At 64.5% G+C, this 57,671-nt stretch carries 42 protein-coding genes (2 of these 42 cut by a window edge); 19 read left to right on the top strand and 23 right to left on the bottom strand.

Annotated elements, in window-relative coordinates; genetic code table 11:
* The 8 genes from tssI to tssB form a co-directional block, all read right to left on the bottom strand.
* Nucleotides 1–1,273, bottom strand: partial view of a type VI secretion system Vgr family protein gene (tssI, locus tag DM374_RS14670; protein ID WP_110970493.1) — the 5' portion only. It extends 734 nt beyond the left edge of the window; only the first 1,273 of its 2,007 coding nucleotides appear in the window; the start codon lies at nucleotides 1,271–1,273; its stop codon lies beyond the left edge, outside the window.
* Between the two features lie 64 nt (nucleotides 1,274–1,337).
* Complete coding sequence (gene tssH, locus DM374_RS14665; protein WP_110970492.1) at nucleotides 1,338–3,893, bottom strand: type VI secretion system ATPase TssH; 2,556 nt, start codon at nucleotides 3,891–3,893, stop codon at nucleotides 1,338–1,340.
* 2 nt (nucleotides 3,894–3,895) lie between these two features.
* The gene (gene tssG / locus DM374_RS14660; protein WP_110970491.1) at nucleotides 3,896–4,921 is read right to left on the bottom strand and encodes a type VI secretion system baseplate subunit TssG; all 1,026 of its coding nucleotides are present in this window, start codon (nucleotides 4,919–4,921) and stop codon (nucleotides 3,896–3,898) included.
* Complete coding sequence (tssF, locus tag DM374_RS14655; RefSeq protein ID WP_110970490.1) at nucleotides 4,885–6,705, bottom strand: type VI secretion system baseplate subunit TssF; 1,821 nt, start codon at nucleotides 6,703–6,705, stop codon at nucleotides 4,885–4,887. The genes tssG and tssF overlap by 37 nt, the downstream gene beginning before the upstream one ends.
* Nucleotides 6,689–7,135, bottom strand: coding sequence for a type VI secretion system baseplate subunit TssE (gene tssE, locus DM374_RS14650; RefSeq protein ID WP_110970489.1), 447 nt, complete (start codon nucleotides 7,133–7,135; stop codon nucleotides 6,689–6,691). The genes tssF and tssE overlap by 17 nt, the downstream gene beginning before the upstream one ends.
* Before the next feature lie 16 nt (nucleotides 7,136–7,151).
* Complete coding sequence (locus DM374_RS14645; protein WP_110970488.1) at nucleotides 7,152–7,649, bottom strand: Hcp family type VI secretion system effector; 498 nt, start codon at nucleotides 7,647–7,649, stop codon at nucleotides 7,152–7,154.
* Nucleotides 7,650–7,728: 79 nt separating this feature from the next.
* Nucleotides 7,729–9,222: a type VI secretion system contractile sheath large subunit gene (gene tssC / locus DM374_RS14640; RefSeq protein ID WP_110970487.1), complete on the bottom strand. Its 1,494-nt coding sequence runs from the start codon at nucleotides 9,220–9,222 to the stop codon at nucleotides 7,729–7,731.
* A 60-nt stretch (nucleotides 9,223–9,282) separates the two neighbouring features.
* On the bottom strand, nucleotides 9,283–9,876 hold the full coding sequence (gene tssB / locus DM374_RS14635) for a type VI secretion system contractile sheath small subunit (protein WP_110970486.1): 594 nt from the start codon (nucleotides 9,874–9,876) through the stop codon (nucleotides 9,283–9,285).
* Between the two features lie 199 nt (nucleotides 9,877–10,075).
* Here tssB and DM374_RS14630 point away from each other — a divergent pair, with 199 nt between their 5' ends.
* Genes DM374_RS14630 through tssA form a run of 5 tightly spaced genes read left to right on the top strand, consistent with a single transcriptional unit; the run spans nucleotide 10,076 to nucleotide 17,608 of the window.
* Nucleotides 10,076–10,546 (top strand): type VI secretion protein, encoded by a 471-nt coding sequence (locus DM374_RS14630; protein ID WP_095155232.1) that lies wholly within the window; start codon nucleotides 10,076–10,078, stop codon nucleotides 10,544–10,546.
* Nucleotides 10,547–10,601: 55 nt separating this feature from the next.
* On the top strand, nucleotides 10,602–11,939 hold the full coding sequence (tssK, locus tag DM374_RS14625; protein WP_110970485.1) for a type VI secretion system baseplate subunit TssK: 1,338 nt from the start codon (nucleotides 10,602–10,604) through the stop codon (nucleotides 11,937–11,939).
* 16 nt (nucleotides 11,940–11,955) lie between these two features.
* Entirely contained in the window at nucleotides 11,956–12,726 is a 771-nt protein-coding gene (locus DM374_RS14620) for a DotU family type IV/VI secretion system protein (RefSeq protein WP_110970484.1), read from the top strand.
* Nucleotides 12,723–16,529 (top strand): type VI secretion system protein, encoded by a 3,807-nt coding sequence (locus DM374_RS14615; RefSeq protein WP_110970483.1) that lies wholly within the window; start codon nucleotides 12,723–12,725, stop codon nucleotides 16,527–16,529. The genes DM374_RS14620 and DM374_RS14615 overlap by 4 nt, the downstream gene beginning before the upstream one ends.
* Nucleotides 16,526–17,608 (top strand): type VI secretion system protein TssA, encoded by a 1,083-nt coding sequence (gene tssA / locus DM374_RS14610; RefSeq protein WP_110970482.1) that lies wholly within the window; start codon nucleotides 16,526–16,528, stop codon nucleotides 17,606–17,608. The genes DM374_RS14615 and tssA overlap by 4 nt, the downstream gene beginning before the upstream one ends.
* A gap of 110 nt (nucleotides 17,609–17,718) precedes the next feature.
* Here the strand turns inward: tssA and DM374_RS14605 are convergent, their stop codons facing one another.
* Complete coding sequence (locus DM374_RS14605) at nucleotides 17,719–19,320, bottom strand: hybrid sensor histidine kinase/response regulator (protein ID WP_110970481.1); 1,602 nt, start codon at nucleotides 19,318–19,320, stop codon at nucleotides 17,719–17,721.
* A gap of 234 nt (nucleotides 19,321–19,554) precedes the next feature.
* On the opposite strand from DM374_RS14605, the gene yddG reads away from it, so the two are divergent.
* The 4 genes from yddG (at nucleotide 19,555) to DM374_RS14585 (ending at nucleotide 24,504) form a co-directional block, all read left to right on the top strand.
* Nucleotides 19,555–20,454 carry an aromatic amino acid DMT transporter YddG gene (yddG, locus tag DM374_RS14600; protein WP_110970480.1) on the top strand — a complete coding sequence of 300 codons (900 nt, stop codon included), beginning with the start codon at nucleotides 19,555–19,557 and terminating at the stop codon, nucleotides 20,452–20,454.
* A gap of 65 nt (nucleotides 20,455–20,519) precedes the next feature.
* A complete protein-coding gene (locus tag DM374_RS14595) occupies nucleotides 20,520–21,038 on the top strand; it encodes a sigma-70 family RNA polymerase sigma factor (protein WP_110970479.1) in 519 nt (172 codons plus the stop codon).
* On the top strand, nucleotides 21,038–22,003 hold the full coding sequence (locus DM374_RS14590) for a FecR family protein (protein ID WP_110970478.1): 966 nt from the start codon (nucleotides 21,038–21,040) through the stop codon (nucleotides 22,001–22,003). The genes DM374_RS14595 and DM374_RS14590 overlap by 1 nt, the downstream gene beginning before the upstream one ends.
* Before the next feature lie 74 nt (nucleotides 22,004–22,077).
* Nucleotides 22,078–24,504, top strand: a complete 2,427-nt coding sequence (locus DM374_RS14585; RefSeq protein WP_110970477.1) for a TonB-dependent siderophore receptor — start codon at nucleotides 22,078–22,080, stop codon at nucleotides 24,502–24,504.
* 42 nt (nucleotides 24,505–24,546) lie between these two features.
* Here the strand turns inward: DM374_RS14585 and DM374_RS14580 are convergent, their stop codons facing one another.
* The 4 genes from DM374_RS14580 to DM374_RS14565 all read right to left on the bottom strand — a co-directional run bounded on the left by DM374_RS14580 (nucleotide 24,547) and on the right by DM374_RS14565 (nucleotide 27,021).
* Nucleotides 24,547–24,705, bottom strand: coding sequence for a hypothetical protein (locus tag DM374_RS14580; protein WP_157969698.1), 159 nt, complete (start codon nucleotides 24,703–24,705; stop codon nucleotides 24,547–24,549).
* Between the two features lie 51 nt (nucleotides 24,706–24,756).
* On the bottom strand, nucleotides 24,757–25,071 hold the full coding sequence (locus DM374_RS14575; RefSeq protein WP_110970475.1) for a chorismate mutase: 315 nt from the start codon (nucleotides 25,069–25,071) through the stop codon (nucleotides 24,757–24,759).
* Between the two features lie 36 nt (nucleotides 25,072–25,107).
* A complete protein-coding gene (locus DM374_RS14570) occupies nucleotides 25,108–26,052 on the bottom strand; it encodes a DMT family transporter (protein WP_110970474.1) in 945 nt (314 codons plus the stop codon).
* Nucleotides 26,053–26,145: 93 nt separating this feature from the next.
* A complete protein-coding gene (locus DM374_RS14565) occupies nucleotides 26,146–27,021 on the bottom strand; it encodes a LysR substrate-binding domain-containing protein (protein ID WP_110970473.1) in 876 nt (291 codons plus the stop codon).
* Between the two features lie 143 nt (nucleotides 27,022–27,164).
* Here DM374_RS14565 and DM374_RS14560 point away from each other — a divergent pair, with 143 nt between their 5' ends.
* Nucleotides 27,165–28,067, top strand: coding sequence for a LysR family transcriptional regulator (locus tag DM374_RS14560; RefSeq protein ID WP_110970472.1), 903 nt, complete (start codon nucleotides 27,165–27,167; stop codon nucleotides 28,065–28,067).
* A gap of 411 nt (nucleotides 28,068–28,478) precedes the next feature.
* Here the strand turns inward: DM374_RS14560 and DM374_RS14555 are convergent, their stop codons facing one another.
* Nucleotides 28,479–29,660 (bottom strand): iron-containing alcohol dehydrogenase, encoded by a 1,182-nt coding sequence (locus tag DM374_RS14555; protein ID WP_110970471.1) that lies wholly within the window; start codon nucleotides 29,658–29,660, stop codon nucleotides 28,479–28,481.
* A 79-nt stretch (nucleotides 29,661–29,739) separates the two neighbouring features.
* The gene (locus DM374_RS14550) at nucleotides 29,740–31,230 is read right to left on the bottom strand and encodes an APC family permease (protein ID WP_110970470.1); all 1,491 of its coding nucleotides are present in this window, start codon (nucleotides 31,228–31,230) and stop codon (nucleotides 29,740–29,742) included.
* A 484-nt stretch (nucleotides 31,231–31,714) separates the two neighbouring features.
* Between DM374_RS14550 and mqo the strand changes: the two genes are divergently transcribed.
* The 9 genes from mqo to DM374_RS14495 all read left to right on the top strand — a co-directional run bounded on the left by mqo (nucleotide 31,715) and on the right by DM374_RS14495 (nucleotide 48,628).
* On the top strand, nucleotides 31,715–33,367 hold the full coding sequence (gene mqo, locus DM374_RS14545) for a malate dehydrogenase (quinone) (RefSeq protein ID WP_110970469.1): 1,653 nt from the start codon (nucleotides 31,715–31,717) through the stop codon (nucleotides 33,365–33,367).
* A 157-nt stretch (nucleotides 33,368–33,524) separates the two neighbouring features.
* A complete protein-coding gene (locus tag DM374_RS14535) occupies nucleotides 33,525–34,718 on the top strand; it encodes an amino acid aminotransferase (protein WP_110970467.1) in 1,194 nt (397 codons plus the stop codon).
* Between the two features lie 290 nt (nucleotides 34,719–35,008).
* The gene (locus DM374_RS14530) at nucleotides 35,009–36,289 is read left to right on the top strand and encodes a serine/threonine transporter (protein ID WP_110970466.1); all 1,281 of its coding nucleotides are present in this window, start codon (nucleotides 35,009–35,011) and stop codon (nucleotides 36,287–36,289) included.
* Nucleotides 36,290–36,475: 186 nt separating this feature from the next.
* Nucleotides 36,476–36,976 (top strand): thiol peroxidase, encoded by a 501-nt coding sequence (gene tpx, locus DM374_RS14525; RefSeq protein WP_110970465.1) that lies wholly within the window; start codon nucleotides 36,476–36,478, stop codon nucleotides 36,974–36,976.
* A gap of 185 nt (nucleotides 36,977–37,161) precedes the next feature.
* The gene (locus DM374_RS14520) at nucleotides 37,162–38,493 is read left to right on the top strand and encodes an MdtA/MuxA family multidrug efflux RND transporter periplasmic adaptor subunit (protein ID WP_404821333.1); all 1,332 of its coding nucleotides are present in this window, start codon (nucleotides 37,162–37,164) and stop codon (nucleotides 38,491–38,493) included.
* Entirely contained in the window at nucleotides 38,490–41,588 is a 3,099-nt protein-coding gene (locus DM374_RS14515; RefSeq protein ID WP_110970463.1) for an MdtB/MuxB family multidrug efflux RND transporter permease subunit, read from the top strand. The genes DM374_RS14520 and DM374_RS14515 overlap by 4 nt, the downstream gene beginning before the upstream one ends.
* Nucleotides 41,589–41,640: 52 nt before the next feature.
* Entirely contained in the window at nucleotides 41,641–44,754 is a 3,114-nt protein-coding gene (locus DM374_RS14510; RefSeq protein WP_110970462.1) for an efflux RND transporter permease subunit, read from the top strand.
* Nucleotides 44,751–46,235, top strand: a complete 1,485-nt coding sequence (locus DM374_RS14505) for an efflux transporter outer membrane subunit (RefSeq protein WP_110970461.1) — start codon at nucleotides 44,751–44,753, stop codon at nucleotides 46,233–46,235. Before DM374_RS14510 ends, DM374_RS14505 begins: the two co-directional genes overlap by 4 nt.
* A 308-nt stretch (nucleotides 46,236–46,543) precedes the next feature.
* Nucleotides 46,544–48,628, top strand: a complete 2,085-nt coding sequence (locus DM374_RS14495) for a putative bifunctional diguanylate cyclase/phosphodiesterase (RefSeq protein WP_110970459.1) — start codon at nucleotides 46,544–46,546, stop codon at nucleotides 48,626–48,628.
* A gap of 3 nt (nucleotides 48,629–48,631) precedes the next feature.
* Here the strand turns inward: DM374_RS14495 and DM374_RS14490 are convergent, their stop codons facing one another.
* The 8 genes from DM374_RS14490 to DM374_RS14455 all read right to left on the bottom strand — a co-directional run.
* Nucleotides 48,632–48,892 carry a DUF1652 domain-containing protein gene (locus tag DM374_RS14490; protein ID WP_095155206.1) on the bottom strand — a complete coding sequence of 87 codons (261 nt, stop codon included), beginning with the start codon at nucleotides 48,890–48,892 and terminating at the stop codon, nucleotides 48,632–48,634.
* Nucleotides 48,893–49,192: 300 nt separating this feature from the next.
* Nucleotides 49,193–50,242: an NAD(P)-dependent alcohol dehydrogenase gene (locus DM374_RS14485; RefSeq protein WP_110970458.1), complete on the bottom strand. Its 1,050-nt coding sequence runs from the start codon at nucleotides 50,240–50,242 to the stop codon at nucleotides 49,193–49,195.
* Nucleotides 50,243–50,342: 100 nt separating this feature from the next.
* Nucleotides 50,343–50,822 carry a VOC family protein gene (locus DM374_RS14480; protein ID WP_110970457.1) on the bottom strand — a complete coding sequence of 160 codons (480 nt, stop codon included), beginning with the start codon at nucleotides 50,820–50,822 and terminating at the stop codon, nucleotides 50,343–50,345.
* Between the two features lie 351 nt (nucleotides 50,823–51,173).
* The gene (locus tag DM374_RS14475; RefSeq protein ID WP_110970456.1) at nucleotides 51,174–52,232 is read right to left on the bottom strand and encodes an ABC transporter substrate-binding protein; all 1,059 of its coding nucleotides are present in this window, start codon (nucleotides 52,230–52,232) and stop codon (nucleotides 51,174–51,176) included.
* Nucleotides 52,233–52,306: 74 nt separating this feature from the next.
* Nucleotides 52,307–53,455 (bottom strand): LLM class flavin-dependent oxidoreductase, encoded by a 1,149-nt coding sequence (locus tag DM374_RS14470; protein ID WP_110970455.1) that lies wholly within the window; start codon nucleotides 53,453–53,455, stop codon nucleotides 52,307–52,309.
* Nucleotides 53,456–53,672: 217 nt separating this feature from the next.
* Nucleotides 53,673–55,511 (bottom strand): ABC transporter ATP-binding protein, encoded by a 1,839-nt coding sequence (locus DM374_RS14465; RefSeq protein ID WP_110970454.1) that lies wholly within the window; start codon nucleotides 55,509–55,511, stop codon nucleotides 53,673–53,675.
* Nucleotides 55,504–57,270 (bottom strand): ABC transporter ATP-binding protein, encoded by a 1,767-nt coding sequence (locus tag DM374_RS14460; RefSeq protein WP_110970453.1) that lies wholly within the window; start codon nucleotides 57,268–57,270, stop codon nucleotides 55,504–55,506. Before DM374_RS14460 ends, DM374_RS14465 begins: the two co-directional genes overlap by 8 nt.
* 70 nt (nucleotides 57,271–57,340) lie before the next feature.
* Nucleotides 57,341–57,671 carry the 3' end of an acyl-CoA dehydrogenase family protein gene (locus DM374_RS14455; protein WP_110970452.1) on the bottom strand. It continues 887 nt past the right edge of the window, so 331 of the gene's 1,218 nt are visible here — the last part of the coding sequence; the start codon falls outside the window, past its right edge — the gene reads right to left on this strand; it ends in the stop codon at nucleotides 57,341–57,343.

Here is a 57,671-nt window from a genome sequence, read left to right as displayed (position 1 = left end):
GGTCGCCGTCGATGAAGGTGACGATCACTTCCTGGCCGACCCGTGGCACGAATTGCATGCCGAAGCTTTTGCCGGTCCAGGGCAGTACCACGCGGACCCAGCAGGAGCTGGTTTCGTTGTTCTTGCCGTCGCGGTCCCAGGGGAACTGGATCTTGATCCGGCCATACTCGTCGGTCCAGATTTCCTCGCCGGACTTGCCGACCACTGTGGCGGTCTGGGTGTGCATGCGCGGTTTCGGCGTGACCCGCTGCGGGCGGTAGGTGGTGGCCTTGGGAATCGCTTCGAAGCGGTTGCGGTAGCTGTCGTGGCTGACGTCGTGGGTCACCGAGGTGACTACCCAATCGATGTTCAGGCTGGCGTCGTCATGGCCGCTGAGGGTGAAGTAATGACCGGGCACCAGCCAGCGGCAATCGCTCTCGCCGACAAAGCGTTTCTCCTGGGTGCGCAGGCCGTCGACGCGCTGCTTGGTCAGCGCATCGCCGCGGGATTTTTCGATGTAGCCGCCGGGATGCTCGTACGCCGTGCGCGGCCCGGTCTTGGCCTCGGCCTTGCTGTACAGCGAGGTGGTCGGGGTGGTGAAGGCGTAGTCGCTGGCCGAATAGACCCCGGCCACCGCCTGCAGCACCAGTTGCCCGGAGCGGATGCCGTGCAGTTCGCGCCCGCCCATGCCCTGGCCGAGGTAGCTCACCGCCGCGCCGTTGGGCAGGGCCGGAAAGGCTTCGTTGTTGTCAGCCAGCACCAGGGTGTGAACGCCATCTTCATGGGTGAAGAACCAGAAGATCCCTTCTTCCTCCAGCAGGCGGCAGACGAAGGCGAAGTCGCTTTCGCCGTATTGCACGCAGTATTCCCGCGGCGTGTAGCTGCCATTCAGGGACAGCTTGTAGTCGCTGAATCCATGGGCGTCGAACAGGCTGGTGACGATGTCCGAGGTGGACAGGTTCTGGAACACCCGATTGTTGCTCGCCAGGTTCAGCCACCACAGCCACGGTCGCAGCACCACCTGGTAGCGCTCGGCACTGGCGTCGGCGGGCAACTGGTGAACCTCGGCGATCAGGCCGTCCAGCGGACGCAGTTTGCTGTCGTTGTGCAGGGTGGCGGTGAGGTGGCTGGCGACCGCGTCGGTCAGGGTCAGGGCGCTGTCGGCGTACCCACGCAGCACCTGCAGCCCCAGGCCGTTGAGCATCTCACCGCCACTGAGCGACTCCGGATAGAGGTCGCTGAGGGCGCTGGCGGTGAGGGAAAGGCTGGTGTTGCTGTCGGTGGCGCGGGGCATCTAGGGTCTCGAACAATCAATGGCCTTGGCGGACTTTACAGGCTGGCGAGGGCGGAAGTCTTGCTCACTCCAGCGCCCATTCCGCCAGTTTTCCTGTGACCTGCTTCATCAGCACGTTCTCGATGTCCCGCGCGCCGGCTCCGCTGCACTGGGCGAGCACCGCCTTGACGATACCGCGGTCGAAGTCGAACTGCTTGCCGGTGGCGGCCTTGTAGCGCTCGCGGAGTTTTTCCAGCTTTGCCAGAACGATGCCTTCCAGGGTCAGTTCATCCAGCGGGTGATAGGGCACCACGGTCATGCGCGCGAGGAATGCCGGGCGGAACGCCTTGAGCAAGACCTTGTGCAGGCGCTCGTTGAAGACTTCGCCGTCCAGATCGGCCTTGGCCGTGTCAAGGATCAGCTCGGCGCCGACGTTGCTGGTGGCGAGCATCACGGTGTTCTTGAAGTCGACGATCAGGCCGCTGCCGTCTTCCATCACGCCTTTGTCGAAGACGTTGTAGAAGGCTTCGAGCACGTCCGGGTGGGCCTTTTCGATTTCGTCCAGCAGCACCACCGAATAGGGCTTGCGCCGCACCGCCTCGGTGAGCACGCCGCCGCTGCCGTAGCCGACGTAGCCGGGCGGTGCGCCCTTGAGCTGGCTGACGGTGTGGGCTTCCTGGTATTCGGAGAGGTTGATGCTGATCAGGTTGCGCTCGCCGCCGTACAGCGCGTCGGCCAGGGCGTAGGCGGTCTCGGTCTTGCCGACGCCGGTCGGGCCGGGCAGGAGGAACACGCCCACCGGTTTCTGCGGGTCGGTCAGACCGGCGCGGTAGGCCTGCAGGCGCTGGGCAATGGTGTCGAGGGCGGTTTTCTGGCCCATCACCCGCTGGCCCATGCGTTGGCCGAGGGTGCGCACGGCGTGGGCTTCGTCGGCGAGCATCTTGCCCACCGGAATCCCGGTCCAGCCGGCGATCACGGCGGCGACGATCTTCGAATCGACTTGCTCCGGCACCAGCGGATCGTCCTGGCGAATCGCGTCCAGCCCGGCTTCCAGGCGCAGCAACTCGGCGGCCAGGTGGTCGATGCGGCTGTCGGTCTCGGGGTCGCGCTTGGCCGCGTCGGCGTCGGCGCGTTCGCTCAGGGCCAGCAGTTCGCGGCGGGTATCGAGCAGTTCGCGGACCGCTTCGCGCTCTTCGCTCCAGCGGGTTTCCAGCTCGCGCATGGCCTGCTGGTTGACCGTCAATTCGGACTCCAGGCGGGTGATGCGTTCGCGGTGGTCCTGGCCGGTGGCCTGTTCGCGGCGCAGGCGTTCGACTTCTTCGTTGAGGCTGTGCTGGCGGTGGCGCAGGTTTTCCAGTGGCGGCGGCACGTCGTGCTGGCCGAGGGCGACCCGGGCGCAGGCGGTGTCGAGGATGCTGATCGCCTTGTCCGGCAGTTGTCGCCCGGAGATGTAGCGATGGGAGAGTTTGACCGCGTCCTGAATCGCGCTGTCGAGCACCAGCACGCCATGGTGCTGTTCCAGCTTGCTGGCAATCCCGCGCAGCATCTGCACGCAGGTGGCTTCGCTGGGTTCTTCGACCTGGACCAGTTGGAAGCGGCGGGCCAGGGCCGGGTCTTTTTCGAAGTACTTCTTGTATTCCTGCCAGGTGGTGGCCGCCAGGGTGCGCAGTTCGCCCCGGGCCAGGGCCGGCTTGAGCAGGTTGGCCGCGTCGCTGCCGCCCTCGGCGCCGCCGGCACCGATCAGGGTGTGGGCTTCGTCGATGAACATGATGGTCGGCATGGGCGCGTTGCGCACCGCCTCGATCACGCCTTTGAGGCGTTGTTCGAACTCGCCCTTGACCCCGGCACCGGCCTGCAACAGGCCCAGGTCCAGCACCCGCAGGCAAACGTCCTGCAGGGCCGGGGGCACGTCACCGGCGGCGATGCGCAGGGCCAGGCCTTCCACCAGCGCGGTCTTGCCGACGCCGGGGGCGCCGACCAGGATCGGGTTGTTCTGCCGCCGCCGCAGCAGGATGTCGATGCATTGGCGGATCTCGCCTTCGCGGCCGATGATCGGGTCAATGCGCCCGGCCCGGGCGTCGGCGGTGAGGTCCTGGGTGTACTGCTCCAGCACCGGGTCTTCGGCGTTTTTCGCCGTGGCCTTGCCGCGTTTGGCCGGGGCATTGGCGGCGGGTTGTTCGCGGGAGGCGGCGGTCCATTCCTGGAACTTGCCGCGCAGGGTGTCCAGCGGGATGGCCAGCAGCGGCGCGGCACTGTTGAGCAGCAGGCTGCGGTACTCCTCGCGCTCCAGCAGCACCAGCAGCAACAGTCCGGAGCGGATGCTCTGCTCCTCGCGCACGCCGGCCTGCAACACGGCGTCCTTGAGCAGGTTGACGGTCTGTGCCGAGAGCGACGGCGTGCGGGTATTGCCGGACTTGAACAGCTCCAGGGCACGGTTGATCTGTTCGCCCAGGGCATCGCGCTCGACCTTGAGCGGTGGCAGCAGGCAGGCCAGGTCGCCGCCGGGGATCTCCAGCAACTCCAGCAGGAAATGTTCGATCTCGATGAAGTGGTGACCGCGTTGCAGGCAACGCTGGGCGGCCCGTTCCAGCGCATTATGGGTGTCGCTGTTCAACCATCCGATCAGGCTGCCGAGTTCCATGTTCACACCTCTGCCGACTGTTGTAGCCGGGTATTGAATACTTGACGGCGGGTCGGGTTGCTCTTGTGCTGCAACCCGCTGTTCCAGTTCAGCCGCGGGCGGTTGTCGTACATAAGGAACATTGGCCGTGCGCCGTCGATCAACAGCGTTAATGCGCAGTCTAGATCGGGGCCGAAATACAGCGCGGCAAGATCGGCCAGTTGGTGGTGCGTGTCGCCCCCGGGCAGCAGCGGCCTGGCCTGTTCGGCGCTGAGCGGGCCGATGTGCAGGCGAATGCCGGCGTGCTCGTCCCACATGCGTTTGCCGGCGATCGCTGTGCGCCCCAGTTGCAGGTTGCGCCCGCCACGTTTGAGCACGCTGCGACTCGCCGGCGGTATGTCGCACCAGGCGCCGTCATGGCCTTCGATACGCAGCGGCAGGTTGAAATGATGGCGGACGATCGAGGCGAAACCGGCCAGTGAGCGACGGCCACCGGTGATCAGCGCGGTGCGCGCCAGCAGCGCGGCGTCGGGCAGTTTCTGGCGATCCTGCAGGCCGGCCGGCAGCAGCCCGGCCAGGGCGCGCAGTTGCTGTTGCACCGGGGTATCGCGGGCTTCGGCGAAGCCGAGGGCGACCCGGTGCTTGCGCAGGGTGCGGTAGAGCAGGCTGAGCAGGCGGTGCTGGAACAGGTCGAGAAATTCCGCCGGGGCGTGGTCGCGCTCCAGCGCCCGTTGTTGCAGCCACTCCTGGAACGCGTAGGGCAGCGGGCCGTCGGGGCCACCGAGACCGAAGATCGGCGTGCTGAGGATCGGCCGCGGATCATGGGCGTCGTGGCTGATCTTGTCGATCTGGCTGGCGGGAAACACCGGCGTCAGCGGGCCGCGCAGGCGCACCGCTTCGTTTTGCGGCACGCTGCCGCGGCCCAGCGAGGTCGCCTTCTGGTTCTCGTGCTCGAGGATCAGCAAGGCCTGGAGCAGCTCGAAGCCTTCGGGTCGTGCACGCAACGTCTCGCTCAGAGGCACAGCGGCATGCCGGCTTGCGGGCTCCATGTCTTGATCTCCTTGGTGGCATCGTCGGCATCGACCAACACGGTGGTAATAAAGCGGTTGGCCGTGGCGTACAGCGAGAAGAACTGCGCCAGTACTGCGGAAAACAGCACGGTGCTGTGCCCGGCGAAATGCGCCGGATCCAATTGAATCCGCACTTCCAGGCCCTTGCGCCAGCCGCGCCAGGCGTCCTTGCCGACATGCCCGACGATGCGTTCGCAGGCCAGGCTTTTCAGCCCGTCGATCTGCCGGCCGGCGCTGGCTTCGTTGCGCAGGTTGTGCAGGGTCAGCATCTCGCGCAGGGCATCCAGCGCTTGTTCGCCTTCGACCAACGACAGGTGATTGAGGGTCAGTTGCGACACCAGTCGCCAGCGCGACTGGCCGTCAAGGTTCGGCACGCCTTGCGAGCTTGGCGGGTTGACCAGGCGGGCGGTTGCTGGTGCGCCCGGGCGCTCGAACGCCAGCACGGTACCGGCGGCCAGGCTCTGCGCCAGGTGCCGGTTGGTGCACAGCAGGTCGGCGCTGAGGCTGAAGTCCCAGCTCTGGCGGCGCGGGTTGAAGCCTGGGTCAACCAGGCTGACCAGTATGTCGCTGCCGATCCGGTTCGGAGTCAGGCCATGGATGCGCCGTGCATGCCAGTACATCTGCGCGTTGCTGCCGTGCTGGCTGCCGTAGTAAGGCGCGAGCGGCCGCACTACGCCATCGGCGGACAGGGTGCGCATGCCGCGGATGCTGTGGATTTCCACGCTGTTTTCGCGGTGCGCATCGGCGACCAGGCGGTACTCGCTGTACTGGCCATCCGGGCGCAGCGGCTCGGAGGTGCGGCGGAACAGGTTGATCGCCGGCACGCAGCCCAAGGCGATATCGCTGGCCTGCAGGTGCAGGTGCGGCGGCGTCGGACGATCGAACACCAGGTACAGGTCGAGGCTGTTGCCGTCGATGCGGGACGGATCGAGCGGCACATCGAAGAAGTGGAATTTCTCCGGGAACGCGAAGTACTCGGTGAGCAGGCGCAAGCCCGGGTGGACGCCGTCTTCCTCGGGTAGCAGGGCCTGGTCGTCGGCGAAACCGACCACCTCGGGTAGCCAGGCCTGCTTGTCCGGACGCTTCAGGCGTTGCGGGCGTTCGCCGGGGGCGCTGTTGAACACGCCGATGGTGTGGGCTGCGAGCAGGTCATACAGGGTGGCGTTGACCATCGGCGAGGCGTCCAGGTGCAGGCGCAACTGGCGCACATCGAGTGCGTTGAGGGCCGCCTTGCCCTGGTAGTCGATGCGCAGGCGCAGGGCGGAACCGGCGTTGTACTGGCCGGTCAGCTTGCGGGCTTCGTCGCCGTCGAGCAGCACCACGTCGGTGATTTTCAACGGCCACAACGTCACCTCGGCGCCGGTGCGGAAATAGATGCTTTCGCCGCGGGTAGTGGTGACGAACAGCGAGGTGTCCCGCGCCAGGGTGTAGCCGCTGTCCAGGTTGCCTTTGCCCTCGGCGGGCTCGACCCGCACGATGGTGCAGGAGGGCAGGGGCCGCAGGGCCAGCGGGTAGAGTTGTTCGAGCAGGGCGTCGCTGAATTCGGCGTAGTCGTCGTCGAGGCGCCGTTGCAGGCGCGCCGAGAGCAGGGCGAAGCCTTCCAGCAGGCGTTCGACATGCGGGTCCTGGCTTTCTCCCGGCGACAGTTCCAGTCGCCGCGCCACCTTCGGGTAGCGGTTGGCGAAGGCGCTGCCGGCGTTGCGCAGCCAGGTCAGTTCACGTTGGTAATAATCCAGTAGCAGCGGGTCAATCGAGTCGCTCATGGCTGACCTCCAGGCCCGTGTCGGTCTTGTCCACCACGAACGCCACCGGCCATTGCTGGCCGCCCTGGCGCAGCAGCCCGCTGAGCAGGATGCTCAGGCTGCGGGGTTGCCCGGCCACCAGCCGCACTTCCACCTCGCCCAGTTGCAGGCGCGGTTCGAAGTGCGTGATCGCGGCACGGATTTCCCGGGCGATGCGCCGACGGTCGTCGGGGTTGGTCGCCTGCAGACCGCTCCAGTCGCCGAGGCCGTAGTCCAGCACCGTTGGCGGTGAGGTCCGCGCCGGGCCGGCGCGCCGGCTGTTGAGCAGGCGCAGCAGTTCTTCGCGGACTGACGTGGCCAGGGCGTGACGGTCGAGCCGCGGCGCGGCGTCACCGGCCCCGGCCCCGGCCAGGCGTTCGAACAGCAGCGGGCGGTTGCCCGTGGAGGACATGATCGACTACCGCGACTTAGCTGCCAGCCTTGTTGAGTTTCATGTCCCAGGTGGTGGCGGCGGTGCCTTCTTTGACGCCGTCGTATTTCTGCGTGGTCAGTTCCCATTTGATCTTGGTGAAGTTCAGGGAAATGGTTTCCACCGGCTTGCCACCGGTACCGCCGCTGACGCTGACGTTGGAGAACACGACGTTGTCGAGGGTGTAGACGATGAACGGAAGAATCTGCCCGCTGCCTTCGGCGGCGTTACGGCCGATGGTGATCTTGGCCTGGGCAATCGCCTTGCCGGAGGTGCAGTACAGGTTCAGGTTGGGGGTGGACGTGTCGACGAACTTGGTCAGGGTGAACTCGCCTACATGCGGCTTGCCCGAGGTCCGCTCGGTGTTACTGACGTCGTTGGTGACCTGCATGGCGACGTTGTGGCTGTAGGACATGATTTCGATCTTGTCCTTGTAGCCTTCGAGCTGGCTGTCACCTTTGATGTCGTCGCCCAGATCCAGAATGATCGCATCCATCGCGTAAAGCTCCTGCTGCTAGAAATTTGGAATGAAAGAGGGGGAGCGGCTCCCGCGGGCGAACCCGCGGGAGTCACGGTCAGGCGGCTGCCGAAGGAGGCAGGGTCGCGACCAGGCGGATCGAGGCGGTCAGTTCTTCCAACTGGAAGTGCGGACGCAGGAACACGGTGGCACGGTAGGCGCCTGGCTTGCCAGGAACCTCGGAAACATCCACACGGGCTTCGCGCAACGGGTACTGGGCCTTGATTTCCTGAGGGGCGTTATCGTTGATCAGCACGTAATCGGCGATCCAGTTGTTCAGGTAGGTCTGTACGTTGTCGCGGGTCATGAAGCTGCCGACCTTGTCGCGCATGATCACCTTGAGGTAGTGAGCGAAGCGCGACGACGCCAGTACGTACGGCAACATGCTCGAGACGCGCGCGTTGGCGTTGGCCTCGTTGGTGTTGTAGGCGCGTGGCTTGTTGGTGGTCTGGCCGCCGAAGAACACGGCAGTGCCGGTGTTTTTCTTGTGGCACAGGGAGATGAAGCCGAGGTCGTTCAGCTCTTTCTCGCGGCGGTCGGTGATGGCGATTTCGGTCGGGCACTTCAAGGTCAGGTCGCCGGAGGCGGTCTTGAAGGTGTGCTGCGGCAGGTTGGTTACCGCACCGCCACTTTCAGCGCCACGGATCGCCGCGCCCCAGCCGTATTTGGCATAGGCGTCGGTGAGGCGTTGGGCCAGGGCCCAGGCGGCGTTGCCCCAGAGGTATTTCTTGCCATCGGCGCCGGCGACGTCTTCGTTGAAGTCCATGCCGTCGACCGGCAGGGTGTCCTTGCCATAAGGCAGGCGCAGGAGGAAGCGCGGCAACACCAGGGACACGTAGCGCGAGTCCTCGGTGGCGCGGAAATCACGCCATGGGCCCAGTTCCAGGCTTTCGAAGACTTTGGCCAGGTCCTTGGGAACCGACAGGTCGTTGAACTGTTTCATGTCGAACAGCAGCGGGCTGGCCGCGGCAATGAACGGCGCGTGAGCGGCGGCGGCAACTTCGGAGAGCTTGGTCAGCAGGGCGATGTCCTGCGGGTGACGGCCGAAGTAGTAGTCGCCGACCAGGGCGCTGAACGGGTAGCCACCGAAGGTGCCGTATTCCTCTTCGTAGATCTTCTTGAACAGGACGGTCTGGTCGAAGTCCACGGCGCGGGTCAGGTCCTTGCTCAGCTCGTTCTGCGAGACGTTGAGCAGGCGCAGTTTCAGGCGGGTGCCGGTTTCGGTGTTGCTCACCAGCATGTGCAGGCCGCGCCAGGACGCTTCGAGCTTCTGGAAAGCTTCGTCATGGAGGATTTCGTTGAGCTGGTCGCTGATCAGCTTGTCGATCTGGCTGATGCGGTTGTTGATCAGGGCGCGGGTGTCAGTGTCTTGACCCTGGACGGCGGCGACGGCCTTTTCCAGAACCTGGCTGGCGAACTCGGCGATCATGTCCTGGGCATAGACCTTCTGACTGTCGTCATGAACGATCTGGCCTTCCTTGATGATCTTTTCCAGCAGGGTGAGGGTCTTGGTGCTGCCTTCGCTTTGATTCTCGTTGCTTGACGCGGGCATGGTGGTGTCTCCGGGAGCAGAGGGGGGATCAGACGTGCGAGTCAGGAAGGGCTGGACCTATTACTCGGTCTTGGGCTCAGTGTTCTCGCCGGGCACTACGTCATCGTCTTTTTTCCCGGGCGGCGTATCGTCTTTCTTGACTTCGCCATTGCTGGCGCTGGTGTCGGAACTGGCGGCCTTGATTGCTTTCAGGTCTTCTTCGGTGCTCTTCAGCACTTCCTTGAGCAGTTCGTCCAGCTTGTCGTTGCCGTCGAGCTTGGTCAGCAGGTCGCGCAGGCGTTCACGAGCCTCGAACAGCACCCTGAGTGGCTCGACTTTCTTCACCACATTGACGGGGTCGAAGTCCTCGATCTTGCTGAAGCTGAGCTTCGCGCTGAGGGGGTTGTCATCTTTCTTGAGGGTGTTGGTGACGTTGACGGTGATGCTGGGGGCGATGGATTCGACGACTTTGTCGAAGTTATCGCTGTCGATGTCGACGAAGCGGCGCTCATTGAGCTTGGTCTCGTTCTTCGTGGCACCCGACAGATCGGCAAGAACACCAACCACCAGAGGCAATTCCTTTTTCTCGATGGCGTTACCGGTTTCTACGTCATAGGTGATCTGCACGCGAGGCGGACGGACCCTGTCCAGCTTGTGCTGAATACTTTCTACCATAGTGGCTGACTCCGATGCAGAAGGCGGGCGCAATGCAACGGTTTCCCACTGATCGCAATCCCTTGCTAGACCGCGGCGTGGATACGCTCTTGTCGAGGTTCCTGTTTTCCGCAATCACCTCAATTCGTCATGGTGGCGAATTGGCATGGATGCTATAACAGGCATGCCGAAATGCAAATAAAACTTTTCTTGGATCATCATGCGTCTTAAAAAGTTCATATCCATCAAGATTTTGGCGGTACTTTTGACAGCCTCGGCAATGGCCGGATGTTCATTGTTTGGATCCAAGGTTAGTGTCGATGGCGTCACCCTGGATGTTGCTTTGCGCGCAAACGATGATTCGCCGATCGCCGTGGATTTCGTGGCCGCCAACGATGTTGACCTGCTTGGGAAGTTGTCCGGGCTGACAGCAAAACAATGGTTTGCCACGCGTGAGCAATATCAGCGCGACTTTCGTCAGTACTTGCATGTTTGGGGCATGGAACTAGTGCCTGGACAGTTGATTGAATCGTCAACTTTCCCGCTTGATGGAAAGCCGTCGGTTGGACTTCTGGTATTTGCCAATTATCAAAGTCCGGGCGCCCATCGGTTGCGTCTTGAAGACCAGCGCAGCATCCGCTTGAAATTCGACAGCCGTGAAATGACCCTGCTCGACCAGAACACACGCTGACCGCGGCCACTGCCGCGCTTGGCCATACGCCAGATACAGGATGTGAAGGGACTTTATGAGCGTGCGACCTGATGTGGTCTGCTGGTACGAAGGCATGCAATTGCTGCCCCAGCATTTTCAGTTGCAAGGGCTGCGGGCCGAGGCCATGGCGGCGCACCTGGCACTGGCTGCCAACCCCTGGTATTGGGGCGTAGCGCATTTCGAACACGACCCCGCCGCGCTGGTGGCCGGCAAACTGCGCCTGCTGAGCCTGGAGGCGACCATGCCCGACGGCATGCCGGTCAGCCTCGGCGCGGCACAGGAAACCCAGCTTGAGCTGGATCTGGCCAAGCCAGTGAAAGATTCCGAGACCTCCACCGTCACCGTCTACCTGGCGTTCAACCCGCTCTGGCAAGGCCAGCGCCTGCGCCCGATGGAGGGGCGTTGGCAGTCGGAACTGAGCGAGCCGGTGCCCAATCTCGACAGCGGCCTGGACGATGAACGCGTCACCGTCTGGAAACCCGCGCCGCGCCTGGTCACCGACCGCGACAAGGCCGACAGCGTGTGCCTGCCGCTGATTCGCGTGCGCAAGGAAAACGGCGTGTACAAGGCCTTGCCTGATTTCGTCGCGCCGAGCCCGCGGGTTACGCCGCAATCGGTGCTGGGGCAGCGGGTGCTGAAGCTGTGCGCCATGGTGCGGGAAAAGTGCGGGTCGATCGGCGTGCGCCTGCAGGGCGTCGAGCTCGAAGGCGACCCCGCGCGCGCGCGGGTATTGCGCAGCCAGTCGGCGGCGCTGTGGGCGCGTTTGCCGGAAGTGGAGGGCGCGCTGTACAGCGGCATCGCCACCCCCCAGGCGCTGCACGGCCTGCTGCTGGGCATGGCCGGCAGTTGGGCGGCGCTGGACCCGGTCAGCGGCGTGCCGGCGTTTTCGCCGCTGGAGTTCCTGGACCTGTACCGCGGCTATGACGAAGTCCTCGACTGGTTGGAACGCAGCCTGAAGAAAGTCCGCGAAGGCCTGCGCAGCGTGCCGTTCGAACAGAAGGGCAACGTCTACGAGATCCAGTTGCCGTCCTTCGATCCCTCCCGCCCGTTGCTGGTCGGTCTGCGCATGCCGCCTGGCGCCCCCGAGCCGGACGCCTCGTTGTGGCTGGGGCGGACCATCATCGCCTCGGCAGGCAATGTCGCTGACCTCGCTCGCCAGCGTCGTCCAGGCCTCGCACACAAAGCCCTGGACCTCGCCCGGCAGGCTGCCAGTGGCGTGGGCAGCGAGACCCGGCTGTTCGAGATCGATACGGGCGAACACTGGTTCAACCCGCAATTGCCGTTGCAGATCGTTTCGCCGGGGAATGGGGAAACCTTCAAGCCCTGGCAGATTGTTTTGTTGATTGACGACAACCACGAAGAAGTCGCCTGACACGGTAAGGACACCTATGCCAGAAGGGATTGCCGTATCGCGCTTTCGCGGCGTGCAGGACGCTCCGCTGACCAACGCCTTTCGCGAGGCGTGGCAGGAGTGGTTGGCAGCCTGGAACGAGCTGGACAAGCGCGCCGAAGACACCGGGCAATTGCTCGAACAGGTGGTCGAGTTGTCCACCCAAGCCACCCGCCGTCTGTGGCGCACCGCGTTCGCCAGCGTCGGCGACTCGGCGCCTTTGCAGATCAAGGCGATGGTCTATGCCTTTGTCGCGCTGGTGGACGAAACCCTGTTGTTCGCCGACTGGCCGGGCCAGCCTGAATGGCAGGAGCGGCCGCTGGAGCTGCGTTTGTATTCCAGCCGCCAGGCGGGGGACCGCGTGCCGGTGGAAATCAAGCGCCTGCTCGACGAACAGGCGCCCACCAGCCGCGACCTCGGCAACGTCTACCTGCTGTGCCTGATCCTTGGCTTCCACGGGCGCCTGCGCGGTCCTGGCGGCGAAGCGCTGCATGCCAAATGGCGGCATGCGCTGTTCAACCTGACCCGCCAGCGCGATCCGGATTACGCCAACGTCAGCGCCTTGCTGGCCGAACCGGCCAGTGTGGCGCCGCAGCAGTTACCGGTGCGCGAGTCGATGCCCGATGGGCTGCGTCTTGGCCTGCTGGTGCTGGGCATCACCTTTTTGCTGATCGGCGTCGGTCATCTGTTCTGGCGTGATATCGGCGACGAGCTGTCGCCAGTGCTGCACCTGGCCACACCCTTCCAGGTCCAGGAGCCAACTTCATGAGTCTGTCGACGCTGGGCTGGGTGGTCGGCATCGTCGTCATCCTGCTGCTTCTGGTACTGCTGGTGCTCTGGCTGCGTAACCGCAATGGCGCCGCTGTGCGCAGCTTCTATTTTGCCGTGCGCCAGATGGAGCATGACCAGGGCGGCGGCGGGCGCTATCAGGCGCCGTGGATGCTGATGCTCGGTGACGAGGTGCAGGGTGCGCAGTTGTGCGCGAGCTGGAACCTCAATGCCATCGACAAGCCGGCCTGGTTCGGGCGCTGGTGGTCCGATCCTTCCGGTGCGGTGCTGGTGGTGCCGCAATCGGTGTTCCTGCCCGGCGAGGGCATGAAGCAGGCCGGTGGCTGGTGGAGCCTGCTCGGCCTGTTGCTGCGGCTGCGTTCGCGTCGGCCGCTGGATGGCGTGATCTGGACCGTCGCTGCCGCCGACCTGCTGGATGCCGACCGCGCCGCGACCCTGGGCCTGGACGCCCGGCGCCGCTTCATCGACTTGTTACACCGGCTGGGCATGAGCCTGCCGGTGTATGTAGTGATCACCGGCATGGAGGCCGTGCCGGGCTTCCAGGAATTGGCCAATGCCTTGCCGGAAGAAACCCGTCGGCAGATGCTGGGCTGGTCGTCGCCGTATGCCGCCGATGCAACCTGGCAGTCGCAGTGGACTGAAGACGCCATGCAGCAGGTCAGCCAGGCGCTGTCCGAGGCGATCATCCAGATGGGTACCCTGTCAGGTGAACTGCACGATGACCTCGACGCGCTGCCGCAGCGCATCGATGGCCTGCGCCGCAACCTGCAGATGCTGTTGTGGCCGGTGTTCCAGGGCAATACCCACGGCGAGGCACCGGTTCTGCGCGGGCTGTACTTCACTGGCGCCCAGGCGTTCCAGGGCAATGCTGAGGCGTTGACCGCGCTGGATCAGCCGCTGCAGGAAAACGTCTTTGCCCACGGCCTCTGGCAGCAACGGATCAACGCCGAGCGCGGCCTGGCCCAGCCGATTCCGCGGCTGCTGCAACTGCGTCAGCGCTGGCAGCGAGTCGCGGCGATCTGCGCGGCGGTGGTGGGGCTGGTCTGGGTGGTGGCGATGGCCTGGGTCTGGAACGACTCGGTACGCGATGCCGGCGAGTTGTCGCGGCTGTTGCAGAACGCGCAGAACGACTACGTTGCGGTCGGCGATGACAGCCACCGCAAGGAACTGACCCGGCACAACGTGCAGGCCTTCTGGACCGTGCTGGAACGCGCACCGCGCTGGCACTTCACCTCGCTGGCCTATCCGACCTCATGGTTCTCCTCGCTGGATGACCGTCTGGACCAGGTGTTGCAGCACACGTCCATGAGCCATATGCGTCAGCCGATCCACGACCTCTTGCAGGCTGATTTGCGCGATGTCCTGGCGATCAACGACAACAGTCGCCGCAGTTCGGCGCAGGACGGCGATCCGGCGCAATGGCCGAGCTACCTCAAGGCCCGTGAACTGGTGCAGAAGGTCAACCGCCTGGAGCAGGCCGCCAGCCTCTACACCCAGGCCCTGGCCAACCAGAAAACCCCGCTCGACCAGTTGATCCCCCTGAGCAATCAGACCCTGGACCTCAACCTGAATGCCGGAACCCTGCCGCGTGAAGGGTTCTACAACCGCCTGCTGGTGGCAGAGGGCATTTCACCGCTCAAACCACTGGACCTGTCGCTGCACCGCAGCACCATCACGGCCAACTTCAACCAATTGATGGAAAGCTGGCTGGGTCATTACTTCCGCACCGACGGCTTCATCAGTTCGGCCGGTTACCTCAAGCTCTACCTTGACCGTCTGGAGGCGGGTGCGCCGCAGACCCTCAAGGAGCTGGAGCACATGGACGCGTTGATCGAGGACCTGCAAGCCTCCATCGACCTGACCAACTCCACCTGGAGCCGCGGCAAGGGCCAGGACCTGGTCGCCGGCTATAGCGACCTGCTCGCGCAAGTGCGCCAGAGCAAGTCGCTGGGCCCGGCGGTGGCCGAGGAAATCGAGCGTCGCGCCGAGCAGATGCAGTTCCACTTCAAGGAGCAGTGGGTGGCGCAGGGCGCGTCGAGCAAAAGCCTGATGGTGCAGACCACCACCGGGCAACTGGCCTTGCAGGAACGCATCATCCACCTGCACAGCGCGATCAACCTGCTGCTCAAGCGCGACTTCGTGGCCCGTGCCCTGCGTGATGACGGAACGGGCGACAGCGATCAGTTGAGCCATGTCGACAGCGAAGGCCTGCGCCTGGCCCAGAGTTACTACGAGAGCTACAAGACGTATGCCCATGAGTCGATGTCGGGCATCCCGCCGGTGTACCGCAATGCCTTGCTCAAGACTGCCGAGAACACCGCCGCCGATGCCATGTGGCTGAGCCTCAACCGGCAGGCGCCGCTGAGCGAACTGGAAAGCCTGCCGTCGTTCCAGGTGCGCACTGACCAGGCCGTGGCAGTGCACCGCGCGCTGATGCAGTTGCAGCGACCGGAACTGGCCGGCGGCTTGCAGACCGCACTCAACCAGAGCGCGCTGGCCGATGTGGCGCAAGCCATAGAGGAGGTGTTCCAGCAGCCGGTGTTCCGTGACCGGGCCGACATCAACCAGTGGGATGGCACGAAGGACTTCGGTCTGCGGCTGTTCCGCGCCGTCGACGCGCAGGATCTGAAGAGCAGCCTCGACCAGCAGTTCGGCGTCATCACGGTGATCACCGAGCAGACCGCGCCGGCACTGGAATGGCTGATGACTCAGGTGCCCAACCTCAACCTGAGCGAGTCGGAACTGGTCACGCGCTTCCACTCGCTGGGCGAGGAAATGACCAAGTACAAGGCGCAGAACCCGTCCAGTTCGCCGGCGCTGATCACCCAATTGATCGTGCGCGACTTCAACGACATGGACCAGAGCAGTTGCCTGAAGATTCTGCTCTCCGCCAATGCGCCACACGCCACCGGGCAACTGACCCAGCGCTGGGTCAGCCTGCAGCAGAACGCCTTGCAGCGCTGCCAGTTTCTGCAGCGCCAGGCGGTGTCCAGCGCCTGGAACGAACTGGCCGGCTACTTCAACCAGTACCTGGCCGGGCGTTTCCCGTTCGCTACCGATCAGCGTGCACCAGACGCCGACCCGGCGCGGGTGCAGTACTTCCTGACCCTGATCGATAACCGCCTGCCCCAGGCCCGCGATGGCCTCGGCCTGCTGGCTTCCCGCGATCGCGCCGCCGCCAGCGAGTTTCTCGACCGCGTGGCGCGGGCGCGGCCGTGGCTCGGCGCCATGCTGGTGCGTGACAACGCCGGGCTTTCCGGGATCGACATGGAAGTGCGCTGGCGCACCGACCGCGACAGCGAGCGCGGCGCCGATCAGGTCATCACCTGGGCGCTGGGGGCGGGTAACCGCGAGATCGTCCACCCCGGCGAGGATCAAGTGCTGCACTGGAGCGTCGGCCAACCGTTGAGCCTGCGCCTGCGCTGGGCGCGAGACGGCACCCAGCGGCCGGTCAATGACCCTTCGCAACAGCAACTGCATGTCAGCGGTCTGGAAGCCGAATGGCAGTACCAGGGCCCTTGGGCGCTGCTGCGCCTGATCAGTGCCCACAGCTCCATGCTGCGCCAGCCGAATGTTGACTACACCGAGTTCCCGCTGAGCCTGGAAGTGCCGGTGCACGCCCAGCCTGAGGAAGAGAACCAGACCTTGATGTTCCTGCGCCTGTCGCTGATGAGCCAGGGCGGCAAGGCACCGCTGTCCATTCACCCGTTGCCGGTCCAGGCACCGCTTTCACCGTTCGGCTATGCGCCGCGTTCGGTTGCCGACACAGGAGATTACCCATGACCTCACCCGGCTTTTCCCAGCGGGTCGGCCAGTTGCTCGAACCGATTTCCGTCGAGTCGCCGTGTGGCCCCAGCCTGACTTATGACGCGGTCTTCGCCGCGATGCGAGAAATGCGCCGCGAAGAAGACACCACGTTGCCCACCGGCGTCTGGTCCACCAACGAGGTCAAGCGCGCCGACTGGGCCGGCCTTGAGCGGCAGGCCACCCAGGTGTTGCGTGAGCGCAGCAAAGACCTGATGGTCGCCGCCTGGCTCGGCGAGGCCTGGCTGCACCGCGAGGGCATGGCCGGGGTGGTCAACGCCCTGGCGTTGCTGGGCGGGCTGTGCGAACGCTACCCCGACCAGGTGCATCCGCTGGTGGAGAACGGTGACGTCGACTGGCGAGCCGCGCCGCTGGAATGGGTGGCGACGCGCTACAAAGAGGTCTTGCTGTCGCGTCTGCAACTGCTGCCGCAGACGCCGGGCGACGTGGAGCGCTTCAGTCTGCAAGACTGGCAACAGATGAAGCTTCGGCAGGTGCAGGTCAACGACAGCAAGCCGGCCAAGGTCGCCGCCGAGGCGGCTCATGCGTTGCAGAAAAAAATCAGCGAGCAGGTGCGCCTCACGCCCCTGAGCTGGTGGCAGCAAGGGCTGCTGGCGGTGCAGAACGGCCAGGCGCAACTGCTGCTGCTCGATGGCTGGTGCGACCGTCACCTGGGCGATTCCGCGCCGGCTTTCGCCCAGTTGCGCACGGTCCTGCAGACCCTGGAAACCCTGCTTAAAGAGTTCGTCGCCCTGCATCCGCCGCAGGTTGTTCCTGTCGAAACCCCCGAGCCACAACCGGAGAGCCCAGCGACGATGGATGCCCCCGTCACCGAAACCCGCCTGCCGTCCACCGAACCCCGTACCCGCGATGAAGCTTATCGGCAGTTGCTGGTGATCGCGGATTACCTGGCCCGCACCGAACCCCACAGCCCGGTACCGTACCTGATTCGCCGGGGCGTGGAGTGGGGCAACAAGCCGCTGCGGGAATTGCTGGGGGAGTTGATCAGCTCCGATGCCGAGGCACGGCGGTTGTGGACGTTGATGGGGGTTTTGTAGGGGGGCTCATCGCTGGCAAGCCAGCTCCCACAGGGTTATGAGGCGCACACAAAACCTGTGGGAGCTGGCTTGCCAGCGATGCTTTTGATCTTGAGATCGCTAGACACCCCTCAAGCAATCCCCCCCGGCGAGTCCAGAATCTGCCGCACCTTGCGCGCCAGGTCGTGGGGCAGGTAGGGCTTGGAGATCACCTCGAACTCCGAGCCGCCAATATCGGTGCGCTCGATGGAGTTCTCGGCATAGCCGGTGGTCAGCAGCACTTTGGTGGTGGGGTGGCTGCGGCGGATTTCGCGGGCGAGCATCACGCCATTCATGCCACCCGGCATGATCAGGTCAGTGAACAACAAGTCGAAACGCTCGCCAGCTTCGAAGCACTTCAGCGCTTCGCGGGCATTCAGCACGATCTCGGCGTAGTAGCCGTAATCCTCCAGCACCATCTTCGCCAACTCCGCCACATCCGGCCGGTCTTCGACGATCAGCACGGTTTCATGGCCGTTCTTCGCCTCTGAGGTCAGTCGCCGTTCCACCGGCAGCACGGTGCCGCTGTCCACCGGGAAATACAGGCGCAGGGTGGTACCGGCGCCTTCCTCGGTGTAGATCCGCGCCGCGCCGCCGGATTGCTTGGCGAAGCCGTAGACCATCGACAGCCCAAGGCCCGAGCCTTTGCCTTCTTCCTTGGTGGTGAAGAACGGGTCCATCACCCGGTCGCGGATGCTGGCGGGCATGCCGATACCGTTGTCGGTGATCGACAGGCTGACGTAGTTCCCCGGCAACAAGCCGTCGTAAGACGCGATGGCGAGGTCGCGCACCAGCACATTGCGGGTCTCGATGAACACCCGCGGCGCCTTGCGGCCGATCAGCGCGTCGCGGGCATTGATGAACACGTTGAGCAGGGCCACCTCGGCCTGGGTCGGGTCGATGCGGCAGTTTTTCAGCGAGTGCTCCAGGTCGTATTCGACCAGCACACTGTCGCCGAAGGTCCGGCTCACCAGCGGCTGGACGGTTTCCACCAGTTGGTTGAGGTTGAGCACCCGGCCTTGCAGTTTCTGTTTGCGCGAGAAGGCCAGCAGTTGTTTGGTCAGGGTGCTGGCCTTGTCCACGGCGGAGCGGGCGTGGAAGGTGCTGCGGCGGATCCGGTCCATGTCCGGCGCGGGCTTCTCGGCGGCGGTGCGGATCAGGTCGATGTAGCCGCCCATAACCTGCAGCAGGTTGTTGAAGTCGTGGGCGATGCCGCCGGTGAGCTGGCCCAGCGCTTCCATTTTCTGCGACTGGCGCAGGGCGTCCTCGGCATCCCGCCGCCGGCTGACGTCCAGTTGCGAGGCGAAGAAATAGATCAACTCGCCTTTCTCATTGAAGATCGGCGAGATGAACAGCGCGTTCCAGAACGTGCTGCCGTCCTTGCGGTAGTTGAGGATTTCGGTGGCGAAGTCGTAGCGGCCCTTGATCGCATCACGGATCGAGGTCACCACATCGGGATCGGTATCCGGGCCCTGGAGAAACCGGCAGTTCTTGCCGACGATGTCGTCGGGGGCATAGCCGGTCATGTCGAGAAAGGCCTGGTTGGCGAAGATGATCGGGTTGTCGGCAGCGTTGGGGTTGGTGACGATCATCGGCATTCGTGTGGTTTCCACCGCCGCGAAAAAGATGTCCTTGGGGTGACGGGAGATATCTGCAGTCGAAGAGTCATCGACTCGTGTAGGTGTATTTGCCACTGGACAGTTCCTCTTCCTGCCATCGACCGGCCTGGCCGGTCCCCTGAATTTTTGCGCGTCCCCGTACCAGTGATGGCACCGGCTGAAACGTCGCTGTGTTGGATGGCGGGTTCAAGTGCCATCATTTTTATCCAGACCGCCGTGCCGCTTGTTGGTTGCTTTGCCTGTGCGGTTTTTTAACCGATCTTGTGCAAGGTTTCCGTTAGACTCGACGCCTTTTGGCGGGGAGCAAGCATGACAATCAGCGGAACGCGGGCGGCAACGGTGTGTGGTTTGCTGGCGATCCTGCTGTGGAGCACGGCGTCCGGCTTGATCAGGAGCATCAGCGAAATCTTCGGCGCGCTCGGCGGCGCGGCGTTGATCTACACGCTGGGCACATTGATGCTTCTGGCGTTGCTCGGGCGACCGCGGTTGCGCTCGGTGCCGCGGGTTTATCTGCTGAGCGGAAGCGCGCTGTTCGTCGCCTATGAAATCTGCCTGTCGCTGGCGCTGGGCTTCGCCAATGACGCGCAGCAGGCCATCGAATTGATGGTGCTGAATTACTTCTGGCCCTGCCTGACGGTGCTGCTGGCTATTTTCATGAACGGCCAGCGCGCCCGCTGGCTGATCGTGCCGGGCACGGCGCTGGCGTTGTCGGGAATTCTTTGGGTGGTCAGTGGCGACGGTTTGTCGCTGACACGGATCATCGCCAACGTGCAGTCCAACCCGCTGAGTTACGGCCTGGCGCTGAGCTGCGCGGTCACCTTCGCGCTGTACTGCAACGTCACCCGCCGCTATGCCAACGGGCAGAACCTGGTGGTGCTGTTCTTCTTCCTCACCGCCTGCCTGTTGTGGATCAAGTTCGCTTTGAGCGGGGCGCCGTTGCCGGCGTTCACCGCGAGCAACAGCCTGGAACTGCTCGCCGCAGGCGTGGCCATGGCCGGCGGCTACGCGCTGTGGAACCTGGGCATCCTGCGCGGCAACCTGACGCTGCTGGCTACCGCGTCGTATTTTTCCCCGGTGCTGTCTTCGGCGTTTGCCTCGATCTGGCTGGGCGCGCACCTGAGCGGGCAGTTCTGGCAGGGCGCGTTGCTGGTGACGTTGGGATCGTTGATCTGCTGGCAGGCGACGCGCGCGAGGGCGGTGGCAGCGTAATGGCACTTGCGGCCTTTCCATGGCCAGCATTAATATGAATAATTCTCATTTGTGTGAATTCTGCCATGGACTCCAGCCCGCCGCCCCGGAGCGACACCCTCGACGCGTTGTACCAGGGATACCACAGCTGGTTGCTGGGCTGGTTGCGGCGGCGGATGCAGTGCCCGCATAACGCCGCCGACCTTGCGCAAGACACCTTCATTCGTGTGCTCACCGCCGGTGCCTATGTCGCGCCGCGTGAACCACGGGCGTTTCTTGCCACGGTGGCACGCCGGTTGCTGATCGATAACGGCCGGCGCCAGCGTCTGGAGCAGGCCTATCGCGAAGAGCTGGAACGCTGCGCGTCGTATCTGGAGCAGGCGCCGTCGCCGGAGCAGATTCTCCAGGCGATCCAGGTGCTGGAAGGCATCGACCGGGCGCTGGCGCGCATGCATTCGCGGGTGCGTGAGACCTTTGTGTTGCGCCATCTGGAAGGACTGGGCCAGGAGCAGATTGCCCGCCAGACCGGCGTGTCGATCAGAACGGTGCAAAAGGATCTGGTGGAAGCCCTGTTGATCTGCGACCTCGTCGCCCAGGAGGCCTGATGAGCGCCGCCGTTTCCGCTTCCGTGTTGCGTCAGGCCGCCGAATGGCTGGTGCGCCTCGACAACCAAACCGACGCCGCTACGCGTCAGGCCTATCACGTCTGGCTAGCCGCCGACCCGCAGCATGGCGCCGCCATCGCCCGTTTGCAGGGCCATCTCAGCCCCCTTGCCGAATTGCCGCGCCAGCCGGCCCGCGCCGCGCTGCGGCGTGCGCACCAGGGCCGTCCGCGAGGGCAGGCGATCAAGGCGCTGGCGTTGGCGGGCTTGCTGGTCGGTTCGGGGTTGCTGGGGTATCAGCACTGGCAGCGCGGCTACCTGCTGGCGGACCTGAGCACCGCCCGTGGCACCTGGACCGAGCAGCGCCTGACTGACGGCAGCGAGATCAGTCTCAACGGTGACTCGGCGGTGGACTGGCATTTCGATGCGCAGGAGCGGCGCGTCCATCTGCTGCGTGGCGAACTGCGCGTGCAGGTGGCCAAGGATGCGCAGCGGCCGTTCTATGTCGACACGCCGCAGGGCAGCATCCGTGCGCTGGGCACGCGCTTTATCGTCGAGCGCCGCGACGACGCCACGCGGGTGACCATGCTCGAATCGTCGACGCGGATCGAAAGCCCTGTCGGCACCCTGGTGCTGAACGCGGGCGAGCAGGTGCGGGTGGATGCCAACGGCATCGGCGCGGTGCAGCGGGTGGATGTCGCGGCGCAGGAGGGCGCCTGGAATCACCATCAGTTGCTGGTCACCGACCAGCCGTTGAGCGATGTGCTGGAGCGTCTGGCGCGGCATCGTCCGGGACTGCTGTCGTTCGACCGCGAGGCGCTGGCCGGCATGCGGGTCACGGTGATGTTGCCGACCGACGACAGCGACCGTGCCTTGCGCCTGCTGGAGCGCACATTGCCGTTGCAGGTAACGCATTTCACGCCGTGGTTGACCCAGGTGACGCCTCTGGATGAAGAAGAACGCAAATAATTTGCAATTCCGCTTCGCGTTTTCGTTTTTCGCCCGTCCTCCCCTGGGCCAACACACTCAGGAGAACCGAAACCATGGCTTCATCGTTGCGCGCGCTGTCCCTGCGTCCCAGCCGTCTCTGCCTCAGCCTGCGGCTGGCCCTCGGCGGCATTGCCCTTGTCGCCCCCGTATTGACCTTCGCCCAGCAGCAGGTCCTGGCGTTCGATATCGCCGGCGGCCCGCTCGGCGAAGTGCTGGGCCGCTACGCCCAGGCCGCCGGCGCGCCGATTTCGGTCAGCTCGCAGCAAGTGGCGGGGCTGGTCAGCCCGGGTGTCCACGGCCGCTTCACCGTCGCCGAAGGCTTTGCCCAGGTGCTCAAGGGCAGCGGCCTGGTAGCGCGAGCCAGCGCCGATGGCTTCCAGATCGAAGCCGTGCCGGTCAGCGGTAGCGCCATGGAACTGGGCGCCACCAGCGTGGTTGCCAACCAGCTCGGTACCATCACTGAAGACAGCGGCTCCTACACGCCGGGCACCATTGCCACCGCCACGCGGCTGGTGCTGACACCGCGGGAAACACCGCAGTCGATCACCGTGGTGACCCGCCAGCATATGGATGATTTCGGCCTCAATTCGATCGACGACGTGATGCGCCACACCCCGGGCATCACCGTTGCCTCCTATGACTCCGACCGCAGCAACTATTACGCCCGCGGCTTCTCGATCCAGAATTTCCAGTACGACGGCATCCCCACCACCCGCACCGCGGCCTACTCGGCGGGGCAGACCCTGAGTGACATCGCCATCTATGACCGGGTCGAAGTGCTCAAGGGCGCCACCGGCCTGCTCACCGGCGCGGGCGCCCCCGGCGGCACCATCAACCTGGTGCGCAAGAAGCCGACCGCCGACTTCAAAGGTCATGTCGAACTGGGCGCCGGCAGTTGGGACAGCTACCGCTCCGAGGTGGATGCCAGCGGCCCGCTCACAGAGTCTGGCAACGTGCGCGGTCGTGCCGTGGCGGCCTACCAGGACAAGCACTCCTTCATCGACCACTACGAGCGCAAGACCAGCGTCTACTACGGCATCCTCGAATTCGACCTCGATCCCGACACCCTGCTGAGCGTCGGTGCTGATTACCAGGACAACGACCCGAAAGGTTCCAGCTGGTCCGGCAGCGTTCCGATCTACGACAGCCAGGGCAACCGCATCAGCACCTCGCGCTCGTTCAATAACGGCGCCGAATGGAGTCGCTGGGAGCAATACACCCGTACCGTGTTCGCCACCCTGGAACACAGCTTCGCCAACGAATGGGTCGGCAAGGCGCAAGTGCACCACCAGATCAACGGCTATTACGCGCCGCTCGGCTCGATCCAGGGCCGACCCAACGCCACCACCGGCGTGACCTCGATCTACGGCAACAAGTACACCGGCGAAACCACCACCGACTCGGCAGACGTCTACTTCAGCGGGCCGTTCTCGCTGTTCGGTCGCGAGCACCAACTGGTGGTCGGCGCGGCCGCGTCCAAGGCGCACTGGAAGGGCAAGGACTACTGGACCGCGACCTACCGCGACAGCAATTCCTACGACTTCTGGAACTGGGATGGCGGCAGCGGCATCGAGCCGGACTGGGGCGATGTCAGCTACCGCACCGACCAGACCACCTGGCAGACCGGTGGCTACCTGACCTCGCGCTTCAGCCTCAGCGACGAGTTGCACCTGCTGCTGGGCGCTCGGCTGGCCAACTACAAGATCACCGGCACCAGCGACACCCGCGAAACCGGGCGCCTGGTGCCTTATGTCGGCGTCACCTACGACCTCAACGATGAGTTGTCGCTGTACGCCAGCTACACCGACATCTTCCTGCCGCAAACCGACTACCGCGACCGCACCAACAAGATGCTCGAACCCGACGAAGGCCAGAACTACGAGCTGGGTATCAAGGGCGAATTCTTCGATGGTCGCCTGAATGCCAGCCTGGCGTACTTCGAAGTCCACGAGAAAAACCGCCCGGAATCGGACAGCGACTACAACGCCAACCCGACCCTGCCGAACCTTTACGACGCCTATTACGGCATCACCGCGACCACCAAGGGCGTCGAAGCGGAAATGAGCGGCGAACTGGCCACCGGCTGGAACCTGATGGGCGGCTACACCCATAAAATCGTGCGTGACCAGCATGGCGACAAGGTCTCCACCTGGGAGCCGCAGGACCAGTTCAACGTCTACACCACCTACAAACTGCAGGGTCCGCTGGAGCGTCTGACCGTCGGCGGTGGTGCGCGCTGGCAGGGCCAGTCCTGGCAAATATTGACCAACCGCGCCAAAGGCGTTCAGGAGAAATTCACCCAGGACGACTTCTGGCTGGTCGACCTGATGGCCCGCTACAAGATCACCGACAACCTGTCGGCCACGGTCAACCTCAACAACGTGTTCGACAAGACCTACTACACCAACGTCGGCTTCTACAGCTCGGTGTCCTACGGCGACCCACGCAACGTGATGGTCACCACCCGCTGGGACTTCTGACTGGTCACGGGGGAGCGCAAGGCTCCCCCGTTTCACGGCGTTCTACTCTTCTTCGCTGACCAGGAAACAGACCTTCTTGCCGCCGAGGTTATTGCCTTCGGCGCTGTAGATCGCTCCCATCTTGTCCCTCAACCCGGCGCTGTCAGCGAACTGCGAGATATCCACGTTGGCGACGTCATCGCTCGAGTTGATCCCGATCATGCCCTTGAACGCCAGATTCACATCGTTCCCGAGGGTGTCACGGGCTAGCGCTCATGCCAGCGGGCGTGCCGCCTTTGCGGTGAGCGCCGCATGGGTGTCCAGTTCTTCGGCAATGAACGCATCGATCATCGCCCGGTAGACCTGTTCCACCACCTGCGCCGAGGCACCGGTTTCTTCGGCAATACCGCGCACCTTGGTAATCACCTGTTCGACCCGCGCCGGGGCGCGGACATCATCGGAGGTTTTCTTGAAAGCGGCTGCCTGGGCGACCAGATTGCCGCGCCGGGCGAGGAGGGTGACGAGATCGCGGTCGATGCGGTCGATGTGTTGGCGGACTTCGTCGAGGGAGGTGCAGCGTACATCCATGATCAAGTATTCCTGTCCAATTGAGGCGAGCGCCGATCATTGATGAACCCTTGCTGCCGGGTCAACTGTCGGTGTCGAAGCCCGGCGGCGGGTCAGCCCGCCAATCTGCAGACAGGCGACCCCGGCGAGGATAAACACGATCGCGAGCAGGGCGATGGCGTCCGTGGATTCACCGGCCAGCACTACGCCGATCAGCAGCGCCACCACGGGCGGGATGTAGGTGACGCTGGAGGCGGCGATGGCGCCGAGGGATTCGACGATGAAGTAGTAGGCGATGTAGGCCAGTCCAGTGCCCAGCAGGCCCAGGCCGAGGGTCAGCCCCACCCAGGCGCGAGTATCGGCGAACAGCGCGTCGATGCCGCGCATGGGCGTGACGGCCAGCAAGAACAGCAGGGCGAAGCCGATCTGGTAGGTGGTCAAGGCCGCCACGGGCAGGCCGAGCGGGCTGACATAGCGCCGCGCATAGACGAACGAAAGCCCCACGCACAACGAGCCGCCAAGCATGTAGCCGACCCCGGCCAGGCTGATGTCACCGGTGGCGGACCAGGGGCGGGCGATCAGCAGCACGCCGATAAAGCCGAGGATGACCCCGGCGATCCGCGTACCGTTGATGGTTTCCCCACGCAGGAACAGCGCCGCGCCGAGAAAGGTGAACAACGGGATCGCGCCGCTGAGCACGCCGGCCACGCTCGACGGCAGCAGCGCCGTGCCCAGGGCAAAGGCGTAGTAATACAGTGCCGTGGCCAGCAGCGACATCACCACGAAATGATGTGCGTGGCGCCAGTGCGCCCAGCGCAGTTCGCGCTTGAGCAGTGCGTAGGCCATGACCGGCAGGAAACCGAACAGCACCCGCATCAAGGTGATTTGCAGCGGGCTGATGTCCTGCGCGGCCCACTTCACGAAGATGAAATTGCTGCCCCAGATCAGCCCCAGAAAGACGAAGGCGATAACGGCGGAAGGTGAGACTTTTTCGGTTGGCACAGGCGTGCTCCGGCAAGGATGAACAGGTGTCCAGCCTATCAACGCGGCGCCCCAGGAGAGAGACAGCGCGAATTCTCTGATTCGATAGAAAAACTACTGGCTTGCCTGTTCTTCCAGCCACTGCCGCACCAGCGCCTGCGCTGCCGGGTGCCGGGACTTGCGTGGCCACACCAGCCAGAACCCGGTTTCTGCGCTCAACTCAGCCTCGACGGCGGCCTGCAGTCTGCCTGCGCGGATATCGTCGCGGACGAAGAAATGGCTGGCCAGCGCCAGTCCCTGTCCGGCGATGGCCGCCTCGATCGCCAGTGATGTCTGGTTGAACCGCACGTTCTTCGGCGTGACCTCGGCGGGATGCTCGAACACCTGGGCGATGAACTGCGGCCAGAAATTGTGGGCATCGTGCAGCAGCACGAAATTGCGCAGGTCGGCGAAGCCGTTGGGCATGCCGTGGGCCTGCAACAGCGCGGGGCTGCCCACCGCGACGATGCGCTGATCGAACAGCAACTCGGCATTCAGGCCCGGCCCGAAAGGCGGGTTGCCGTAGCGCACGGCGATGTCCACGGCGTCGGTCTGGAAGTGCGACAGGCGCTCTGTGGCCAGCACCCGCAGATCGATTTCCGGATGACGCTCGGTAAACCCGGACAAGCGCGGGATCAGCCAGCGCGAAGCGAGGCTCGGGGTGACGCTGATGGTCAGGTGGGTGGGCTCCGGCCGCAACGCGCGGGTGGCTTCGTCGATCAGTTCGAAGGCTTTGCGAATGCTCACTGCATAGGAGCGCCCCGCCTCGGTCAAGGCCAGGCCGCGGGGCAGGCGCTCGAACAGCTTCAGCCCGAGGCTGGCCTCCAGCCCGCGGATCTGCTGCGCCACGGCGGCCTGGGTCACGCCCAGCGCCTCGGCGCCAAGGCGAAAATTACCGTGGCGGGCGACCACTTCGAAGATGCGCAGGGCGTTGAGAGAGGGCGTCGACATGGCGATGGAATTTCTACTGGCTGGCTGACGGGTTGAAGCTACGCCCGCAGCGCCGGGATGAACAGTGTTCGTGTCAGAAAAATCTCCGAAGCCTGCAGGCGCCGGTCTACACTGGGCGCCCCTCAAATGTTCCGAATCCCGCCATGCTCCGAACCGTCACCGACCTCGACCTGCGCCTGCTACGCATCTTCACCACCGTGGTGAAATGCGGCGGCTTCACCGCGGCCCAGGCCGAGCTGAACATGAGCCAGTCGAATATCAGCATGCACATTGGCAGCCTGGAAAAGCGTCTGGGTTACCGCCTGTGCGAGCGCGGCAAGGGCGGTTTTCGCCTGACCGCCAAGGGCAAGCGGATTCTCGATGCCTCACAGGCGATGTTCGACGCCATCGGCCTGTTCCGTGACGAGGCGCAGGCGCTGTCGGGCAATCTGGTGGGCGATCTGTATGTGGGGCTGGCGGACAACGTGGCGACGCTGCCGCAGGCGCGCTTCGGCGAGGCGTTGGCGACCTTCTATCGGCGTGAGCAGGACGTGCAGTTGAACCTGTACGTCAACTCACCCACCGAGCTGGAACTGGCGGTGATCGACGGGCAACTGGACCTGGCGGTGTCGTACTTCAGCCGCTCGCGGCCGAGCCTGGATTACCTGCCGTTGTACACCGAGGAGATCGGGGTGTTCTGTGGCGATCGGCATCCGTTGTTCGACGAAGCAGAGCCGGCGTTGGAGCGCATTGCCGCGTGCAACTGGATCAGCCACGGCTTTCTTCCCGAGAACCAGGACCTGCCGCTGCGCCCCGAGCGCAGCCGGGCCACCGCCTACCATATGGAAGCGGTGGCTCATGCGGTGCTGGCGGGCACCCATCTGGGCTACCTGCCGACCCACTATGCGCAGATCTGGATCGAGCGCGGTCGCATGCGCGCCTTGCAACCTGAGCGGCTGCGCTACGAGGTGGTGCACAGCATGATCACTTACACCGGCCGGCCGCGCAGTGAGGCGGCGCGGGCGTTTATCGAGGATTTGCTGGCGGTGCATGGGTTGGGTGTTTAGTTGCGTATAGGTTGTACACATCTCATGTAGCTTGTCAGGGGATCTGGTCAGGGCGGCCAGGTGCTAGCCGACGGGGTTTTAGCGCTCTCGAGATCGAGCGCCGCCCGCGCGGCGCATCGCGAGCAAGCTCGCTCCTACATCGGTTGCAACGTGCCATGGCCTGTCAGAGAGGTGTTGCCCGCCTTTTTGCGTTTCGCGATGAATCGCGTTGAAGCTGTTGGGATCGACTCGATACCGCGTTGTACAAACAAGGCCGTCAACCATGGCCTGACAGACATAGGCACGTTGCAACCTACTGTAGGAGCGAGCTTGTCGGAGCGCCGAACCGTCGCGATGCGCCGCGCGGGCGGCGCTCGATCTTGAGAACGCTGGAAAAACTGTCGGCTAGCACCTAGTCGCCGTTACCCATGCTCAGATCAACTTCCCGACCACCGCATTGCGATAAATCCGCGAATAGTCAGCAGCCGTCAGCGGCAACGCATTGGTCTCCGACGACGAGATATCCGCCAGCGCCAGCTCGCCGATAAGCGCGGCATCCTCGCCGGTCAAGCCCAGTTCGGCGAGGGTATCGGGAATCCCCACCCGACCACGCAGTTCCAGCACCCAGGGCAGCAGTCCGTCAAAACTGGCATCGTCCAGTTCCAGATAACGCGCCAGGCGCGCAGCGTCGCTTTCGATGGCGCTGCGGTTGGCCAGCAGCACATAAGGCAACAACACCGCATTGAGCAAGCCGTGGTGCAGGTGATGGCGCGCACCCAGCGGATGGGCGAGGGCGTGCACGCCGCCGAGACCTTTCTGGAACGCCACGGCGGCGCTGGCCGAGGCCACAAGCATGCCTTCGCGGGCAACCAGGTCATTGCCATCACGAACGGCGTTTTCCAGGTGCAGCTTCACCTGCCGAACGCCTTCCACGGCGACGCCGGCGGACATCGGGTGATGCAGCGGCGAGAACAGCGCTTCCAGGTGGTGGGTGAGGGCGTCCATCCCGGTGGCGGCGGTCAGTTTTGCCGGCAGGCCGGTGGTCAGCGCCGGGTCGAGGATCACGCAGCGGGCCAGCAGTTCGCGGTGGCCGATGACCTTTTTCACGCCTTGCACGGTGTCGGTGAGCACCGCTTCACGGCCCAGTTCCGAGCCGGTACCGGCGGTTGTGGGAATGGCAATCAGCGCGGGCAGATCGAGCGCGGGGTAGTTGGCGAGGGTCGGGAAGTGCTCCAGTATTTGCGCCCATTCGAAGCGTTCCAGGCCTTGCGGATCACGGCTGAGCAGGGCGATGCCCTTGGCCGCGTCCAGCGCACTGCCGCCGCCGAGGGCGATCAGCGAGTCGTGCTGGCCGTCTGCGAACACTTGGGCACCGGCGCGGGCTTCGTCCAGGCTCGGGTTGCCGGACAGCCCGTGGAACAGCGCGTAATCAACGCCCTGGGCATCCAGATGCTCGCGCACCGCGCGCAGGGGCGGCAGTTCCAGCATGCCGGGGTCGGTCACCAGCAACGGGCGGCGCATGCCGGCCAGGGCGCAGCGTTGGGCCAGCAGGTCGAGGGCGCCGGCACCGCAGAAAATCTCGGTGGGGTAGTTCCAGTAATGCAGGGTGGACATGACGAATTCCTTTTTTCAGGCGCAAGCCCGCCCCGCCAGCAAAAGGCCGGTGAACAGAGCGGGCGGAGCGGGGGGTGAATCAGTCGACGGCGCGGCCGGCGAAGCTGAGGCTGGTGGCGATACGGCGATGGGGCTTGGCGATCAGCAGGTAAGCCAGGCCGAACAGGGCCAGGACGGAGAACACCACCACCACCGCCCACACCTGGAACCACGGCGCTCCGGGCGGAGCCAGCAGTTCCCGCGGCCAGGCCACGTTGATCGCTTCGAAAAGCAGCCAGCAGACCGCGATGATGTTGATCACCAGGCCTTTACGACCCAGTTGCAGGGCGCCTTTGGCCGGGTCCCAGCGACCGCTCAGACGGGCATACAGGGCGCTGACACTGACAATCAGGAAGACGAAGAAGAAGCCGCCGCTGCCGAAGGCGATCAAGGTGCCCACCGCCGTGGCGTTGAGGCCCAGGCCGAGACCGAGGCTGGCCACCAGGGTGCTGAACACCATCGCTGCCATCGGCACTTTGCGTCGGTCTACCCGGCGCAGCAACGCCGAGCCCGGCAGGATGCCGTCGCGGGCCATGCCGAAGATCGCCCGGCCGATGTAGGTCTGCACCGAGACCACGCAGGCGACGAACGCAATCAGCACAATGGCGACGAACGGCCGTTCGGCCCAGGCGCCAAAGGCATCCACCACCGCCGGGGTCACCGGATCGATGATCTGGCCGCTGACCACTGCGGCCGGGTCCTTGAACGACAGGGTCACGGCGAAGGCGGTGAGCATCACGGTCAGGCCCACCACCAGCATCGAACGCAGGATGGCGCGCGGGGTGGAGACGCGGGCGTCGGTGGTTTCTTCGGACAGTTGCGAGCAGGCATCGAAGCCGAGGAAGGCCCAGCCACACACCGCCAGCGCGGTGAGCAGGCCGCTCGTGTAAGAGCCGCCGGACGCGCTTTCGGCGCCCATGCTGGTGAACAGCAGGCTGAAATCATGGTTGCGGAAGAACAGCAGCAACAGCACGCCGATGCCGATGGAGGCGATGGCTTCGGCGAAGATCCCGGCGTTGACGAAGTACTTCAGTGGGTTGATGCCCAGCAGGTTGACCCCCAGGCCCAGCGCCAGCAGCGCCGCGCCACAGGCCACCTGGGTGTTGGCCGAGGGCGGTTCGTTGGTGATCAACAGGCCGAGCCAGAAACCGCCGAGGTAGGCCACGGTGGTCAGCGACGCCAGCGCCGCAGCCAGATACAGGAAACCGGTGAACCAGGCCAGGCGGTCACCCACCAGGCGGCGCACCCATTGATAGCAACCACCGGCCAGCGGGAACTGCGACGACAGTTCGGCGTAGACCAGGGCCACGCTCAGTTGCAGCAACAGGCACAGCGGCACGATCCAGACCCAGGACGGACCGATGCTGATCGCACCAAGGGACATCACCGAATAGATGCCGACAACCGGCGAAATGGTGGCGAAGCCGACGGAAAACGACGACCACAGGCTCAGGCCTCGATCCAGCTCCTGGCGATAGCCGTGGCTGGCGAGCAGGTGCTCGTCTTGATTGGACGGAAGAGGGACGGGCATAGGGGATCCTCGGCAGGTATTGGAATTGTTATCGAGATCCGGTGCCTCTGTGGGCACTCGGCTGCCCCGGATTGGGCCGGGCGGGTTCCTGGCCAGAGTATGTCGGCTTCGCATCAGGAAAAATTCATCGTTGCGATGGCTGGCATCAGGATTTTTTGATGTTTGCCGTGCGCGCCGATAGTGGATCGGCGCAAAAGAACAGCCGATGTCGTTCGTCCTGTCTATGAGTATCGCCGCGCAAATCTGTGCTGCGACCTGAAACGTTGCACGGCAGGCCGCGCGGGCTGAGCTAGCCTTTGAACTGTTCGCCGCTCGCGGCCCTCGAAGCCCTGTGCTTTCAAGGACCGCCATCGGGCTTCGCTTGCCTTGCGTGCACCAGGGCGCGAAGACCGCGGCACGGGGTGCCGGCGGTCGGTCCAATGGGCAGGGAATTCACGCCAATCACATCGAGGCTCGCCTCGTGGGAGAAAACATGACGATCGGGATGAAATGGAGAGCGGCGTTCGCCGGGCTGACGTTGCTGTGCGGCTTCGCCAGCGTGCAGGCCGCCGAGGCGAAGAAGGTCGACGTGCTGCTGGTGGGCGGCGGCATCATGAGTTCGACCCTGGCGATCTGGCTCAACGAACTGGAACCGGGCTGGTCGATGGAACTGGTCGAGCGCCTGGACAAGGTCGCCAACGAAAGCTCCAACGGCTGGAACAACGCGGGCACCGGCCACTCGGCCCTGGCCGAGCTGAACTACACGCCGGAGAAAGACGGCAAGGTGGACATCACCAAGGCCGTCGAAATCAACGAATCCTTCCAGATCACCCGACAGTTCCTCGCCTGGCAGGTGAAGAACGGTGTGCTGAAGAATCCCCGTTCGTTCATCAACACCACGCCGCACATGAGCTTTGTCTGGGGCGACGACAATATCCGCTTCCTGAAGAAACGCTACGAAGCGCTGCAGGCCAGCCCGCTGTTCCGGCCCATGCAGTACTCGGAAGACCCCGAGCAGATCAAGAAATGGGTGCCGCTGATGATGGACGGGCGTGATCCACAGCAGAAGCTTGCGGTCACCTGGACGCCCATCGGCACCGACGTCAACTTCGGTGAAATCACCCGCCAGTACGTGGCCTATCTGCAGACCCGGCAGAACTTCAGCCTGAAGCTGTCCAGCGAGGTCGAGGACATCACCCGCAACGACGACGGTTCGTGGCGCGTCGAGTACAAGAACCTCAAGGACGGCAGCAAATCCACCACCGACGCCAAGTTCCTGTTTATCGGTGCCGGTGGCGCGGCCTTGCCATTGCTGCAGAAATCCGGCATCGCCGAGGCCAAGGACTACGCGGGCTTCCCGGTCGGTGGCTCGTTCCTGGTCACTGACAATCAGGACATCGCCCTGCAGCACATGGCCAAGGCCTACGGCATTGCCTCCACCGGCGCGCCGCCGATGTCGGTGCCGCACCTGGACACCCGGGTGCTGGATGGCAAGCGGGTGATTCTGTTCGGGCCGTTTGCCACGTTCTCTACCAAGTTCCTCAAGGAAGGCTCCTACCTCGACCTGTTCGCCAGCATGTCGCTGCACAACACCTGGCCGATGATGCGCGTGGGCCTGCGTGAGTTCGACCTGGTGAAATACCTGGTCGGCCAGGTGATGCAGTCCGATGACGACCGCTTTGCCGCGTTGCAGACCTACTTCCCCAAAGCCAAGAAGGAAGACTGGCGCCTGTGGCAGGCCGGCCAGCGGGTGCAGATCATCAAGAAAGACGAGGGCCAGGGCGGTGTGCTCAAGCTCGGCACCGAAGTGGTCGCTTCCAAGGACGGCACCATCGCCGGCCTGCTGGGTGCCTCGCCGGGCGCTTCCACCGCGCCGCCGATCATGCTCGACCTGATGCAGAAGGTGTTCAAGGACCGCCTCGCCTCGTCGGCCTGGCAGGAGAAACTGAAGCAGATCATTCCCAGCTACGGCATGCACCTGAACGACCATCCTGACCTGGTCGCCAAGGAGTGGGCCTACACCAACGAGGTGCTGCAACTGGCCCCGGCGCCAGGCATCGACCAGCGCCAGGATCCGGCCAATCCGGACAACATCGATCCGCTGGGGCAGAAGACCGGCAACGCCGACCCGGACCTCAACCCTGACGCCGGCAATTGACCGCGCGTTTGCATCCGGCAGGGCGACTGTCGGATGCAAACGTCCCACGTGCAGTTCTGCACTGAACGGTTGCACCAAGGGCATGTTCCTGCGCTCGCACTCCGGGTATCCTCGACACACTTTGTTCGATTGACCCTGTCCCAAGGAGTTGCGCGCTGTGTTCAAACATGTCGATGCCTATGCCGGCGATCCGATCCTCTCGTTGATGGAGACCTTCAAGACCGATCCTCGGGCCAACAAGGTCAACCTGAGCATCGGCCTGTATTACGACGCCGCCGGCGTGGTGCCGCAACTGGCGGCGGTGGGCGAGGCCGAGAAGCGCCTGGCCGACAAGCCCCACGAAGCCTCGCTGTACCTGCCGATGGAAGGTCTGGCCGGCTACCGTCAGGCGATCCAGAACCTGCTGTTCGGCGCTGATCACCCTGCGGTGACCGGCGGCCGCGTTGCTACTGTGCAGACCGTCGGCGGTTCCGGCGCACTGAAAGTCGGTGCCGACTTCCTCAAGCGCTACTTCCCCGAATCGCAGGTCTGGGTCAGCGATCCGACCTGGGACAACCACCGCGCGATCTTCGAAGGTGCCGGTTTCAAGGTTCATACCTATCCGTACTTCGACCAGAACACCCGTGGCGTCAACTTCGACGGCATGCTCGCGGCGCTGCAGACCCTGCCTGCCAACAGCATCGTCCTGCTGCACCCGTGCTGCCACAACCCGACCGGCGCCGACCTGAATCAGGGGCAATGGCAACAGGTGATCGAGGTGGTCAAGGCGCGCAACCTGATCCCGTTCCTCGACATCGCCTACCAGGGCTTCGGTGAAGGCCTGCTGGAAGACGCCTTCGCCATCCGCGAAGCCGCCCGTGCCGGCGTACCGTGCCTGGTCAGCAACTCGTTCTCGAAGATCTTCTCGCTGTACGGCGAGCGGGTAGGGGGCCTGTCGGTGGTCTGCGATGACGCCGACACCATGCAAAGCGTGCTCGGCCAGCTCAAGGCCACCGTGCGCCGCAACTACTCCAGCCCGCCTGCCTTCGGCGCGCAACTGGTGGCGGCGGTGTTGAACGATGCCGGCCTGAATGCCCAGTGGGTGGCTGAAGTCGAGCAGATGCGCCTGCGTATCCTGGACATGCGCCAGGGTCTGGTGGACGCCCTGGCGGTGCTGTTGCCGGGCAAAGACTTCTCGTTCTTCCTGTCCCAGCGCGGCATGTTCAGCTACACCGGTTTCAGCGTGGCCCAGGTTCGTCGCCTGCGTGACGAGTTCGGCGTGTACCTGATCGACAGCGGCCGCGTGTGCATGTCGGGCCTGCGCCCGGACAATCTGCAGCAGGTGGCTGAGGCATTTGCTGCGGTGCAGTGATCTTCAGGGTCTCATCGCTGCGGTTCGGCGCCCCGACAAGCCAGCTCCCACAGGTGCTGTGTGCACCGACCTTGTGGGAGCCGGCTTGCCGGCGATGAGGCCATCAGCAACCCGCTCAGTTCTCAGCCTGTCGCCGCACCGCAACGGTGCAACCATTCCTCGGACAGGGCTTTGCAAGTGCAACCTTTCAGCGCACAATCGCGCCCCTCTTTGATGGCCGGGGTGCGTTGAGGCGTCTGTTTCGCCACTTCCGGCGCTGTTGCAGTCTTGCGTGTGGAGTTGCACCCGGAATGAATGAGCAGGCCCCAAGCGTTGAACAACGCTTTGAATCGACCCCAGCTGCGACCCTCGGTAGCTGGGCCCGTCAAGACACTACCTGGATGCTCGGCCTGTTCGGCACCGCCATCGGCGCCGGTACGCTGTTCCTGCCGATCAACGCCGGCCTCGGCGGCTTCTGGCCGCTGCTGATCCTGGCGCTGCTGGCGTTCCCGATGACCTACTACGCCCACCGCGGCCTGACCCGCTTCGTCCTCTCCGGGCGCGGCGACGGCGATATCACCGAAGTCGTCGAAGAACACTTCGGCCTCAGCGCCGGTGCAATGATCACCGTGCTGTATTTCCTCGCCATCTTCCCGATCCTGCTGATCTACAGCGTGGCGCTGACCAACACGGTCGGCAGCTTCATGGAACACCAACTGCACATCCAGCCGCCGCCGCGGGCGCTGCTGTCGTTCGTGCTGATCCTCGGCCTGCTGGCCGTGGTGCGTTGCGGTGAACAGGCCACGGTCAAGGCGATGAGCCTGCTGGTCTATCCGTTTATCGTGGCCCTGGCGTTTCTCGCGGTATTCCTGATTCCGCACTGGAACGGCGGCATCCTCAGCACCGCCAGCGAGCTGCCTGCGGGCAGCGCCTTCTTGCACACCCTGTGGCTGGCGATCCCGGTCATGGTGTTCTCTTTCAACCATTCACCGATCATCTCGGCCTTCGCCGTCGACCAGAAACGCCGCTACGGTGAGCACGCCGACCAGCGCAGCGGACAGATCCTGGCCCGCGCGCACCTGTTGATGGTGGCGATGGTGATGTTCTTCGTGTTCAGTTGCGTACTGACCCTGACCCCGGCGCAACTGGCCGAGGCCAAGGCGCAGAACCTGTCGATCCTGTCGTACCTGGCCAACCACTTCAGCAACCCGACCATTGCCTTCGCCGCGCCGCTGATTGCCTTCGTCGCGATTGCCAAGTCGTTCCTCGGCCACTACATCGGTGCCAGCGAAGGCCTCAAAGGCATCATCCTCAAGACCGGCAAGCGTCCTCAGGCCAAGACCCTGGACCGGGTCACCGCCGCGTTGATGCTGGTGGTGTGCTGGATCGTCGCCACGCTCAATCCGAGCATTCTCGGCATGATCGAAGCCCTGGGCGGCCCGGTGATCGCGGCGATCCTGTTCCTGATGCCGATGTACGCGATCCGCCGCGTGCCGGCGATGCGCAAATACAGTGGCGCGATGTCCAACGTATTCGTGACCCTGGTGGGGCTAGTGGCTTTGTCGTCGGTGGTGTATTCGCTGATTCCGTGAGGCTTCATCGCGACGGCCCGGTGTCACGGCACGCTGGGCGTCGCGATGGATTGTTCGGTTTCTAGAGGCTGTTTTGTCCACAAGAATTGTCCGGCAATTCAACAATTTGCATTCAGCCCATAGGTGGACGCTCACTTTCGTGCTTAACTCTGGGTCCTTTTATCCTCTCGCATAAGGACTCCGTTCATGGCTCAAGTGACTCTTAAAGGCAATCCGGTTCAGGTCAACGGCGAGCTGCCAAAAGCCGGCGCCCAGGCGCCAGCGTTTTCGCTGGTCGGCGAGGGCCTGGCCGATGTGTCGCTGAAGGACTTCGCCGGCAAGCGCAAAGTGCTGAACATTTTCCCAAGCGTCGACACCCCGACCTGCGCCACCTCCGTACGCAAGTTCAACGCCCAGGCCAATGAACTGGCCAACACCGTGGTGCTGTGCGTATCCGCTGACCTGCCGTTCGCCCAGGCTCGCTTCTGCGGCGCCGAAGGCCTGACCAACGTGAAGAACCTGTCGACCCTGCGCGGCCGTGAGTTCCTGGAAAACTACGGCGTTGCCATTGCTGACGGCCCGCTGGCCGGCCTGGCCGCCCGCGCCGTGGTTGTGGTCGACGAGAACGACAACGTGCTGCACAGCGAGCTGGTTGGCGAAATCGCCGAAGAGCCGAACTACGAGGCAGTCCTGGCTGTCCTGAAGTAAGTCGCTCGCGGGGCGCGCCCGCAAAAACCTGAAGCGTGATCACGGCCTGGCTTTGCCCAGGCCGTTTTTATTTAAAGTTCAGGGTCTTGGCTACGTCAGTGATCAGTAAATTGCCGGTAAAGGCGCTTTGCTAATCCTTCTCAAGTGCTTATCGTTCAGCCTCCTTCAAAGTTTCCTGCGCAGATATGGTCGGTCAACCCATGCAATCTTCCTCCCGTTCTTCCCGTCGCTGGCTGTTCAGCCTGTTGATTCTGTTGCTGGTCGCTGGCTTGTGCTGGTGGCTCTGGCCGGCATCGACGGCTTCCAAGGCCCCGGCCAAAGGCGAAACGCCGGCTGTTGGCCGCCGTGGTGGCGCCGGCCCCATGGGCGGTCCGGGGCGTCCGGGCTTCGGCAACTCGACGGCCACGGTGCCGGTGCGTGTAGCGCCCGCCGTAGTGGGCGACTTCCCGCTGTATTACAAGGCGCTGGGCACGGTCACCGCGACCAACACCGTCAATGTGCGCAGCCGGGTGGCGGGGGAACTGGTCAAGGTGCACTTCCAGGAAGGCCAGCAGGTCAAGGCCGGCGACCTGCTCGCCGAGATCGATCCACGCAGCTACCAGATCGCCCTGCAGCAGGCCGAAGGCACCCTTGCGCAGAATCAGGCGCAACTGAAAAACGCCCAGATCGACCTGGCGCGCTATAAAGGCCTGTTCGCCGAAGACAGTATCGCCAAGCAGACCCTCGACACCCAGGCCGCGCTGGTGGCGCAGTACCAAGGCACGATCAAGACCAACCAGGCGGCGGTCAACGACGCCAAGCTGAACCTGGACTTCACCAAGATCCGCGCGCCGATCGGTGGCCGCCTCGGCCTGCGCCAACTGGACCTGGGCAACCTGGTGGCGGCCAACGACACCACCGCGCTGGTGGTGATCACCCAGACCCAGCCGATCAGCGTCGCCTTCACTCTGCCGGAAACCGACCTCGACACCGTGCTCGCACGCTTCCGCAGTGGCGCGCCACTGCCGGTCGAAGCCTGGGACCGAGGCGACACCCGCCAGCAGGCCGTCGGTGTGCTGCGCAGCCTCGACAACCAGATCGACATCACCACCGGCACGCTGAAATTCAAGGCGCGCTTCGAGAACCAGGACGAAGCGCTGTTCCCCAACCAGTTCGTCAATGTGCGTTTGCTCGCCGACACCCAGAAAGACGTGGTCACCGCCCCGGCGGCGGCGATCCAGTTCGGCACCAACGGCACCTTCGTCTATGTGGTGGACGCCGAGAACAAGGTGCACATCCGCACCCTCAAGCTGGGCGCCAGCGACGGCGAGCGCACGGTCATCAAGGAAGGCCTGGCCAAGGGCGAGCGGGTCGTGCTGGAAGGCACCGACCGCCTGCGCGATGGCACCGTGGTGGAAGTCGTCGACGACGCCACTGAAGTCCCGACGACGCCCGGCCAGCACCTGCAAGGCCAGGACAAGAAAGACGTCTCGGCTGTGCCTGAGCGTCCGGCCCGTGAAGGCAAGGCTGGCGCATGAATCTTTCGCGGCTGTTCATCCTCCGTCCGGTTGCCACCACGCTGAGCATGCTGGCCATCGTCCTGGCCGGCCTGATCGCCTACAAGCTGCTCCCGGTGGCGGCCTTGCCCCAGGTGGATTACCCGACCATCCGGGTCATGACCCTCTATCCCGGCGCCAGTCCGCAGGTGATGACCAGCGCCGTGACCGCGCCGCTGGAACGCCAGTTCGGACAAATGCCCGGCCTGACCCAGATGGCCTCCACCAGCTCCGGTGGTGCGTCGGTGCTGACCCTGCGTTTCAGCCTGGAAATGAACATGGATGTCGCCGAGCAACAGGTACAGGCCGCGATCAACGCCGCCAGCAACCTGCTGCCCAGCGACCTGCCGGCACCGCCGGTGTACAACAAGGTCAACCCTGCGGACACCCCGGTGCTGACCCTGGCGATTTCCTCGAAAACCATGCCGTTGCCCAAGCTCAATGATCTGGTCGATACCCGCATGGCGCAGAAGATCGCCCAGATCAGCGGCGTCGGCATGGTCAGCATCGCCGGCGGCCAGCGTCAGGCGGTGCGGATCAAGGTCAACCCCGAGGCGCTGGCGTCGGCGGGCCTGAACCTTGCCGATGTGCGCACCCTGGTCGGCGCCTCCAACGTCAACCAGCCCAAGGGCAACTTCGACGGCCCGACCCGGGTGTCGATGCTCGACGCCAACGACCAACTGCGTTCCCCCGAGGAATACGCCAACCTGATCCTCGCCTACGCCAACGGCGCGCCGCTGCGCCTGAAGGATGTCGCCGAGATCGTCGACGGCGCCGAGAACGAGCGCCTGGCCGCCTGGGCCAACCAGAACCAGGCCGTGCTGCTGAACATCCAGCGCCAGCCGGGCGCCAACGTCATCGAGGTGGTCGACCGCATCAAAGAGATGCTGCCGTCGATCACCGACAACCTGCCGGCCGGCCTCGACGTGGTGGTGCTCACCGACCGCACCCAGACCATCCGCGCCTCGGTCAAGGACGTGCAGCACGAACTGCTGATCGCTATCGCCCTGGTGGTGATGGTCACCTTCCTGTTCCTGCGTCGGGTCAGCGCGACCCTGATTCCGTCGATCGCCGTGCCGCTGTCGCTGATCGGCACCTTCGGCGTGATGTACCTGGCCGGTTTCTCCATCAACAACCTGACCCTGATGGCGCTGACCATCGCCACCGGGTTCGTGGTGGACGACGCCATCGTCATGCTGGAGAACATCGCCCGCCATATCGAGGAAGGCGAGACGCCGTTGCAGGCCGCGCTCAAGGGCGCCCGGCAGATCGGTTTCACCCTGATCTCGCTGACCTTCTCGCTGATCGCCGTACTGATCCCGCTGCTGTTCATGGCCGACGTAGTGGGGCGGCTGTTCCGCGAATTCGCCATTACCCTGGCGGTGGCGATCCTGATTTCCCTGGTGGTGTCCCTGACCCTGACGCCGATGATGTGCGCGCGCTTGCTCAAGCGCGAGCCGAAGGAAGAAGAGCAGGGCCGTTTCTACCGTGCCAGCGGCGCCTGGATCGACTGGCTCATCGAGCATTACGGTCGCGGCCTGCAGTGGGTCTTGCGCCACCAGCCGCTGACCTTGCTGGTGGCGGTGGCGACCCTGGGCCTGACCGTGCTGCTGTACATGGTGGTGCCCAAGGGCTTCTTCCCGGTGCAGGACACCGGGGTGATCCAGGGCATTTCCGAGGCGCCGCAGTCAATCTCCTTCACCGCCATGAGCCAGCGCCAGCAGGAACTGGCCGCGCTGGTCCTCGAAGACCCGGCGGTGGAGAGCCTGTCGTCGTATATCGGCGTCGATGGCGACAACGCGACGCTCAACAGCGGCCGCATGCTGATCAACCTCAAGCCCCACGGCGAGCGCGACCTCACCGCCGCCCAGGTCATTGCCCGCCTGCAACCGCAGGTGGATCGCCTCAGCGGCATTCGCCTGTTCATGCAGCCGGTGCAGGACCTGAGCATCGAAGACCGGGTCAGCCGCACCCAGTACCAGTTCAGCCTCTCCTCGCCGGACGCCGAGTTGCTGTCGACCTGGAGCGACACCCTGGTGCGCACCCTGCAACAGCGGCCGGAACTCACCGACGTCGCCAGCGACCTGCAGGACAAGGGCCTGCAGGTGTATCTGGTAATCGACCGCGACGCCGCCAGCCGGCTTGGCGTGACCGTCTCGGAAATCACCAACGCGCTGTATGACGCCTTCGGCCAGCGGCAGATCTCCACCATCTACACCCAGGCCAGCCAGTACCGCGTGGTGCTGCAGGCCGCTGCTGCGTCGAGCATCGGCCCCAAGGTGCTGGACCAGATCTACGTCAAGACCACCGATGGCGCGCAGGTCCGGTTGTCGGCGCTGGCCCGTGTCGAAGAGCGTCAGGCGCAACTGGCCATCGCTCATATCGGCCAGTTCCCGGCGGTGATGATGTCGTTCAACCTGGCCGAGGGCGTGTCCCTGGGCGAGGCGGTGCAGGTTATCGAGCAGGTGCAGAAGGACATCGGCATGCCGCTGGGCGTGCAGACCCGCTTCCAGGGTGCGGCCGAGGCCTTCCAGGCGTCGCTGTCGAGCACGCTGCTGCTGGTGCTCGCCGCTGTGGTGACCATGTACATCGTGCTCGGCGTGCTCTACGAGAGCTACATCCACCCGATCACCATCCTTTCGACCCTGCCGTCGGCGGCGGTGGGCGCCTTGCTGGCGCTGATCCTCACCGGCAACGACCTGGGGATGATCGCCATCATCGGCATCATCCTGCTGATCGGTATCGTCAAGAAGAACGCGATCATGATGATCGACTTCGCCCTCGAAGCCGAACGCCACCAGGGCATGGACCCGCAGACCGCGATCTACCAGGCTGCGCTGCTGCGTTTCCGGCCGATCCTGATGACCACCCTGGCAGCGTTGTTTGGCGCCGTGCCACTGATGCTCGCTACCGGTTCCGGCGCCGAGCTGCGCCAGCCGCTGGGCCTGGTGATGGTGGGCGGTCTGCTGGTCAGCCAGGTCCTCACGCTGTTCACCACACCGGTGATCTACCTGTACTTCGATCGTCTGGCGCGCCGTTTCAAGCCTGAACAGAACGTTGTGGAGGAGCCGGTGTGATCAGCCTTCGCAACCCTGCTCGTAGCGTGCAGCTTGTCACCTGGAGCTGCCCTTGAACCTGTCCGGCCCGTTTATCCGTCGCCCTGTGGCGACCATGCTGCTGAGCCTGGCGATCCTGCTGCTGGGCGGCGTCAGCTTCGGTCTGTTGCCGGTGGCACCGCTGCCGAAGATGGACTTTCCGGTGATCGTGGTTTCGGCCAGTCTGCCCGGGGCCAGCCCCGAGGTCATGGCGGCCACGGTTGCGACGCCGCTGGAGCGCAAGCTGGGCACCATCGCCGGCGTCACCACGCTGACCAGCAGTTCCAGCCAGGGCTCGACCCGGGTGATTCTCGGCTTCGACCTCGACCGTGACATCGACGGCGCTGCGCGGGAGGTGCAGGCGGCGATCAACGCCACGCGCAACCTCTTGCCCAGCGGCATGCGCAGCATGCCCACCTACAAGAAGATCAACCCGTCGCAGGCGCCGATCATGGTCCTGTCGCTGACTTCCGAGGTGTTGCAGAAGGGGCAGTTGTACGACCTGGCCTCCACCATCCTGTCCCAGAGCCTGTCCCAGGTGTCCGGGGTCGGCGAGGTGCAGATCGGCGGCAGTTCGCTGCCGGCGGTGCGCATCGAGCTGGAACCGAAGAGGCTCACCCAGTACGGCCTGTCCCTGGACGATGTACGCGAGACAGTGGCGGCGGCCAACCAGCGCCGGCCCATGGGCTTCGTCGAGGATGCCGGACGCAACTGGCAGGTGCGCGCCAATGACCAACTGGAGAAAGCCAAGGACTACGAGCCACTGGTGATCCGTTACCAGAACGGTTCGGTGCTGCGCCTGAGCGATGTGGCGAAAGTCAGCGACGGCGTGGAAAACCGCTACAACAGTGGCTTCTTCAACGACGACGAGGCGGTGTTGCTGGTGATCAACCGCCAGACCGGCGCCAACATCATCGAGACTGTGGAGCAGATCAAGGCGCAGTTGCCGGCCCTGCAGTCGCTGCTGCCGTCCAGCGTCCAGTTGAACATCGCCATGGACCGCTCGCCGGTGATCAAGGCGACCCTCAAGGAAGCCGAGCACACCCTGTTGATCGCGGTGGTGCTGGTGATCCTGGTGGTCTACCTGTTCCTCGGCAACTTCCGTGCTTCGCTGATCCCGACCCTGGCGGTGCCGGTGTCGCTGGTGGGCACCTTCGCGGTGATGTACCTGTGCGGTTTCTCGCTGAACAACCTGTCGTTGATGGCGCTGATTCTTGCCACCGGGCTGGTGGTGGACGATGCCATCGTGGTGCTGGAGAACATTTCCCGGCATATCGAGGACGGTCAGCCGCCGATGCGCGCGGCCTATCTCGGGGCCAAGGAAGTGGGTTTCACCCTGCTGTCGATGAACGTGTCGCTGGTGGCGGTGTTCGTCTCGATCCTGTTCATGGGCGGCATCGTCAATGCGCTGTTCCGCGAGTTCTCCATCACCATGGCGTCGGCGATCATCGTCTCCCTGGTGGTGTCGCTGACCCTGACGCCGATGCTCTGCGCCCGCTGGCTCAAGCCCCATGCTCACGACGCCGGACAGACCCGCCTGCAACGCTGGAGCGACAGCCTGAACCGACGCATGATCGCCGGCTACGACCGCAGCCTCGGCTGGGCGCTGCGCCATCGCAAGCTGACCCTGTTCAGCCTGCTGCTGGCCATCGGCGTGAACATCGCGCTGTATGTGGTGGTGCCCAAGACCCTGATGCCGCAGCAGGACACCGGCCAGTTGCAGGGCTTCATCCGCGGCGACGACGGCCTGTCGTTCACCGTGATGCAGCCGAAGATGGAAATCTACCGCCGCGCCTTGCTCGCCGACCCGGCGGTGCAGAGCGTGGCCGGCTTTATCGGCGGCAACAGCGGCACCAACAACGCCATGGTGCTGGTGCGCCTCAAGCCGATTGCCGAGCGCAAGCTGGACGCGCAAAAGGTCATCGAGCGACTGCGCAAGGACATGCCGCAGGTGCCGGGCGGCCGCCTGTTCCTGATGGCCGACCAGGACCTGCAACTGGGCGGCGGTGGCCGCGACCAGAGCACCTCGCAGTACCTCTACACCTTGCAGAGCGGTGATTTGCAGGCGCTGCGCGATTGGTACCCGAAAGTCGTGGCGGCGCTGCGTGCGCTGCCGGAACTGACCGCCATCGACGCCCGTGACGGCAGCGGCACCCAGCAGGTGACCCTGGTGGTGGACCGCGAGCAGGCCAAGCGCCTGGGCATCGACATGAGCATGGTTACGGCGGTGCTGAACAACGCCTACAGCCAGCGGCAGATTTCCACCATCTACGACAGCCTCAACCAGTACCAGGTGGTGATGGAGATCAACCCGAAATATGCCCAGGACCCAAGTACCCTGGAGCAGGTCGAGGTGATTACCGCCGATGGCGCGCGGGTGCCGCTGTCGACATTCGCCCGTTACGAGAACAGCCTGGCCAACGACCGGGTCAGCCACGAAGGACAGTTCGCCTCCGAGGACATTTCCTTCGACGTCGCCGAAGGCTATAGCCCCGACCAGGCCCTGGCCGCGGTGGAGCGGGCGGTGGCCAAGGTCGGTCTGCCGGAGTCGGTGATCGCCAAGCTCGGCGGCACGGCCGACGCCTTCAGCAAGACCCAGCAAGGCCAGCCGCTGATGATCCTCGGCGCTCTGGTGCTGGTGTACCTGGTGCTGGGCATCCTGTACGAAAGCTACATTCATCCGCTGACCATCCTCTCGACCTTGCCGTCGGCCGGGGTAGGGGCCTTGCTCACGCTGTACGTCACCGGTGGCGAGTTCAGCCTGATCTCGCTGCTGGGGCTGTTCCTGCTGATCGGCGTGGTCAAGAAAAACGCCATTCTGATGATCGACCTGGCGCTGCAACTGGAGCGTAATGAAGGCCTGGACCCGGAAGAATCGATCCGCCGCGCCTGCCTGCTGCGCCTGCGGCCGATCCTGATGACCACCCTGGCCGCGATCCTCGGCGCCTTGCCGCTGTTGCTCGGCACCGCCGAAGGCTCGGAAATGCGCCAGCCGCTGGGTGTGACCATCATTGGCGGCCTGGTCTTCAGCCAAGTGCTCACGCTTTACACCACCCCGGTGGTCTACCTCTATCTGGACCGCCTGCGCCATCGCTTCAACCGTTGGCGCGGAGTGCGGACCGACGCAGCCCTGGAAACCCCGCTATGAGTCAACCTGTCTTGCTTTCCGATTCTTCGCTGTTGCGCCTGCTCGGCGCCCGGGGCTCGCGCCTGCTGGCTGCCAGCCTGTGCGTGGCGATGCTCAGCGCCTGTACCCTGAGCCCCGATTACCAGCGCCCGGAGATGAACACCGCGGTGCCGTTCAAGCATGCCGAAGGCTGGACCCAGGCCAACCCGTCCGACGCCCTGGCCCGTGGCGCCTGGTGGGAGCTGTACGGCGACGCGCAACTGAACGGCCTGGTCGAGCAGCTCAATGCCAGCAACCAGACCGTGCGCCAGTACGAGGCCCAGTACCGGCAGGCCCAGGCCCTGGTGCGCAGCTCGCGGGCGTCGCTGTTCCCCAGCCTCGACCTGAGCGCCGGCAAGACCCGTTCGAGCCAGGGCACGGGCAGCAGCAGTTCGAGCCTGAGCAACAACAGCAGCGGTATCCGCGACACCTATAGCACCCAGTTGGGTGTCAGTTGGGAAATCGACCTGTGGGGCAAGCTGCGTGAAGGCCTGAATGCCGACGAGGCCAGTGCCGAAGCGAGCCTGGCCGACATGGCGGCGATACGCTTGAGCCTCCAGTCCGAGCTGGTGCAGAACTACCTGCAACTGCGCGTGATTGACGAACAGAAGCGCTTGCTCGAGGCGACCCTGGCGACCTATCAGCGTTCGCTGAAAATGACCCAGAACCAGTACAAGGCGGGCGTTTCCGGCAAGGACGCGGTCGCCCAGGCGCAAACCCAGCTCAAGAGTACCGAGGCAGACCTGGTGGACCTGGTCTGGCAGCGCGCGCAACTGGAAAACGCCATTGCCGTGCTGATGGGCAAGCTGCCGGCGGAGTTCGCCCTGGCGCCGACTACCACTATCCCGGGGTTGCCGCAGATTCCGCTGGAATTGCCGTCGCAACTGCTGGAGCGGCGTCCCGATATCGCCTCGGCCGAGCGCAAGGTCATGGCTGCCAACGCCGGTATCGGCGTGGCCCGGGCCGCTTACTTCCCGGATTTGAGCCTGAGCTTGAGCGGTGGCTACAGCAGTAGCACCTTCAGCAACTGGATCAGCTTGCCGAACCGTTTCTGGTCGGTGGGCCCGAGCCTGGCCATGACCTTGTTCGATGCCGGCAAGCGCTCGGCGGAAGTCGACCGGACGGTGGCGGTCTATGACCAGACCGTGGCGCAGTACCGGCAGACCGTGCTGGATGGCTTCCGCGAAGTGGAAAACTACCTGGTCCAGCTCAAGGTCTACGGCGACGAGGCGAATGTGCGCCAGGAGGCGCTGGAATCGGCGCGTGAATCGCTGCGCCTGACCGAGAACCAGTACCGGGCAGGGCTGATCGGTTATCTGGACGTGGTCAACGTGCAAACCACCGCCTTGAGCAACGAGCGCAGTGCGCTGACCCTGTTGCAGGGGCGATTGGTGGCCAGCGTGCAGTTGATTGCGGCCTTGGGTGGTGGCTGGGATGCGCAGCAGTCGTTTACCGAGGAGTGACGCGGGCAGCGCAACAGTGTTGTTCCAGCCGGCCTCATCGCCGGCAAGACCGGCTCCCACAGGTTCTGCGCCAGATACCTGAAATCGCGTTCAGCCAGTGCCGGTGGGAGCCGGCCTTGCGGCGATGAGGCCCGCAGGGTCGCCACAAAAATGGCGAAATCCCACCCCAGGCACCCCCTTGATGGCCCCCGGCAAAATCCCCTCACCAACCGGCTGAAACTCCGTGCGTTTCGCGAAAGGTTGAGTACAATCATCGGCTTTTATGGGCTGGCAAATTGCCCTCTCCAGCCCCATTCGTGGAAAGCCTCATGTTGATTGGCAGTTACTCACCTACTCTGGTCGTCATATCGCTCTGCGTGGCGATCCTCGCTTCCTACACCGCCCTTGACCTCACCGGACGCCTGGCCACCGCCAAGGGGCGGGCGGTCTATCTGTGGATGGGCGGTGGCGCGCTGGCCATGGGCATGGGCATCTGGTCGATGCATTTCATCGGCATGCTGGCCTTCAGCCTGCCGATCCAGTTGGGCTATGACCTCACCTTGACTGTGCTGTCGCTGGTCATCGCCGTGCTGTCTTCGGGTTTTGCCCTGTGGCTGGTCAGCCAGACCAGCCTGCCGCTACACATGTTGCTGCTGGGCGCCGGGATCATGGGCGCGGGCATCAGTTGCATGCACTACACCGGCATGGCGGCGTTGCGCATGCAGCCGGGTATCGAGTACGACGTTGCGCTGTTTGGCCTGTCGCTGCTGATTGCGGTCGGTGCATCGATGGCGGCGCTGTGGATCGCCTTTCACCTGCGCCGCCACACGCCGTATGTGCGCCAGGTGCGCGGCGGGGCAGCGGTGGTCATGGGGGTGGCGATCGTCGGCATGCACTACACCGGCATGGCTGCGGCGAACTTCCCCGACGGCAGTTTCTGCGGTGCCTTCAACGAGGGCGTGAGTGGCGACGGCCTCGATTATCTGGTGCTGATCACCACCCTGGCGGTGCTCGCCGTGGCCTTGTTGACCTCGGTGCTGGACGCCCGTCTGGAGGCGCGCACCGCCGATCTGGCGCGCTCGCTGACCCTCGCCAACCAGGAACTCACCCAGTTGGCGTTGCACGACACCCTGACCGGCTTGCCCAACCGCACCTTGCTGGCCGACCGCATCGACCAGGCAATGAGCAAAGTGGCGGAACATGGCGGTTGTTTTGCGTTGATGTTCATCGATCTCGACGGTTTCAAGCCGGTAAACGATGCCTTCGGCCACCACACCGGTGACCAGTTGCTCAAGGAAGTCGCCCTGCGCCTGCGCGGCCACCTGCACAGCCAGGACACCCTGGCGCGGATTGGCGGTGACGAATTCGTTCTGCTGGTTGAGCTGGAAGACCCGGACGACGCGGTCAGCGTCGCGGCAAAACAGGTCAATCTGGTCTCCCGCTCCTTCCGCGTCGCGGAGCAGAGCCTGCAGATTTCCGCCAGCATCGGCATCGTGCTCTACCCTGGCAATGGCAACGACCAGCACGAGTTGCTGCGCAACGCCGACGCCGCCATGTATCACGCCAAGAACGCCGGCAAAAACGGCTACAGCTTCTTCGACGTGTCGATGAACAGCAACGCGCGCCTGCAACTGCAGTTGCTTCAGGACCTGCGCACAGCGGTGGAGCAGAAGCAGTTCCGGCTGTTCTACCAGCCCAAGTTCGACGCGGTGGGCCGCCATCCAATCGGTGCCGAGGCGCTGCTGCGCTGGGATCACCCGAGCATGGGCCTGCTGCTGCCGGACCGTTTCATCGTTCTCGCGGAAAAGACCGGCCTGATCATTCCCATTGGCGAATGGGTGCTGGAAGAAGCCTGCCGGCAGATGCGCATCTGGTTCGACCAGGGCCACAGTGACTGGCGGATTGCAGTGAACCTTTCGGCCATCCAGTTCTGTCATGCCGGGCTGGTCGACAGCGTGGCCGCAGCGCTCGAACGCAACAACCTGCCGCCCAACAGCCTGACCCTGGAAATCACCGAAACCACCGCCATGCACGATGCCGACGCCAGCCTCTGCGTGCTGCAGCGCCTGTCGGACATGGGCGTGGATTTGTCGATCGATGACTTCGGCACCGGCTATTCGAGCCTGATGTACCTCAAGCGCCTGCCGGCCAATGAGCTGAAGATCGACCGCGGTTTTGTCCGCGACCTGGAGCACGACAGTGATGATGCGGCGATCGTCTCGGCAATCGTCGCCCTGGGGCAGGCTTTGGGTTTGCGGATCGTTGCCGAAGGCGTGGAAACCGACCGTCAGCAGGATTTCCTGACACGGCTGGGGTGTGATTCGTTGCAGGGTTACTTGCTCGGCCAGCCGGTGCCGCCCGAGCGTTTTCTGAGTGATATCGAGAAAGTGATGGCTAGCCAGGCCCGACCCTGACGGTCAGGCGGTGCGCTGCAGAGCGCAGGACGGCTGGAAGGCTTCCAGTTCGTCCTCCACCGCTTCGATGATCCGTTCCACATCGTGGGCGGCCATGACGGTGGAGCAGGGGATGCCGGCAATGGCCAGCAAGGTCTCGCCGGTGGCGCGGTCGAAAAGACGGGCAACCATGCTGCGCGGGGCGTCCATGGTGGCTTCGAAGCCCAGCGGATGGAAATGCCAGCGCATCATCTGGCATGCGCCTGGAAACGTGAGCTTGTTCATACAGGCCTCCTTGTATCGTGCTGCCGATAACCCTGAATGACGTCCCGAATCTGGGCCTTTGGGGCCAGTGACTAACCATAGCAGCAATGGACAGCGTGAACGGGAATAATTCCCGGTTGTTTTCCCTGTTCCTTGATGGTTGTCACATTCCGCGTGATCCTGATGTGCAGAGCAAACGTTTTCCCTGATGTTTGGGTGGTGGTGACCGCTCGTCGGGCTTGCGTCGTGGTCTGTGGTTTTCCGATAGACGGATGCAAACGCCCTTTTTTCAGATTCTCTGCGTAGCGGTCACCTTGGGCATCAACCCGCCAGCGTGGCGTTATCAATCACGAACCGGTATTTCACATCGCCGTTGAGCATCCGCTCGTAGCTGTCGTTGATTTGGTCCGCGCGGACCAGTTCGATGTCGGCGACGATCTTGTGTGCAGCGCAGAAATCGAGCATTTCCTGGGTTTCCGGGATGCCGCCGATCATCGAACCGGCGATGGCACGGCGTTTCATGATCAGGTTGAACACATTCGGGGACGGGTGGCTGGTGGCCGGGGCGCCGACCAAGGCCAGAGTGCCGTCGCGCTTGAGCAGCACGAGGAAGGCATCCAGGTCATGGGGCGCGGCGACAGTGTTGAGGATCAGGTCGAAGGACTTGCCATGCGCTGCCATTTCCGCGGCGTTGCGCGACACCACCACTTCGTCCGCGCCCAGTTCGAAGGCCGCTTCGCGTTTCGATTCGGAGGTGGTGAAGGCCACTACGTGAGCGCCCATGGCATGGGCCAGTTTGATGCCCATATGGCCGAGCCCGCCGATGCCGACCACGCCGACCTTCTTGCCAGGCCCCGCACCCCAGGTGCGTAGCGGTGAGTAGGTAGTGATGCCGGCGCAGAGCAGTGGGGCGACGGCCGCAAGCTGTTCTTCCGGGTGGGTGATGCGCAGGACGTAGCGTTCGTGGACGACGATCTGCTGCGAGTAGCCGCCGAGGGTCCAGCCGGGCGCGTCCGGGGTCGGGAAATTGTAGGTGCCGATCATGCCGTCGCAGTAGTTTTCCAGGCCGTCATCGCAGTCAGCGCAGTGCTTGCAACTGTCGACGATGCAGCCAATGCCGACCAGATCGCCGGGCTTGAAGCCGCTGACGTGGGCGCCGACGTGGGTCACGCGACCGACGATTTCATGGCCGGGTACGCACGGGTACTGGGTGCCTTCCCATTCGGAGCGGACCTGATGCAGATCGGAGTGGCAGATGCCGCAGAAGGCGATGTCGATCTGCACGTCGTGGGCACCGGGCTCGCGACGGGTGATGGTCAGCGGTTCCAGTGGTTTGTCGCTGGCATGGGCGCCGTAGGCGATGACTTGCATGAAAGGACTCCTGAGAAGGGGTGAAGACAGGCCCATGTTCCGCGCGAAGCGGCGAGCGCCGGTAACCCATTTCGACCGTGTTCTTGCCTGATCCTCGCGATCAGCCCTTGAACGCAGCCTCGATGGTGGCGATGTCGATCTTGCTCATCTGCATCATGGCTTCGAAGGCGCGCTTGGCTGCGGCGCGGTCCGGGCTGGCGATGGCGGTAGTGAGGACGCGCGGGGTGATCTGCCAGGAAATACCCCATTTGTCCCGGCACCAGCCGCAGGCGCTGGCTTCGCCACCGTGGTTGATGATGGCGTTCCACAGGCGGTCGGTTTCGGTTTGGTCGTCGGTGGCGACCTGGAAGGAAAACGCCTCGTTATGGGTGAAGACGGGCCCGCCGTTGAGGCCCAGGCAGGGGAGGCCCATGACGGTGAATTCCACGGTGATCACATCGCCTTGCTTGCCCGAAGGGTAATCGCCGGGGGCTTCGTGCACGGCGGTGACGGCGCTGTCCGGGAAGGTGGCGGCGTAGAAAGTGGCGGCCTCCAGGGCATTGTGGTCGTACCAGAGGCAGATGGTGTTCTTGGCGGTCATGGCGGGGGCTCCCGAGTCGTGAAGACTGAGTCTAGCCCCTGGGTCACGACTGCCAGGCGCATGATGGGAGTTTTCTAGTGTTTTCAAGACCGAGCGCCGCTAGCGCGGCGCATCGCGACGGTTCGGCGCCCCGACAAGCTCGCTCCTACAACAGGTAGGTTGCATCGAGTAGGCCTCAACAGCCTCCCCACGATTTATCGCCAAACCCCAAGGGCGGGCAGCCCAACTCTCACAGGCCATGGCACGTTGCAACCTACCTGTTGTAGGAGCGAGCTCGCTCGCGATGCGCCGCGCGGGCGGCGCTCGATCTTGAGAGCGCTGAAAACCTGTCGGCTAGCCCCTGGTCCCCATTCAGGTCGCCACCCGCGACGTTGAACCAATCACCGCCTCCAGCACGCTGAAATCAATCCAGTCGCGCACATCGAAATGCCGCGGAATGAACTGCCAGCGGTAGAGAAAATCGGTGAAGTCCTGCAAAGCCGTGATCGAGCGGCTGTCCAGGGTGGTGCGCAGGCGTCGGTGCGCATCCTCGCCATAGGCCGCCGCGACCCAGTATTCGCTGGTGTTCAGCTCGCGGGCCAGGTAACGCCGGGTTTCGTCCGGGTTGGCCCAGGCCCATTGCTCGGTGCGCAGCAGCACATCGACGATGCGTTTACACGCGCCGAAATGCTCGTTCAGCAGGTTGATGTCCACGGTCAGCGTGCGCGGTGTGCCGTTGTTGGCGCGGATCAGGGGATCGGGGTGGGAGCCGGTGTCGATCACCACGTGCAGGCCCAGTTCGTAGGCCAGTTGCAGGGCCGAGGCGCCCTTGAGGAAGATCGCGTCGATATCGCCGCGCAGCAGGCCGATCAGTTCGTTGTTGCGCCGGCTGATGCGGGTGCCGCCGAGGTAGACGGCGGCGCCATGTACATGGGTGACCTGCTCGTCACTGTGGGTGCCGCCGTAGGGGTAGTCCACCAGTTCGACGTCGGCCACGTTCAGGCCTTCCAGGCGCAGGGCGTTTTCCAGGCCGCGCAGGGCCTGGGCGCGGGTGAAATCGATTTGCACGTTGGCCCATTTCGGCAGGCCGAAACGTCGGTTCTTCAGGTCGCGGACGGTTTTTACCCCGCTTTCGGCGGTGGTCAGGATCAACTGCACTTCATCCGCCCAGCTCAGGCCGAGCACCCGCGTATCGACCCCGGCCGAATAGGCCCAGATGGCCGGGATGTTGCCGCCGTGGCGGACCGAGTTGCGCAGGTGGTGGTCGTAGTGCGCTTCTCGCACTTCCCGTTCGCTGGATTCGCGCAGGGACTGGATCGAGGTGCCCTGCGGGGCGAAGGCTTCGGCCAGGCGACCGGTCTGCACGGCAATGCCGAGGCCGGTGGGCACCGGGCTATGGGTGTACCAGAGGGTATCGAGGGGTTTGCTCATGTGCGGATCTGGTCCTTGCAAAGTGGCCGGTTATCCGGCCAGTGGTGTATTCGGCCTGTCCTTGTGGGGTGCGCTCAGGCGCTGGCCTTGAGCGCTTCGGGCTTGCGTTCGCGCAGCAGTGGCAACACTTCCTGGCCGATGCGCAGGGCTTCTTCCAGGTGTGGATTGCCCGCCAGGATGAAGGTGGAGAAGCCGGCGTCGCGGTACTCCGCCAGGCGCTCGGCGATGTTCTGGTGGCTGCCCACCAGGCCGACCGTCGGGCCGGGCTTGGCCTTGGCGAAACCGGCCCAGAGGTTAGGCCCGAGGATCAGGTCGTCGAAGCGCTGGATGTTCTGGTGGTAGGCCGTCTGGCGCGCCGCGCCGACCGAGTCGCTGGCGCGGGTGAAGGCGCTGGAGACCACGCTGGGTTTGCCTTCGATCCGGTCGAACTGGCGGCGCAGGTCAGCCCAGGCGGCTTCTTCGGTTTCCCGGGCGAACAGGTCCACGCGCAGGCCGAAGCGCACGCTGCGGCCTTGTTTGTCCGCCAGCTCGCGCACGCGCTCGATGTGCGGCTTGAGCTGGTCCACCGGTTCGGCCCAGTTCAGGTAGACATCGGCATGCCGCGCGGCAACGTCCAGTGCCGGGTCGGAGAAACCGGAGAAATACACCCCCGGCTTGCGTTCGTTGCCGAGGCCCGGCGGCAGGGAACCGTTTTCCAGTTGGTAGACCTCACCGTCGTAGCTGAAGCGCTCGTTGGCCCACAGGCCCTGGATGATGTCGAGGAACTCGCCGGTACGCTGGTAGCGCTGGTCGTGGTCGAGGTAATCGCCCTGGGCGCGCTGGCTGGCCGGGTTGCCGCCGGTAATGATGTTCCAGTCCAGACGGCCGTGGCTCAGGTGCTGGAGAATCGCCGCTTGCTGCGCGGCATAGGCGGGCAGGGTCCAGGTGGCCTGGAAGGCGATCAGAAAACGCAAGCGCCGGGTTTCCCGGGCCAGCGCGGCGGCGACGATCCACGGCTCCGGGCCGGTGGGTAGCAGTGCGCCCTCGAAGCCAGCCAGTTCGGCGGCCTTGGCCACCTGAGCGATGTAGTCGATGTAAGTGAAACCGTCCGGCGTGCCGTCGGCCAGCAGCCCTGGTGCGATATGCCCGTGGCGGCCGGCGAAACTGCCGCGGTTGTGCTTGTCGGTGGTCAGTTGCGGGCCGTCGGTGCCCAGTGGCAGACGCCAGAAGAATTCGGTGCTCATGGCAGGTCCTCAGTGGATGTGGAAGGGGTGGTGCAACCGGCGTGCCACGGTGGTTGGAGGCGCCCCATCGCTGGCAAGCCAGCTGCCACAAGGTCCCGTAAATGCTGGTCTTGTGGGAACTGGCTTGCCAGCGATGAGGCCCGAACAGACGACCACCTACCCATGGGGCTGCTGCCTGAGCAGCACCCCAAAAGCAGCCGCTGTAGCGGATGCAACATCAGCCCTCCACCAGCTCGCCGCGCTGCTCATAGCTGCGATACAGCGCCGCATACGCGCCATTCGCCTCCAGCAACTGCCGATGGGCGCCTTGCTCCTGCACCTGGCCTTGGCGGATCACCACGATGCGGTCGGCGTCGCGAATGGTCGCCAGGCGGTGGGCGATGATGATTGCCGTGCGCCCTTCGCAAAGCCGGCGCAGGGCGCGCTGGATCCGTCGTTCGGTGTGCACGTCGACTGCAGAGGTGGCTTCGTCGAGCACCAGCACCGCCGGGTTGGCGAGGTAAGCGCGGACCAGGCACACCAGTTGCCGCTGGCCGTGACTGAGGTGGCTGCCGAGGCTGCCGACCTGGGTCGCGTATTGATGCGGCAGGCGTTCCAACACTTCATCGGCACCCAGTTCCCGTGCGGCGGCGATCAGGCTCGCGTCGTCGGCGCCGGGGGCGGCCAGGCGCAGGTTGTCGAGGATACTGCCGGCGAACAGCACGTTGTCCTGTAGCACCACGCCCACATGCCGGCGCAGTTGCTGCTGGCTCAGTTGGCGAATGTCCACGCCGTCGAGTTTCACCGCGCCGTCGTCCACCTCGTAGAACCGCGTCAGCAACTGCACCAAAGTGCTTTTGCCATGCCCGGAGGGGCCGACGATGGCCAGTACCTCACCGGCGCGAATGCGCAGGTCGAGGTTGTCGATCACCGGTTTTGCGGCCCCAGGCTGGTAGGCGAAACGAACCCGTTCGAAATGCACCTCGCCCTGCACCCGTGGCAACGGCAGCGGGTTTTGCGGGTCGAGGATCTGCGGCGCGGTGTCGAGCAGCAGGAAGATTCGCTGCGCCGACGCAGAACCCGTGGCATAGCGTTCGAACAGGTCGGTGAGTTCTTGCAGCGGGCCGAGGAACAGCATCACGTAGAACAGGCTTTCGCCGACCTGGCCCACGGTCACTGTGCCCTCGGCCAGCGAATAACCGCCCACCAGCACCAGCACGGCCATGCCGGTGGCAGCGAGCAGGGCGGTGAACGGGGCGAACCAGCCGGAGCGCATGCTGCCGGTGATCAGGGCGTTGTTGAAGTCATCCAGCAGGCCGCGATAGCGCTGCTGGTTCTCACCTTCACGGCCGCTCTGTTGCAGCAGGCGCACGCCGCTGACGCTTTCCACCAGGTGCGCGGTAAAGCGGCTGCGTTGCTCGGCGACCTTCGCCCAGTTGCGCTGGGCCACCCGCTTGAATGCCCAGGTGGCGATAAACAGCAGGGGTACGCTGGCGATCAGGCTGAAGAAGAACAACGGCGTGATCAGCCACAGCATCAAGCCCGCCAGGGTGCAGCGCAGCAGGGCACCGAGCAGTTCCGGCGGGCCCTGGATCAGCAGCGGTTCCAGGGCATCCACATCACGGTCGGCCCGTGACAGGATGCGCCCGGCGCGGGTGCGGTCGAAGTAGCCGACGCTGAGCGACTGGACATGGGCGAACACCCGCACCCGCAACTGATTGAGCACTTCGATGGCAGCGCTGCCGGCGATGTACTGCGACAGCCCGCCGAGCAGGATGCGCCCCAGCCAACTGGCGGCCAGCCCGGCGCCGAGCCAGAGCACCAGCGGCAGGTCCAGCAGCCAGGCGTTGCCGTTGTGGACCAGACCGCGGTCGAGCAGTTCGCGGACGAACCACGGCCGCAGGAACACGGTGAACACCAGGATCAGTTCCAGGACGATCACCCAGCCGACCTGGCGCCGCACCGGTTTGAGCAGCGGCAGCAGGCGTTGCAGCATGCTGCGGTCGAGGGACTTCTTGGCCAGGCGTTCTTCGATCTCGATGTCGCTCATGGCCGTGTTGTTTGCGGTCTTACTCATGGTCGATCCCCAGCAGGTCGCAGTAGGCCGGGTTGCGGCGTTGCAGTTCGGCGTGCGGGCCGCTGTCGACGATGCGGCCCTGGTCGAGCAGCAACACCCGGTCGGCACGTTGCACGGTGCTGGCCTTGCTGGCGATCAGCAGCAGGGTCGGCCCGCCAGGTCGGCGCAGGTTGTCCAGCACATGGCGTTCGCTGATGGCGTCGAGGGCGCTGGTGGCGTCGTCGAGACACAGCAGGTCCGGCGCGGCGAGCAGCGCGCGGGCCAGGCACAGGCGTTGGCGCTGACCACCGGAAAGGGTCACGCCACGGTCGCCCAGCGGGCTGTCGAGCCCCAGCGGCAGGCGTTCGAGAATGTCGTCGGCGGCGGCGCGGTGCAGGGCGTCGAGCAGTTCGGCGTCGCTGGCGGCGGGCGCGCTCAGGCGCAGGTTGGCGGCCAGGGTGTCGGCGAACAGGAAGCTTTCCTGCGGCAGCACGTGAACGCGGCGGCGCAGGTCGGCCAGGTCCAGCGCGCGCACGTCCTGCCAGCCACCGGCCTGATTGCCGATCAGCACCCGGCCGCTGCCGGCGTCGGTCAGCCGTGGCAGCAGGCTGGCCAGCAGGCTTTTGCCGGTGCCGGTGGCGCCGACCAGCGCCACCACTTCACCCGGTGCCAGCAGCAAGGAGCACTGGCGCAGAATGTCTCGCTCGCTGCCCGGCGCGCTGACGTTGACCTCTTCCAGTTGCAGCCCCAGCGGCCCTTCAGGCAAGCGCCGCGGGCCGCTTTCGATCTGCGTCGGGGCGTCCAGCAGTTGCCAGATGCGTCCGGCCGAGGCGCGGGCGTCGGCGAAGGTCTGCATCACCCGGCCAATGCCCTCGATGCGGAACACCAGGGTCGTGGCGATCAGCAGCGAGGTCACCAGTTCGCCGATGCCGATCTTGCCGGCGGCCACCAGTTGTGCGCCCACCACCAGAATCCACACATGCCCCAGCGCTACCAGCGCTTGCGGCAGCGGAATCCGCGAGCTGGCCCAGGCCAGTGCCTGGCGGGCCAGTCCGGAAAATTGCCGGACCTGTTCGGTAAAACCGTCGATGCGCTGCTGTTGCAGGCCGAACGACTTGATCACCCGCACCGCGCCGATGCCTTCGGCGAGGTCCTGGTTGACCCGGTCATAGGCGGCGCCAACGGCGCGGTCCAGTTCCACCAGGCGCTCGGTCTGCAGCACGAACAGGTACAGCCCGAGCAGGGTCAGCAGCAGCGGCCCGACCGCCAGCAGCGGGTGATACCAGCCCAGGAGGCCGACCGTGGCCAGCACCACCAGCGGGGTTTCCACCAGTTGTCGCCAGAAACTCACCAAGGCATCACGGACCTTGTCAGCGTCGCGGGTGGTGCGGGTGACGATTTCGCCCATGCCGTGCTGCCAGTGGTAGCCCAGGTGCAGGCGCAGTACCTGTTCGAGAATGCGCTCGCGCAGGCGCGTAAGCAGCGCCTGTCCAAGGATCAGCGACCCGAGCCCGGCGGCGTATTGCAGCACGGCGCGGCCGAGGGCGACGGCGAAGATCAGCCAGAACCAGCTCCAGGCGATATGGCTGTCGGGGCTGCCATCGGCCTGACGCTGTACCGCGACGCCATTGGTGACGTCGTTGAGGGCGTGGCCGATCAGCCATTGCTGCCAGACCAGGCCCAGGTTGATAAAGACGAACAGCCCGGCGACCAGAGCGAAACGCCAGGGCATTTCGCGGTAGATCGCCAGGCTGCGCAGCAGCGGGTGTCGATGGCTCATGAACGGCTCTATAGCAGGGTGAAGAAGGGCGCGGCGCCGGGGTTGTCCGCCGGGGCGCCGCGCCAGCGGGTCAACGGCTGGCACCAGCCTTCTGCTTGGCGGTGAGGATGGCGGTGTACTCGCCCGGGTCCACGCCATTGAGGTAGTAGTTGCCGACGTGGTGCAGGCGCCAGCGGATCGGGTCGTGGGTGGTGTGGACCCGGGCGTTGCGCCAGAAGCGGTCGAGGTTCCATTTGCTCAGGGACGCACTGGCGCCGAGCAGCGAGAAGATGTCGCTGGAAATCTTCAGCGAGGCGCCATCGGAATGGGCACGGGCGGTAGCCACGCTGAGGATGAGCTCGTCCTGCAGTTCCTTGTTTTCCGGATCGCGCTCATGGGCGTCGAATACCCGCGCGGCGTCG

This window comes from Pseudomonas huaxiensis (genome assembly GCF_003231275.1).
Taxonomy (GTDB): Bacteria; Pseudomonadota; Gammaproteobacteria; order Pseudomonadales; family Pseudomonadaceae; genus Aquipseudomonas; species Aquipseudomonas huaxiensis.
This window is presented reverse-complemented; position numbering and strand designations above follow the sequence as displayed.

Bases quoted from the DNA above. Each gene is read 5' to 3' on its own strand.
- tssH (WP_110970492.1), bottom strand. From the start codon at position 3,893: ATGGAACTCGGCAGCCTGATCGGATGGTTGAACAGCGACACCCATAAT.
- tssG (WP_110970491.1), bottom strand. From the start codon at position 4,921: ATGGAGCCCGCAAGCCGGCATGCCGCTGTGCCTCTGAGCGAGACGTTG.
- tssF (WP_110970490.1), bottom strand. From the start codon at position 6,705: ATGAGCGACTCGATTGACCCGCTGCTACTGGATTATTACCAACGTGAA.
- tssE (WP_110970489.1), bottom strand. From the start codon at position 7,135: ATGTCCTCCACGGGCAACCGCCCGCTGCTGTTCGAACGCCTGGCCGGG.
- DM374_RS14645 (WP_110970488.1), bottom strand. From the start codon at position 7,649: ATGGATGCGATCATTCTGGATCTGGGCGACGACATCAAAGGTGACAGC.
- tssC (WP_110970487.1), bottom strand. From the start codon at position 9,222: ATGCCCGCGTCAAGCAACGAGAATCAAAGCGAAGGCAGCACCAAGACC.
- tssB (WP_110970486.1), bottom strand. From the start codon at position 9,876: ATGGTAGAAAGTATTCAGCACAAGCTGGACAGGGTCCGTCCGCCTCGC.
- DM374_RS14630 (WP_095155232.1), top strand. From the start codon at position 10,076: ATGCGTCTTAAAAAGTTCATATCCATCAAGATTTTGGCGGTACTTTTG.
- tssK (WP_110970485.1), top strand. From the start codon at position 10,602: ATGAGCGTGCGACCTGATGTGGTCTGCTGGTACGAAGGCATGCAATTG.
- DM374_RS14620 (WP_110970484.1), top strand. From the start codon at position 11,956: ATGCCAGAAGGGATTGCCGTATCGCGCTTTCGCGGCGTGCAGGACGCT.
- DM374_RS14615 (WP_110970483.1), top strand. From the start codon at position 12,723: ATGAGTCTGTCGACGCTGGGCTGGGTGGTCGGCATCGTCGTCATCCTG.
- tssA (WP_110970482.1), top strand. From the start codon at position 16,526: ATGACCTCACCCGGCTTTTCCCAGCGGGTCGGCCAGTTGCTCGAACCG.
- yddG (WP_110970480.1), top strand. From the start codon at position 19,555: ATGACAATCAGCGGAACGCGGGCGGCAACGGTGTGTGGTTTGCTGGCG.
- DM374_RS14595 (WP_110970479.1), top strand. From the start codon at position 20,520: ATGGACTCCAGCCCGCCGCCCCGGAGCGACACCCTCGACGCGTTGTAC.
- DM374_RS14590 (WP_110970478.1), top strand. From the start codon at position 21,038: ATGAGCGCCGCCGTTTCCGCTTCCGTGTTGCGTCAGGCCGCCGAATGG.
- DM374_RS14585 (WP_110970477.1), top strand. From the start codon at position 22,078: ATGGCTTCATCGTTGCGCGCGCTGTCCCTGCGTCCCAGCCGTCTCTGC.
- DM374_RS14580 (WP_157969698.1), bottom strand. From the start codon at position 24,705: ATGATCGGGATCAACTCGAGCGATGACGTCGCCAACGTGGATATCTCG.
- DM374_RS14575 (WP_110970475.1), bottom strand. From the start codon at position 25,071: ATGGATGTACGCTGCACCTCCCTCGACGAAGTCCGCCAACACATCGAC.
- DM374_RS14565 (WP_110970473.1), bottom strand. From the start codon at position 27,021: ATGTCGACGCCCTCTCTCAACGCCCTGCGCATCTTCGAAGTGGTCGCC.
- DM374_RS14560 (WP_110970472.1), top strand. From the start codon at position 27,165: ATGCTCCGAACCGTCACCGACCTCGACCTGCGCCTGCTACGCATCTTC.
- DM374_RS14555 (WP_110970471.1), bottom strand. From the start codon at position 29,660: ATGTCCACCCTGCATTACTGGAACTACCCCACCGAGATTTTCTGCGGT.
- DM374_RS14550 (WP_110970470.1), bottom strand. From the start codon at position 31,230: ATGCCCGTCCCTCTTCCGTCCAATCAAGACGAGCACCTGCTCGCCAGC.
- mqo (WP_110970469.1), top strand. From the start codon at position 31,715: ATGAAATGGAGAGCGGCGTTCGCCGGGCTGACGTTGCTGTGCGGCTTC.
- DM374_RS14530 (WP_110970466.1), top strand. From the start codon at position 35,009: ATGAATGAGCAGGCCCCAAGCGTTGAACAACGCTTTGAATCGACCCCA.
- tpx (WP_110970465.1), top strand. From the start codon at position 36,476: ATGGCTCAAGTGACTCTTAAAGGCAATCCGGTTCAGGTCAACGGCGAG.
- DM374_RS14520 (WP_404821333.1), top strand. From the start codon at position 37,162: ATGGTCGGTCAACCCATGCAATCTTCCTCCCGTTCTTCCCGTCGCTGG.
- DM374_RS14515 (WP_110970463.1), top strand. From the start codon at position 38,490: ATGAATCTTTCGCGGCTGTTCATCCTCCGTCCGGTTGCCACCACGCTG.
- DM374_RS14505 (WP_110970461.1), top strand. From the start codon at position 44,751: ATGAGTCAACCTGTCTTGCTTTCCGATTCTTCGCTGTTGCGCCTGCTC.
- DM374_RS14495 (WP_110970459.1), top strand. From the start codon at position 46,544: ATGTTGATTGGCAGTTACTCACCTACTCTGGTCGTCATATCGCTCTGC.
- DM374_RS14490 (WP_095155206.1), bottom strand. From the start codon at position 48,892: ATGAACAAGCTCACGTTTCCAGGCGCATGCCAGATGATGCGCTGGCAT.
- DM374_RS14485 (WP_110970458.1), bottom strand. From the start codon at position 50,242: ATGCAAGTCATCGCCTACGGCGCCCATGCCAGCGACAAACCACTGGAA.
- DM374_RS14480 (WP_110970457.1), bottom strand. From the start codon at position 50,822: ATGACCGCCAAGAACACCATCTGCCTCTGGTACGACCACAATGCCCTG.
- DM374_RS14475 (WP_110970456.1), bottom strand. From the start codon at position 52,232: ATGAGCAAACCCCTCGATACCCTCTGGTACACCCATAGCCCGGTGCCC.
- DM374_RS14470 (WP_110970455.1), bottom strand. From the start codon at position 53,455: ATGAGCACCGAATTCTTCTGGCGTCTGCCACTGGGCACCGACGGCCCG.
- DM374_RS14465 (WP_110970454.1), bottom strand. From the start codon at position 55,511: ATGAGTAAGACCGCAAACAACACGGCCATGAGCGACATCGAGATCGAA.
- DM374_RS14460 (WP_110970453.1), bottom strand. From the start codon at position 57,270: ATGAGCCATCGACACCCGCTGCTGCGCAGCCTGGCGATCTACCGCGAA.